Raw genomic sequence first — 54846 nt, forward strand, 5'->3', positions numbered from 1 at the left:
GCTTTCGCCAGGTCTTTGGCGATGGCATCGACCAGCATCGGACGCCATTGGTCCTCCGCCGGCCCGCCCCCGAAGGGCGCCTTGCTGTCGAGGCCCTGGAACATCGGCTGCAGCATCGCTGCCAGGGCCTGGGCCTCGAAATCCTGTGCGGCGCGCCGCAGCGCGGCCGGGCTCTGGCTCGCGCGCGGTGCGGCCAGGGCGGGTGTGTGCGGGGTGGCTGCGATGTTCATCAGCGCACCTCCAGCTCGGCCTGCAGCGCGCCGGCGGCCTTGATGGTCTGCAGGATGGTGATCATGTCGCGCGGTCCGACGCCCAGACCGTTCAGCCCGCGCACCAGATCCTCCAGCGTCACCGCGCCGCGCAGGATGCCGAGGCGGCGTTCCGCCTGGTCATCCACCTCCACATTTGTGCGCGGCACCACGGCGGTCTGCCCGCCGGCCAGCGCATTGGGCTGCACCACCTGCGGGGTTTCGGTGATGCGGATGGTGAGGTTGCCCTGCGCGATGGCGACGGTGGAAAGCCGCACATTCGCGCCCATGACGATGGTGCCGGAGGCTTCCTCGATCACCACGCGGGCCACCTGGTCCGGCTCCACCCGCAACTGTTCGATCTGCGCGAGGAAGGCGATTGAGTCGCGCCCGGCCAGGCTGAGGCTGACAGTGCGCGGGTCGGTCGCGGTGGCGGGCGTGCCGCCCACCGTGCGGTTGATGACGGCGGCGATGCGGCGCGCGGTGGTCAGGTCCGGGTTGCGCAGCGACAGCCGCAGCCGGTCGCCGGAGGCGAAGCTGTAGGCCACCTCGCGTTCCACCGTGGCGCCATTGGCGATGCGGCCCGCGGTCGGCACGCCGCGGGTGACGGAGCCGGCGGCACCGCGGGCGGAGACGGCGCCGGTGACGATCGGCCCCTGCGCCACCGCATAGACCTCCCCATCCGCGGCCAGCAGCGGGGTGACCAGCAGCATGCCGCCGGTGAGGTTGGTGGCGTCGCCGAGTGCGGAGACGGCGATGTCGATGCGGCTGCCGGTGCGGGCGAAGGCGGGCAGGTTGGCGGTGACCATCACGGCCGCAACGTTGCGGGTATCGAGCTGGCGTTCCTGGTCCCGCGTATTGACGCCGAGGCGTTCCAGCACGCCGATCAGCGATTGCCGGGTGAAGACGGCGGAGCGCAGCTTGTCGCCGGTGCCATTCAGCCCGACCACCAGGCCGTAGCCCACCAGCTGGTTCTCCCGCATGCCCTCGACATCCGCGATGTCCTTGATGCGGACCTGGGCGAGCGCGCCCGCCGGCGAGAGGAGGAGGATGAACAACAGCGCCAGCACCTGGCACCACAGACCGCTCATCCTCAGGCAAGGTTTTGTCGCCACACTCTCCTCCTCGCCGCCGCCATCCTGGTGGAGGGGCGCGAAGTGGCCTTCGCAAATGGCGTGCCAGCGCGGAGGGTCCATTCGACCGGCAGGCTTTGCCGGGGCGGGGCAGGGGCTGCCGGGACCCGGCAGCTTGTGCGGCAGGTGCGGGGGCCGGCTTCAGAAGGGGGCGATGATGGCGGTGGGTCCAGTGCGGCCGGTGGGGTTCAGCGGGGTGCAGGCGGGGCGAGCCCGGCGCGGGGCCGGCGGCTTCGCGCTGCCCGACGCCGCCAGCGATGCGGCCGCCGCCACCGGGGTGGCCGCGCCGCCCGCGATGGGGGGCCTGCTGGCGTTGCAGGAATCGGGCGGGGCGGATCGACCCGAAGTGGTGGCCGAGCGCGCCCGCCGCCGCGCGTCCCAGGCGTTGGACGAACTGCGTGGGCTGCAACTGGATCTGCTGCGTGAGACTCCGGGCGATGGTGGGCGCCTGGCGCGGCTGGAGGCGCTGGCCGCGGCGCCGGAGCCAGGGTTGGCGCCGGAACTCGGCGCGCTGCTGGCCGAGGTTCGGCTGCGGGCGCGGCTGGAACTGGCACGCCGAAGTGTCGCCAGAAGGTCATCCAATTGAAAAACACGCAAAGATCAGGAACTTGCGGCGAAACGAGCTCTTGCACCCGCCCCATTGCCGCCACTATGGTCCGGCCGCTTTCGCCCCCCGGGCGCCGGGCCCTGGGCGGCTAAGGTTGGGGAAGTCCTGCCATGCTGGTAACCTTGCCGCCGGATTATCGTCCGAGCAGCGACGAAGAATTCATGAACCCACTCCAACTGGAGTATTTTCGGCAGAAGCTTCTGAAGTGGCGGGCTGACCTGGTGCGGGAGGCGGGGGAGACCCTGACCTCCATGGGCCAGGGTGGAATCATCGAGGCCGACCTGACCGACCGTGCCAGCGTCGAGACCGACCGGGCGCTGGAGCTTCGCACCCGGGACCGGGCGCGCAAGCTGATCTCCAAGATCGACCAGGCGCTGGAGCGGGTGGAGAACGGCACCTACGGCTATTGCGAGGAAAGCGGGGAGCCGATCGGCCTGCGCCGGCTGGAGGCCCGCCCCATCGCGACCATGTCGATCGAGGCGCAGGAGCGCCATGAGCGGATGGAGCGGGTGCACCGCGACGATTGAGGGGTGCGGGGCCCGGCTGCGGGCCCCGTGGTTACGAAGACGGGTCGAGCAGGTCCTTCTTGGACGACCGGTAGGCGCGCTGCTGCCCCGCTAGGCGACGGCGCTGGACCTCCTGCGCCGCACGGTCCTTCGCCTGACCGGATGCCGCCAGCTCCTGCTCCAGCTTCTGGAAATGCGCCCAGCGTTCGGCATCCAGCGTGCCCGCTTCCAGCGCGGCGCGCACCGCGCAGCCAGGTTCGGTCGTGTGGCTGCAATCGCGGAAGCGGCAGGTTTCGGCCAGTGCCTCGATATCGTCGAAGACGGTGCTGAGGCCCGCTTCGGCGTCGATCAGGCCCACTTCGCGGATACCGGGCGTATCGAGCAGCAGCCCGCCGCCCGGCAGCAGGATCAGGTGGCGGGAGCTGGTGGTGTGGCGCCCGCGGGCATCGGCAGCGCGGATATCCTGGGTTGCCATGCGATCCTCGCCCAGCAGGGTGTTCACCAGCGTGGATTTGCCGACGCCGGATGAGCCGATCAGCACGCAGGTCTCGCCCGGCCGGATGTGCTCCATCATGGCGCCGAGGCCCACGCCCTGAAGGGCCGAGACGATGAGCACCGGGCAGCCGGCCGCCAGCGTGGCGATCTCGGCGGCCTGAGCCTCCGGCTGCTCGGCCAGGTCGGCCTTGGTCAGCACCACCACCGGCCGCGCGCCGCTCTGCCAGGCCGCGGCGAGGAAACGCTCCAGCCGTCGCGGGTTGAGGTCCGCATTCATCGAGGTGACGACGAAGACCACGTCGATATTGGCGGCGATCACCTGCAAGGTCTGCACGCTGTCCGCCGCCCGGCGCACGAAGGCGGTGCGGCGCGGCAGGACGGCGTGGATGGTGGCGGTGCCCTGCTCGGCCTTGGCGGACAGGGCCACCCAGTCGCCGGCGGCAGGATGCCCGGCCTCCCGCGCCTCGTGCCGCAGGCGGCCCGAGAGCCGCGCCGTCAGGATGCCGAGGTCCGTTGCCACCAGATTGGCTTCGCGCCGCTGCACGATGATGCGCCCGGGAATATGGCCCGCGTGCGCATGCGGTTCGAAGGCCGATCGCCAGGCATCGGACCAGCCGTAGAGTTCGATCAAACGCCGGACCCTCGCAGGGTGTGCGGCATCCTAGGCCACCCAGTCCGGCGGTGCGTCGTCCAATTCGGGCGGCGGGCTGGCGGTGGGGTCGCGGCGGGGCAGGCGGGCATCATTTTCCGCGACCTTGCCGACGCGGTTGTCCACCGGCCAGGCGAGCAATTCCTCGGCCGGGCAGGGCACCAGCAGTTCCTGGAGGTCCTCCGGCTCCGCCGGTTCTTCGCCCAGCCAGGCGTCCCAGACCTCGGGCGGCAGCACCACGGGCATGCGGGCATGCACCAGGGCCTGTTTCTCATTCGCCTCCGTCGTGATGACGGTGAAGGTGCGTAGCCATGCGCCATCGGGCTGCTTCCAGCCTTCCCATAGACCGGCGACGGCCATCGGCATCCCATCCGCCTGAGCCACGGCATAGGCCTGCTTGCTGCCATCCTCCGCCTTGCGCCATTCATAGAAGGCATCCATCGGCACCAGGCAGCGCCGCTTGCGGAAGGCCTCCCGGAAGGATGGCTTCTCGGCGATGCCGTCGGCGCGGGCGTTCATCAGCTTGGCCGCGTCCTTGGCGTCCGTCGCCCAGCGCGGCACCAGGCCCCAGCGCAGTGCATCCAGATGGCGCTCGCCGCTTTCCGGGTGGCGGCGTACCACCAGGCTCACCTGCGTCACCGCGATGTTCCAGGAGGGTGCGTGGTTCGGGGTCGGGTTGCTGGTGGCGAAGTATTGCGCCAGCTCGGCCGGGGTCCGCTGCAACAGGTAGCGTCCGCACATGCGCCGCGAATCCCCTCTCATCCCTTGCTGTGCGCATGCTAGCCCGGCGGCGCCGGGCGGCCCAGGCCAGGAAGACTATCCTGAACCAACCCGGCAACTGAGCAGTGATGCGGGTTTGTGGCTGAAATGTGCGGCCGCCGGCATCGCACGGGGTTGTCGGACGACTTCCCATCGGGAATACCCCAGGGCACGACCAAGATGCGTTCAGGGAGAAGAAGAATGACCATCCGCAAGACCGCCGCGGCCTTTGCCATGATCGGTGCCGCCATCTTCGCCACCCCCGCCACGGCGCAGGAAACGATGCGCTTCATGACCGGCCCGCAGGGCGGGTCCTGGGTTCCGATCGCGGGTGCGCTGAAGAACATCTGGGAAAGCGCCATCCCCGGCCTGACCGTGCAGACCCTGCCGGGTGCCGGCGTCGCCAACGTCCGTGGCATCGGTGGTGGCCGCGCCCAGGTGGCCTTCGGTAACTCCATCAGCACCGTGGACGGCATCGCCGGCCGTGCGCCCTTCCCCGAGGCGGTGAGCAATGTCTGCAACATCGGCTCGCTCTACCCGCAATGGTTCCAGGTGATCGCCCTGGCCGATTCCGGCATCAACTCCATCGAGGACATGCGTGGCCGCCCGATCGCGCTGCAGCCGCGCGGCAACACGGCCGAGGTGGTGACGCAGCACATCCTGCAGGCCGCTGGCATGCGCTACAGCGACGTGCGCGCCAGCTTCCAGTCCAGCTATACGGATGCGGTGGGCCTGCTGCGTGACGGCCATGCCCAGGTCTTCACCCTCGGCACCACCATCCCGGCCAGCGCGGTGATGGACCTGGCCAGCGCGCGGCAGATGCGGATCATCGATCTGTCCCGCTACGTGGACAAGATGCGGGAGATCAACCCGGGCTACCAGGGTGCGCCGCTGCCGGCCAACACCTATCCCCAGCAGGAAGGCACCCCGACGCAGATCACCTACACCGCGCACCTGATCACCAACTGCGACCGCAACCCGGATCAGGTCTACCAGATGGTGAAGCTGCTCTGGGACAATGTCGGCACGCTGCGCAACATCGTCGCCGCCATGCGTGACAGCACGCCGGCGACCGGCGCCGCCGATATCGGCGTGCCGATGCACCCCGGTGCGGCGCGCTTCTACCAGGAAGCCGCGTCTCGCTGAGACGATGATGGCGCGCCCGGCCTGTCCGGGCGCGCAAAGCGACCAGAGGGCCGGTGACGGGCTGCCTTGGCAGGCCCATCACCGGCCCTGATGCATCCGCCCAGACACCAAATTACACAGCGTTCAGGATACGGGAACAACGGCGATGACCTATGCGCGCGCCATGCATTGGCTGGCCGGCACCATCGCGGCCGTAATGGCCGTGTATCACATGTGGGCCATCGCCGCCTCGCCGCCCGAGGCGGTGATCTTTCGCGGCACCCACCTGCTGTTCGCGATGGCGCTGGTCTTCATTCTGTTCCCGTTGCGCCCGGCCAAGGACGGGAGGCGCAGCGCGCCGGGGCCCGAGGATTGGCTGCTCTGCGCGCTGTCCATCTGGGCGGTCGGCCGGCTGTTCGTGGAATATGACTGGCTGGTCAACCGCATCCCCTACATCGATGACCCGCGGCCTGCCGACATCATCGGCGGCTGGTTGCTGGTGGCGCTGATCCTGGAAGCCACGCGCCGGGTCATCGGCTGGGCGCTGCCGCTGACCGCCTCGGTCTTCCTGCTGTGGTCCTACTTCTTCACCGATGTCGGCGCGATGGCCATGCTGGACCAGCTGTACCTGACGACGGATGGCATCTTCGGCTCCACGCTCGGCGTCTCGGCCGGCTTCGTGGTGATCTTCGTGCTGTTCGGCTCGTTCATGGAACGCTCGGGCGTCGGCAAGCTGTTCATGGATTTCGCCCTGGCGCTGACCGGGCGCAGCAGCGGCGGGCCGGGCAAGGTGGCGGTGGTGTCTTCCTCCCTGTTCGGCTCCGTCTCCGGCTCCGCGGTCGCCAATGTGATGGTGACGGGGCAGGTGACCATTCCGCTGATGAAGCGCAGCGGCTTCCGGCCGCAATTCGCGGCGGGGGTGGAGGCGGTGGCCAGCACCGGTGGGCAGATCATGCCGCCGATCATGGGGGCGGCCGCCTTCGTCATGGCCGAGTTCCTCGGCGTCTCCTACATCCAGGTTATCACCTGGGCGCTGATCCCGGCCCTGCTGTATTACGTGGCGACCTTCGCCGCGGTGCATTTCGAGGCAAAGCGCGCCGGCCTCGCCGGCCTGCCGGATGACGAGGTGCCGAAGCTGCGCGACGTGATGCGCGAAAGCTGGCACCTGTTCCTGCCCATCCTGGTGATCATCATCGGCCTGTTCGGCGGTTATTCGGCGCCGCTGGTGGCGCTGGTGGCGACGCTGTCCTGCTTCCCGGCCGCGGCCTTGCGCGCCAATAGCCGCCACCACGTCACCGCCGCCGCGGTGTGGGACGCGCTGCTGGATGGCGCCCGCAACACGCTGGGCATCGCCATGGCCTGCGCCTGCGCCGGCATCGTCATCGGGCTGATCGCACTCACCGGGCTTGGCATCACCTTCACCCAGCTCGTGGTGAATGTTGCCGACAACAACCTGATCCTGGCGCTGATCCTGACCATGATCGCCGGCATCATCCTCGGCATGGGGATGCCGACCACGCCGGCCTATATCGTCATGGTCTCCCTTCTCGTGCCGGCGCTGATCGCCATGGGCGTGGTCGTGCCGGCCGCCCACCTGTTCGCCTTCTACTTCGCCATCCTGTCCGCCATCACGCCGCCGGTGGCGCTGGCGGTCTTCGCCGCGGCGGGGCTGGCCAAGACGGATATGTGGGCCAGCGGCTGGGCGGCGATGAAGATCGGCGCGGCCGGCTTCATCGTGCCCTTCATGTTCGTCTTCCAGCCGGCGCTGCTGCTGATCGGCACCTGGGGCGAGGTGATCTTCGCGGTCGCCAGCGCCACCGCCGGCTGCCTGTTGCTGGCCGCATCGCTGCACGCCTACCTGCTGCGGCCGATGCCGATGTGGGAGAGGGTGGCGCTGTTCATCGCGGCGATCGCGCTGATCAACCCCGGCCTGGTGACGGATGGCATCGGCATCGTCTTCGGCGGCGGCGTGCTGCTGCTGCAACTGGTTCAGCGCCGCCGCACCGCGGTTGCCTGAGCTACGTTTCATCATTACGGGCAGGAGTCAGAGATGCGCTTGTTGAGCTTCGAGGATGCCGGCCGCGTCGCCGCCGGCGTGCGGATCGGCGACCAGGTGGTGCCGGTGGCGGCGCTGCCCGGCTTTGCCGATGACACGCTGGCGCTGCTGCACGCGGGTGGCGACACGCTGGCCCGGCTTGGCGCTGCGGCGCAGGCGGCGCCAGCTTCCACCCACCGCCCGCTCGCCGGGCTGACGCTGGCAATGCCGATCGCGCGGCCGGGCAAGGTTGTGTGCATCGGGCTGAACTACGCGCTGCACGCCAAGGAAGGTGGCAACCCGATCCCCGACTACCCGGCCGTGTTCCTGCGTGTGCAGACCAGCCTGACCGGGCCGGGCCAGCCGATGCTGCGGCCGAAGGGCGCGTCCGAGAAGCTGGATTATGAGGCGGAGCTGGCCATCATCATCGGCCGGCGCGCCCGCAAGGCCTCGGAAGCGCAGGCGCTGGACCATGTGGCCGGCTATTCGCTGTTCAACGATGGCTCGGTGCGGGACTACCAGCGTAAATCCACGCAATGGACCATGGGCAAGAACTTCGACCGCACCGGCGCCTTCGGGCCGGAGATCGTGACGGCCGATGAACTGCCGCCCGGCGCCGCGCCGCTGCGGATCATGGCCCGCGTCGATGGCCAGATGGTGCAGGACAGCACCACGGGCGACATGATCTTCCCGGTCGCCCGCTGCATTGCCATCCTGTCCGAGGTGATGACGCTGGAGCCGGGCGATGTGATCGCCACCGGAACCCCCTCCGGCGTCGGCTATGCGCGCAAGCCGCCGCTGTTCCTGGCGCCGGGGATGCTGATGGAGGTTGAGGTGGAGGGGATCGGCGTGCTGCGGAACAGCATCGAGGATGATCCTGCCTTCTGAGGCGAAGGCGCGGCGCGCTTAACCGCGCTTTTACCGCCACGGCCCTACGCCTTCCGGCACATCGCCAGGAAGGCCCGATCGAATGCACGCTGCCCACCTCCGTTCGCGCAATATGCTGAGGGGGGCGGCCGGGCTGCTGCTCTCCGCTTCCGCCCTGGCACTGGCGGCCACCATGCCGCGCCCCGCCGTGGCGGCGACCGCTACCTTCTTCGACAGCATCTTCGAAGGTCGGCAGGCGTTCGACCAGCGCGTGGCGGGTGCCGGCGGCACGGTCAACATGGACCTGCTGTCCGGCCTGACCGGCAATGTCGCGAGCTGGGCGCGCAGCGGCTACACCATCACCTCCGGCAACGCGCTGACTCGCAGCACCAGCACCGCCGCGTTTTCCCAGATCACGGGGCCGAATGGCACCTTCGCCAGCGGTGACGGCATCCGCATGACTGCGGCCGCGGTCGATGCCCCCGGCAGCGGCCTTGTCTTCACCTTCGACACCCCGGTGAACGCTTTCGCGCTGGACCTGCAAGGCTGGGCGACCTGCTGCTTCCCCAGCGCTCTCTACATCGCCTTCGATGGCGGCACGCCCATCCTGGTCGGCAGTGCCACGACCAGCACCGATAATCCCGGCGAAGCCCGCTACAACGAATCGATGACCTTCGTCGCCGCCATCAGCGACACCGACACCTTCACCACCGTGGCCTTTTACGGCGAGGCCGCTGGCGATGCGATGTGGGGCGGCGGGGTCATCCGCTACGCGCTGGTGCCGCTGGGTGGGCTGACGGGCGGACCGCCGGGGGAGCCGCCCGCTGACCCACCGGGCCGGCTTGTGATCGATGGCAGCCAGCCGGTCTTCACCGAGGGCGATCCTGCTGCGCAAGGCGCCACAATCACCTTCAATGGCGGCACCTTCCGGCCCAACGCCGCCGCCGCGGTGACGCAGCCGGTGGTGGTTGAAGGCGGCAACGGCATGATCGACACCAGCCTGGGGCCGGTCATCCTGCTGGGTGACATCACCGGCACGGGCCAGCTTCAGGTACTGGGCGGCGGCGTGCTGACGTTGCAGGGCAACGCCAGCAACAGCGGTGGCGCGCAGGTGCAATCCGGCACGCTCTCGGTCCGGGGCGTCTTCCAGGGCGCGGTCACGGTGCTGGCGGGCGGCACGCTGGCCGGCGGCGGCAGCATCGGCGGCGGTCGGATCGATGGCATCCTGTCCCCCGGCGCCTCGCCGGGCACCATGGTCTTCACCGCGCCGGTCACACTCGGCGCCGGCGCGACCACGCGGCTCGAGATCGATGGGTCCGGCACCGGCACGGGTGCCGGGTCGCATGACCGGGTGCTGGTCACCGGTGCGGGCAGCACGCTGACCGCGGGTGGCACCGTGCAGCCGGTGCTGCGCGGCATCACGGGCGCCGCCACCAACAGCTTCACCCCGGCGCTCGGCCAATCCTTCCGGGTCATCCAGGCGGAGGGCGGGCTGCTCGGCAGCTTCACCGGCCTGACACAGCCGGCGGCGGGACTGCCCGCGGCGGCGCGCTTCGATGCGCTGTATGGTCCGAATACGCTGGACCTGGTCACCACCCCAGCCAGCTACGCCAACCTCGCCCCGCTCGGCATCGACCAGCGCCGCAACCAGGCCGCGGTGGGCGGGGCGCTCGATGCAATCCGCCCTGCGGCAGGCGTGCGGATGGAAGGCGATGCGACTGCCACCTTCGGCGCGCTGTATGCGCTGCCGGCGGCCGCCATCGCCCCGGCGCTGGACCAGCTTTCGGGCGTCGTGCACGCCGATGCGCTGGCGGGGGCGCTGGCGCATCGGCGCATGCTGGGCGCCGGTACCACGCAGCGCATGGCGGCGATCCGTGCCGGCGATCCGGCATTGGTCGCGGCCCAGGGCGCGCTGGCGCCGCGTGTCGCGCTCGACAGCGCGCGCAGCGTGCAAATGAGCGTGATGCCGGGCACCGGCCCGACGTCGAATTGGGATGCCGGGTTTGGACAGGGTGATGGCGGCGATGGTCCGAATGGGGCCTTCGCCGGCTGGTCCAGTTGGGGCCGCGCGCTCGGAAGCTGGGGCAGCACGGGCGGCGATGGCGCCGCGCCGGGCCATTCCCGGCAATCCGGCGGCGCTTTGGTTGGCGCGGATCGGCGATTCGCCCCGGGCCTGACCGGCGGCATCGCGCTGGGCTTCCTGCGCGGCACGGTGGATGGCGATGGCGGCACCGGGGAGGTGCGGCTGGATAGCTACCAGGCCAGCCTCTATGGCGTGTATGCGCCGCCGACCACGGCGATGATGAAGCCCTTCATCGATGCGACGCTCGGCACCGGCCTCAGCCGCTGTGACAGCCGCCGCAACATCGCCTTCGGCACCCTGTCCCGCCGCGCCAACGCCGAGAGCGACGGCACGGATGTGATGGCGGAGGCCGGCTTCGGCGTCACCACGCGGCTGGAAGGGCTGGATCTGGAACCGCGCGCCTTCCTGCGCTGGGACCGTATCGCCCGCGGCGCCTTCACCGAGACCGGCGCCGAGTCGCTGAACCTGGCCGTGGATGCCCGGGACGCGGATGCGCTGCGCGCCGGCATCGGCCTCAGCGCCGCGCGCACCCTGCGCCTGGGTGAGGGCATCCGGCTGCGGCCCGAGGCCCGCATCAGCTATGCGCGGGAATTGCAGGATGGGCTGGGCCGCGGCACCCATCGCCTGGGCGGTGCCAGCTTCGGCGTGGAATCGGCCCGTACCGGGCGCGATGCGCTGACCGCCGGCATCGGCGCCACCGCCAATCGCGGCGACCGCTTCGCCGTGGTGGCGGATTACGACCTGCAACGAACCAGCGGCGGCACGGACCATGTACTGACCCTCGGTCTGCGCTGGGTCTGGTAGGCCGCGACTGTCAGCAAACTGTCACGCTTCAGAAGCGGGGCGTCGGTCTAGACAACCGCGCCCCGATTCACGGAGACCGTCAGTGCGCTTCGAAGTGCTTGAGATCAGCCCCACGGCCAACAAGGTGCTCCTGGTGGGCCGGCTGGACTCCACGACCGTGGGCCAGGTGGAAACCGGCTTCACCGCCGCCGTCGCCGCCTCCGGCCGCAATGCGGTGCTGGATCTGACAGGGCTCGAATTCCTGTCCTCCCTCGGCATACGCCTGCTCTTGTCATCCGCCCGCGTGGTGTCGCGCCGTGGCGGCGCGGTGGTTCTGTTCGGCGCCCAGCCGATGGTGGCGGATGTGCTGGAATCGATGGGCATGGACCAGGTTCTGCCGCTGGTCGCCACCGAAGCCGAGGCGCTGGCCCGCCTGCCGGGATGAGCCTTCGGCTGGAGATTCCGATCTCCCTCGCCGGGCTGGAGGCGGCGCAGGATGCGACCGAGGCCTGGGCGGAAGGGCAGGGGGTGCCTCCCCAGGCTGTGCTCCGGCTGCGCCTGGTGGTGGAGGAGCTGATCGCAAACCTGATCGAGCATGCCGCGTGGCCTGGCCTTCCACCGGGCGCCACGCCGCCAGCAGCCCAACTGGACTGCGAATGGGAAGCGGGTGCGCTGCGCATGGTGCTGCGCGATGGGGCGCTGCCCTTCGACCTGTTGGCGGCGCCTGAGGCGGCCCCGGCTTCGCTGGAAGATGACCGGGTGGGCGGACTCGGCCTGGCCCTGGTGCGGCGGATGAGCACTCAAATCACCTATGAGCACGAGGCCGATCGCGGCAACTGCACGAGGCTGACGCTGCGTCTGGCATGATGGCGACCCGACAACACGCCATGGTTGTGGAGGGCGTTGTCATCGAAGCTTCATCAATTTGCAATCGTCCGGTCGCCAGACCCGCCTAGAAGGCGCCGAACGGCGTTGCTTGTTACGCGCAGCCCGTTTGCAACAGGACCGGAGAGAGACACAGTGAACAGGCGCACCCTTCTGCTCGGTACCGGCGCGGCACTCGGCGCCGGGCTTCTCAATGCCCGCGGCGCGATGGCTCAGGCGGCTCCGACCGTGACCGGCGCCGGCGCGACGTTCCCCCGCCCCCTTTATGAGCGTTGGTCGGCCCAGGCGCGTGATGCCGGCGTCGCCCAGCTCAACTATCAGTCGATCGGCTCCGGCGGCGGCATCAACCAGATCACCGCGCGCACCGTCGATTTCGGCGCCACCGATGCGCCGCTGACGACCGAGCAGCTGACCGAGCGCAAATTGCTGCAGTTCCCGACCGTGATGGGCTCCGTGGTGCTGTCCGCCAACCTGCCGGGCGTTGGCGACCAGGCGCTGCGCCTGTCGCCGGAAGTGATTGCCGACATCTTCCTGGGCAAGATCACCCGCTGGCGCGACCCGAAGATCGTCGAGCTGAACCGCGACGTGACGATCCCGAACATGCCGCTGAGTGTCGCCTATCGCGCCGACGGTTCGGGCACGACCTGGGTGTGGACGACCTATCTGTCCCGCATCAGCGAGGAATGGAAGAACGGCCCGGGTTCCGGCACCTCCGTGCGCTGGCCGGTCGGCAATGGCGCGCGTGGCAATGAAGGTGTGTCCAACACCATCCGCAACAGCCCGGGCACCATCGGCTACATCGAGAACGCCTATGCGGTGGTGAACCGCATGCCGACGACGCAGATCCGCAACAAGGCCGGCAACTTCATTCGCGCCGAATCGAAGGCGTTCAACGCGACCGCGGCGACGGCGAACTGGAACGTGGCGAACTTCCAGGCCGACACCATCGACCTGAACGGCGCCGATGTGTGGCCGATCACCTCCCCCACCTACATCCTGCTGCCGATGGATCCGCCGGCGGACAAGGTTGCGGGCAACCAGAACGCGATGAAGTTCTTCGACTGGGCCTTCCGGAACGGTGCCGAGGCGGCGACGCGCCTCGAATACATCCCGCTGCCGGCCAGCGCGCATGAACTGGTCCGCGCGGCCTGGGCGGCGAATGTGAAGGGTCCGAACGGCCAGGCTCTTTGGCCGGTCCGCTGATCGGGCTAAATTGAAGGGTCAGGGCCGGGCGCTGATGGCGTCCGGCCCTGACTGCTTTCATCGCTGACAACCTCCATCGCCGGGACATCCCGCCTTGCAGCAGACCATCACGGCCGATGCCTCGGCCATTCCAGCCGGCGGCGCCCGACGGCGGTCCGGCAGTTTCGGCGACAAGCTGTTCGAGGGGTTGTGCCGCGGTGCTGGAATCGTGGTGCTGCTGACGCTGGGCGGCATCATCCTGACGCTGTTCATCGGCGCGCTTCCGGCCTTCCTGCATTACGGGCCGGCCTTCATCACCAGCGACGCTTGGAACCCGGTGGAAGACCACCGCGAGGAATACGGCGCGCTGGTCTCGATCTTCGGCACCATCGTCAGTGCGGTGCTGGCCATCATCCTGGCCGTGCCGGTCGCCTTCGGTATTTCCTTCTTCCTGACCGAGCTCGCGCCGGAATGGCTGCGGCGGCCAGTGGGAACGGCGATCGAATTGCTGGCCGCGGTGCCTTCCATCATCTACGGCATGTGGGGCCTGTTCGTGGTCGTGCCCTTCGTGCAGATGTACATCCAGATCGGGCTTGGCGAGTATCTTGAGACCATTCCGCTGATCGGCTTCATCTTCGAAAGCCGGTCCTTCGCGGGGACCTCGCTGTTCACCGCGGCGCTGGTGCTGGCCATCATGATCCTGCCCTTCATCGCCGCCACGATGCGCGACGTCTTCCTGCAGGTGCCGCCGGTCTACAAGGAGAGCGCCTACGGGCTGGGTGCCACGCGGTGGGAAGTGGTGAGGGGGGTGGTGCTGCCCTACACGCGGATTTCCGTGGTCGGCGGCATCATGCTGGGGCTCGGCCGCGCGCTGGGGGAGACGATGGCGGTGACCTTCGTCATCGGCAACGCCAACCGCATGCCGCAGGGCATCTTCGATCCTGCCACCACCATCGCCTCCGTGATCGCGATGGAGTTCCCGGAAAGCCTGTCGGGCAGCATGAAGCAGTCGGCGCTGTTCGCGCTCGGCTTCCTGCTGTTCGTAATCTCCTTCCTGGTGCTGGCATCTTCCCGCTGGCTTCTGCGGTCCCGGTTGAAGGGCTGATCCGATGAGCACGACAACACTCCCCTCGCTCATGAAGGCGCGGAACGAAAGCGCGGCGCGGGCGCTGGGGCGCCGCCGGCGGTTCATCGACGCGGCCGTGAAGTGGCTGTGCCTGCTGGCGACGGTGGCGGGCCTGTTCTTCCTGGCCTCGATCATGGGCACGCTGCTGTGGCGCGGCCTTGAGTCGCTCAGCCTGAATACGCTGATCTCCGAGTTCAAGCCGACCAGCTATGGCGAGGACACGGCGGAGCCGGGTGGGCTGCGGCACGCGATCATCGGCAGCATCATCCAGACGACCATCGCCACCCTCATCGGCACACCAATCGGCCTGCTGGTTGGCACCTACCTGGCCGAGTATGCGCGGGGTTCCGCCTTTGGCAATGCGGTGCGCTTCGTCTCGGACGTGCTGCTCTCGGCGCCGTCCATCCTGATCGGGCTGTTCATCTACCAGCTGGTCGTGCTGCCGATGGGCGCCTTCTCCGGCATCGCCGGCGCGCTCGCGCTGGCCATCATCGTGATCCCCGTCGTGGTCCGCACCACGGAGGATATGCTTCAGCTGATCCCCAATACGCTGCGTGAGGCGGTGATCGGCCTCGGCGCGCCGAAGTGGAAGATGATCACGCTGGTCTGCTACAAGGCAGCTGCCTCCGGCATCCTGACCGGTATCCTGCTGGCGGTGGCGCGCATCGCGGGTGAGACGGCGCCGCTGCTGCTGACCAGCTTCGGCAACAACGTGACCAGCCTCGACCTGTCGAGCGCCATGGCCAGCCTGCCGATCGCCATCTACCAGCAGGCGAATTCGGGCTTCCCGGACCTGATCCGGATCGCCTGGTCCGGCGCGCTGCTGGTGACGATGGGTGTGCTCGCCATCAACATCATGGCCCGCCTCGTGCTGCGCGGGCGCAACTGAGCCAGGAAGGGGCGGCCCGCTGGGCCGTAAGATGAGGACGATCCGATGGGCTGCATCATGAGGACGATCCAGTGGGCTCGATGACCGAACAGACCGCCACCACCGCCGCCTCCGGCTTCGGTGGCATGCAGGCCCGATCCGCCGAGGCGCTGAACAACACTGCGCGGATTTCGGTGCGGAACCTGGATTTCTACTACGGCACCACCCAGGCGCTGAAGGGCATCAACCTGGATCTGCCGGACCGGCAGGTGACGGGCATGATCGGCCCCTCCGGCTGCGGCAAATCCACGCTGCTGCGGGTGCTGAACCGGATGTACAGCCTCTATCCGGGCCAGCGCGCGGAAGGTGAGGTGCTGATGGATGGGCGCAACATGATCGACGCCTCTGTCGATCTGAACGAATTGCGCTCCAAGATCGGCATGGTGTTCCAGAAGCCCACGCCGTTCCCGATGACGATCTATGACAACATCGCCTTCGGCATCAAACTGCATGAGAAGCTGGCGAAATCCGAGCTGGATGATCGCGTGGAATGGGCGCTGACCCGCGCCGCGATCTGGGGCGAGGTGAAGGACCGGCTGCAAACCAACGCCATGGGCCTGTCCGGCGGCCAGCAGCAGCGGCTATGCATCGCGCGGTCCATCGCCGTGCGTCCGGAAGTCATGCTGTTCGACGAGCCGACCAGCGCGCTCGACCCGATCTCCACCCTGAAGATCGAAGAACTGATCGACGAGTTGAAGCGCGACTTCACCATCTGCATCGTGACCCACAACATGCAGCAGGCGGCGCGCTGCGCCGACCAGGTGGCGTTCTTCTACCTGGGCGAGCTGGTCGAGGTGGCGCCGGCGGCGCAGCTTTTCACCGCGCCCAAGGAAAAGCGCACCCAGGAATACATCACCGGCCGGTTCGGCTGAGGACAACGCAGATGGCAATGGAAGCCCAGGGCGAGCACATCGTCCGTTCCTATGACGAACAGCTTCGCAAGGTGCGCGACATGCTGGCGCGCATGGGCGGCCTGGCGGAGCGCCAGGTGAATGACGCGACCGTGGCGCTGGTGCGCCGCGACGCGACGCTGGCCGCCGAGGTGATCGGCCGCGATGCGGCGCTCGATCAGCTTGAGCGCGAAATCGAAGCCTTCTGCATCCGCATCCTGGCCACCCGCCAGCCGATGGCGATCGACCTGCGCTTCATCGTCACGGCCATGAAGGTCGCGCACAACCTGGAACGCATTGGCGACTACGCCCGCAATGCGGCCAAGCGCAGCATCGTGGTGGCGCAGCAGCCGGCGCTGGGCAGCCTCAACGGCTTCTCCCGCATGGCGCGGTTGGTGCAGGAAAACCTGAAGGCCGCGATCGATGCGCTGGTGAATGACGATGCCGAGGCCGCGGCCCGCGTCTGGGGCAATGATGAACCGGTGGATGACGTCTACAACGGCATCTTCCGCGAGATGCTGACCTTCATGATGGAGGAGCCGCGCAACATCACCGCGGCGACGCATCTGCTGTTCATTGCCAAGAACCTGGAACGCATTGGCGACCACGCCACCAACATCGCCGAGACGGTGCACTACGCCGTGCGCGGCGACAACCTGCCGGACGAACGGCCCAAGGCGGATAGTTCCGCCTATGCCGTGGTCCGGCCACCCGAATAGACAGATCACCCTTGGGAACCGCGAACATGCCGGACGCAACAGGCAGCCTCGCCAAGCCGACCATCCTGGTGGTGGAGGACGAGGCGCCGCTGTTGACGCTGCTGCGCTACAATCTGGAAAAGCAGGGCTTCCGAGTGGAGGAAGCCACCGATGGGCAGGAGGCGCTGCTGCGCGTCTCCGAAGGCAAGCCGGACCTCATCCTGCTTGACTGGATGCTGCCGGCGCTTTCGGGCCTGGAGGTCTGCCGCCAGATCCGCCGCCGCCCCAATACCCGCGACCTGCCCATCATCATGGTGACGGCGCGGACCGAGGATCAGGACGCGGTGCGCGCGCTGGATACGGGCGCCGACGACTACATCTCGAAACCCTTCGTGATGGACGCGCTGCTGGCCCGCATCCGCGCGCTGCTACGCCGGTCCGGCGCCGTGCCGGTGAAGGGGCGGCTAGCCTACAAGGACCTGGTCATGGACCAGGACGCGCATCGGGTGACGCGCGGCAGCCGGTCGCTGCATCTTGGCCCCACGGAATACCGGCTGCTGGAATTCTTCCTGCAGCACCCGGGCCGGGTCTTTACCCGGGAACAGTTGCTGGATGCGGTGTGGGGCCGCGACATCCATGTGGAGCCGCGCACGGTGGACGTGCACATTCGCCGCCTGCGCAAGGCGGTGAACGGCGATGAGGAGGCGGACATCATCCGCACCGTGCGCTCCGCCGGCTACGCGCTGGATGTGGAGGAATAGCGGCCGCGGTTCAGTCTGGCACCCGGTACAGCGGCTCCAGCGCCAGGCGGCGTAGCGCGTTGCGGGCCAGGGCCTCGATCTCCCGCCGGTCCGTGGTGTCCGGGTCCACCGCGAGCCAGGCGGCGGCCAGCCGGTGCCAGAATACCGACAGGTCCAGCAGCCGGTCCCGCAGTGCCAGCTGGTCGCGCAGCAGCCGGGTCGGTGCCTCCAGTGGCAGGGGGCGGCGCATGGCCTTCTCGGCCGTGGCCAGCAGCGCGGCGGCGGCGCGGCGTGGCCGGGCGATCATCGGCAACAGCCCATCCATCGCCCGGGTCAGCAAATCTCCAGCCCAGCGCCGGTCATTGCCGAGTGCATCCCGCGTACGGCGAACCATGCGCTCCATCGCCTCATAATCCGGCTGGCTGGCGGCGGTGGCCAGGACGCGGGCATGGGCGTTGGCCAGCATCTGCAGGCGGCGCCCGAGGGGGGCCATGGTGCCCATGGGAAAGCCGCCCTTGGTGATGCAATGGGCGATCGCGGCTTCGAACATCGCGGGGCCGGGCGAAGTGCGGCGCATCGCTTCCGCCAGCGCTTCCCCTTCCTCCCCGGCCGTGACGGCCAGGCGGGCCACCAGCTCGGAGGTTGCGGCGTAGAGGTGGTGTTCCTCCAGCGGGTCCGGGTCCTCATCCAGCAGCGGGCCGGGGACGGGGTCGCCCGGCGTGATGCGCTCGACACAGCGCAGCGCCGCCGGAACCAGGCGCAGCAGGCGGAAATCATGCGTCCCTGGGGCGATATCCAGCAGCAGATGCGCGTTATCCAGATCCACCAGCATCCGCATATGGGCAAAGGGCCGCACCAGGCCGATGCCGCCGGAGGGATCACGCTCGAAGGCCAGGCCCGGCTCCCGCAACCAACTGGCCTGGAACAGGAAGTGCGGCGGCGGCCAGGTTTCGCCCTCGGCGGTGCCCGGGAAGCGGACCGGGTCGAAGCCGCGCGGGTCCGGCAGGCTCGGCAGGGGGGACTCGGTCTGGGACACCGCGGCAGGATGCGGGACGCGGGTTAATACGGCCTGACCGCACCGAATCACGTGAAGGCGCGTAAGGTCGCGATTGACGCGGCCTGCCCAGCCGAGCGACCTATGTGCCACCTTTCCCGGAGTATCTCACATGCGTCGCCGCGCTTTCGCCCTGGCCGGACTTGTTCCGGTCGTCCTCCTGGCCGCCTGTGCCGCCGATCCGCGGGAATTGGTCGGCCAGCCGCCGCGCGTGGTGTTCTTCAACGAGGACAGCGTGGAACTGGATGAGCCGGCCATGGCCGTCCTCGCCAATGTCGCCCGCCTGGCGCGCCGCCACCCGGAAGTGCCGGTGCAGGTGCGCGGCTTTGCCGGCCCGGCGGGCGCGCAGGCCTTCAACCAGGAACTCTCGCGCCGCCGCGCCCAGCATGTGGCGGACGAGATCGCCAAGCGCGGTGTGCCCACCAGCCGCATCAGCGTGGTCGGCCGCGGCCCGGTGCCCTTCGATGCGGTGCCGATCGAGAGCCGGCGCGTGGAGATCGTCGTCGGCTACCCCTGATAGGCCGAGGGTGTTGTCGCCCCATCGGGCATGGCAGACAGGGCCATGCCCGATGATGGCCGATTCGCCTCTCCGATGCCCGACCACCCCGACGAGCACACGGACCCGCTGGACGTTCTGAGCCGCGTCTTCGGCCACCCCGGCTTTCGCGGGCGGCAGGAGGAGGTGGTGCGCCATGTCGCCGGCGGCGGTTCCGGCCTGGTGCTGATGCCGACCGGCGGCGGCAAATCCCTGTGTTTCCAGGTGCCGGCGTTGTGCCGGCCGGGGGTGGGGATTGTCGTCTCCCCCCTGATCGCCTTGATGGAAGACCAGGTGGCGGCGCTGCGCCAGCAGGGCGTGGCGGCGGCGGCGCTGCATTCAGACCTGCCGGAGGGCGAGTCGCGCAATGTGCTGCGCGACCTGCACAATGGCGATCTCAAGCTGCTGTACGTCTCGCCGGAGCGTCTGGCGCTGGAAGGCATGCTGAGCCGGCTGGAGGAACTGCCCGTCGCGCTGTTCGCGGTGGATGAGGCGCATTGCGTGTCCCAGTGGGGGCACCATTTCCGGCCCGAATATCGCGGCCTCGGCGTGCTGGCGGAACGCTTCCCGCGCACGCCGCGCCTGGCGCTGACGGCCACCGCCGATCCACGCACGGTGGAAGATATCCGCCGCCAGCTGGGCATGCAGGACGACCCGGTGTTCCGCGGCGGCTTCGACCGCCCGAACATCCGCATTGAGGCCGCGCCGCGCGAATCCGAACGCAGCCAGTTGCGCGCTTTGCTGCGGGAGGAAGCTAGCAAGGGCGGCGCTGGCATCGTCTATTGCGGCACCCGCAACAAGACCGACCAGACGGCCGAATGGCTGCGCGGCGATGGGCATGATGCGCTGGCCTTCCATGCCGGCATGGAATCCGAGGCGAAGCGGGACGCGCATCGGCGGTTTGCCCGTGGGGACTCGGTTGTGATGTGCGCCACCATCGCCTTCGGCATGGGGATCGACCGGCCGGATGTGCGCTGGGTGGTGCACCTCGACCTGCCGAAATCGCCTGAGAGCTGGTACCAGGAAATCGGCCGCGCCGGCCGCGACGGGCTGCCCGCGCGAGCGCTGCTGCTGTACGGCGCCGGCGACATCGCGCTCGGCCGGCACCGGATTGAGGAAAGCCCGGCGGCGCCGGAGCAGAAGCGGATCGAGCGGCAGCGGCTGGACGCCATGGTGGCGATCGCCGAGGCCGCCACCTGCCGCCGCCAGATCCTGCTGCGCTGTTTTGGGGAGGCCGAGCCACCGCCCTGCGGCAACTGCGACGTGTGCCTCAGCCCGCCGCGCCTGTTCGATGGCACGGTGGCGGCCCAGAAGATGCTATCGGCCGTGCTGCGGACGGGGCGGCGCTTCGGCGTGGCGCATGTGGTGGACGTGCTGCGCGGCAAGCTGACCGACAAGGTGGCGCAATTCGCGCATGACAAGCTGCCGACCTTCGGCGTCGGCAAGGACCTTTCTGAATTCGCCTGGCGGGGGGTGGCGCGGCAGATGGTGGCGCGCGGCCTGCTGGATGTGGCGGTGGAGAACCATGGCGAGCTGGTGCCGACGGATGCCGCCAAGCCGGTGCTGAAGGGCGAGGAGAAGGTGATGCTGCGGGAGGATCTGGTGCAGGCCAGCGCCGCCCCCGCGCGCACGGCCCGCAGCAGCAGCAGCGGCGGCGGCAGCGCCGCGCCGGTGGGCGAGGCGGTGTTCGAGGCGCTGCGCGACTGGCGGCGGGGGGAGGCGCAGAGCCAATCCGTGCCGGCCTATGTCATCTTCCAGGACCGGACCCTGGCCGAAATTGCGGCGCAACGGCCGCGGAGCCTGGACCAGCTCGGCGGGATTGCGGGGGTGGGGCGGACCAAATTGGACCGGTATGGGGATGCGGTGCTGCGGGTGTTGGCGGGGGTTTGAGGGGTTGCGCTGGCCGTACGAGGCGGCTTGCCACCACTGGGGAAGCGCGGGCTTCGCTGCGAAGTCATTCTGAACCGCCGCTGCCGGCCCCAAAGCGCCCATTGGTCCCTTATCAGCCTCGTGCATCGTCCGCTGCACAGCGCGCCCAGCGTCCGCGCAATCGCGGAGAAGCAAACCGGTCGAGCGCGCGAAATTGCGGCGGGTATTGTGCTGATCACTGGAGGTCGGGCCGGCAGCGGCAGCCCGACCGCAGCGGCCTGCGTTGATGCGAGGTTAGTCTGTGGCCCGTCTGCGCCTAAGAGACCGTTTGAAATACCGGCGGGCTCTCCGCCGCCGGCATTTTCAAACGGTCACTAAACGGGGGGGGCGGTGCCGCGTGAGGCCACCGTTCAGGCACTGCCCCAGACCGCGCTGCCCTCACCAGCCAAACGACCGTTGGTTCCTGTGCCTCGAAGCCACCGCCGATTGGCTATAGTACTAATGGGCTTCACCTCGTCTGACCCTCAGCGAAGCTGTCCACGCCGCTGTAGCTCGGTCATGACCCGCTCAAGGACCAGCTCGGTGATGCGTTCGATAGTGAAGTCGATCGCCTTGTCCTCAGGCTTTAGGCCCTCCGGCTTCAGCCCCTCGGGCTTGAAGACCTCCTTCTCCTTCTCGCCTTTGAAGCCCTCCTTCTCAGGTTTGGAAAACTCCTTCTCAGGCTTGCGGATCTCCTTCTCGGGCTTGCGAATCTCCTTCTCCTTCTCGCTCTTGAAGCCCTCCTTCTCAGGCTTTGAAATCTCCTTCTCAGATTTGGAGATCTCCTTTTCCGCCTTAAGCACCTCGACGTGCGCGCCGACGAGTGCGGAAAGGTCGCTTACTTTCATCTTCGAGATCTCGGAGTCGAAGTCGATTGCGCTAGGTCGGTTGGACTGGTCAATCATCGGCTCCTTGCGGGCAGCGCCCTTGTCACCGCTTTCTTCTGCCATGGGCTGATCCTCCTTTGGATTTTCTGGGCGCCGACAATCCGGCGTTGCCCAGTCGCCTTGTGTCAGACCAAAAGATTGCTGTCCGCGCCGCCCGGGGCAGCGGCAAGCTGCATCAGGTGCGCGACCAGCGCGGCCATGATCGGCTGGCCGCTGAGCCGTTCGTAGAAAGTGAACTGCGGGAAGGGATTGAGTTCCAGCACCACATGCCGGCCACTCGGCTCGACCCGAAAATCAATGCCCGAGGCGACGAGCCCCATCCCGCGGGTCGCGGCCACACAACGCTCGCCAAGCCCGTCCGGAAGGATCGCTGCCTCGCCGCGCACCCTCTCGTCGTTGAAGGCGGCGCGGCGGTAGTCCGCATCCTCGCTGACCAGGCGCGTCGCGATCCAGCTCTCCCCAATGACATGAACGCGCAGGTCCTCGCCCGGAATCCGCTCCTGGAACACGGTCGGCGAGTTCGGCAGATGCACCAGCCGGTCGCGCCCTGCATCGGTCAGGATCTGCACAAGCGTCATCATGTTGCTCGCGCCCTTGAAGATGATTTCGCGGCACCCGCAACTCGGTTCGAACGCCGCGGCGGCTTGCGGACGATTGGTCAGCAGCGTCTCCGGCACCTCAAAGCCCATCTCGGCCAGCAGGCCGAGCTGGTAGACCTTGCTGTAGTTCGAGAAGGCGTGCGCGGGCGGGTTCACCACCGGGCAGCGGACCTGGAGCAGCATCAGGTTCAGCGCCACCTGAAGCGCGCCAAGCGGCTCGGTGACCGCCGGGTCGAGGGTGCGGGCCACGGCGTGTCGCACGAAGATGACCCGCACTGGAATGCGCGCTTCGCAGTCCTGGCCGGTGACGCGGAAGAGCATGTGGCCGGCGCCGTCCTCCTCCGCCACGATGTCGATCGGGCGGTCGAGCGCGTCCTCGTCCAGGGCGCGGAACCGCGCCCCAGCCTCACGCAGCCGCTCGATGAGGACCGGGAACACCTTGTCTCGCCCCGAGCCGATCACGAGGATCATTGGGCCGCTCCGACGAGAAGCCGCGCAAGCGCTTCCCCGACGCGGTCCGCCGGGCCCGCTGGCCCGGGCGGCATGCCAGGAAAGGGATCGACCGCCAGCACTGCGCCACCGTCGGAGGCGAGGTCCACCCGGGCGAAGTGGATGCCGGTCTGCCGCTGCCAGTCACGCAGCGCTTCGCCGGCCAATGCTGTGGGCGCGGAGTTTCCGGAAGGGCCAAGCACCAGTCTGCCGGCGATGAGCCACTCCTCGATCCCGGCTGCTCCGGCGCGTGATGGCGGGGCGCGCAATTCAAGGTGCCGCGCCAAGTCCTGGCGCAGGGCCTCTGGATAGCTTGGATCGCCGAGCCACCAGCCCAGGCCGAAGTCGTTTACCGTTGGCACCTTCAAGGCCTTCAGGACGGCGATCCAGGCAGCGAGTGTCTCGTGGAAGACGAAGCTTGCATCAGGGAGATCAAAGCCATCCTCGGGCCACCAGGCGCGCCGCACGCGCAGGAGCACGCCGGAGACTTCCGCCAGGGGTAAGGGTTCCGCAGCCGCGGGGAACAGGGCGCCGTCGACCCGAGGGCCGTTGCGGTGCAGTTCGAAGGGGGTGCCGTAGAGCTGGGCCTCGGTGAGATGCAACGTTGGACGCCCGAGCGCGGCCATTGCCCGCCGGGTGGACGCTATGGTCGTGTCCTCAGGCTCGCCGATCAAAAGGAACATCTGACGCCCATTCGCAAGCAGGGCGGCGCTTCACGCCGACCTGAATCAGACTGCATCCGTTCCTATTGAGGTTATCAACGGAAGCAGGGGCGCGGATGAGGAATCTTCCTGTCTCACGGAATGATGAGTGGGGCTTATTGAACCGTTGCATTTGTGTGCAGCTGTAGCGATTTCATGACGTTCAAGAGTTGAGACGCGTAAACGCCATTCACGTGTCGATGCTTGTTTTTGGACCGTGTCCGCCGTGTGTGTTGGCAACCAGGCAACCACAGCTCGGTACGGCGATCACAGAGGTCTTTGCCAAACAGCAAGGGTAAGAGAACTAATGCCGCTTTCCTGGCCTTCCCGGACCCTGCCCATTCACGCCCCCTCAAAACGGCAGCACAATATCCAGCAACTGCTGCCCATACCGCGGCGCCTGCACGTCCGACAGCGTCCCCCGCCCGCCATAGGCAATACGCGCCTCCGCCAGCCGGTCATGCCGCACCGTATTGTCGCTCGCGATATCCTGCGGCCGGATCACGCCCGTCACCTGCAATTCCCGCAGCTCATGGTTCACCCGCACCTGCTGCCGCCCGGCCACCACCAGGTTCCCGTTCGGCAGCGTCTGCGTGACGATCGCCGCGAGGCGCAGGGTCACCGTCTCATTCCGCCGCAGCGTGCCGGTGCCGTTGGTGGTCTGCGCGCCGCTGGTCTGCACCAGGGCGGAGGGGTCGATGCTGTTGGGCAGCAGCCGGGTGAGGGAGCTTTCCAGGCCGAGCAGGCGCGGAATGCCCATCGTATCCGTCCCCTCCCGCTCCCGCGCCGTCGTGTTCTGCATCTGCGCCGTGTCTTGGATGCTGACCAGCACGGTGATCAGGTCCCCCACGGAGGCCGCCCGCTGGTCGCGCAGGAAGGTGCGGCTGCCCGGGCGCCACAGGCTGTTGCCGCCATGCGTCGGCACCTGCGCGGCCGGCATCGGCATGCTCACCGGCTGGTAGCCGGGGGCGGCGGTGGGGCTGGTGACGGGGGCGAGTGCCGGCAGGCGGCCAACTTCGGAAAGGCGCTCACAGGCGCCCAGCGCCAGGGTCAGCGCCAGCAGGGGGGCGTATTTCATCGGCGGGACTCCACGCGAACGCGGCCGGGGCCGATGGCGCGGGCCTCCACCACGATCCGGCTGCTGAGATTCATCACCGGCAGCACCGCACCGCGCGCCGCGCCTTCCATGGCGCGGCCGGTCGCGGTGACGGTCAGGCCGGGGGTTTCGTACTGCATGGTCACGGTGCTGCCGCGCTCCACCACCAGCGGCTCGGCCAGGTTCGCCATCAGCAGCGGCTGGCCGGCGGCGGCCGAGCGGCGCAAGGCCTGGCCCACCGCCTGGTCCAGGCTGTCCGCGGCGCCGGCCCGCAGGCGATTAGCGGGCACGCGCGCCAGCCGCACATCCTCCGGCCGCACCACATCCCCCACCGCCAATTGCCGCACCGCCAGCACCACCGGCAGCGTGGTCACGGCGCGGCCGGCGAGGCGGATGCGCTGGGCGGCCATGCCCTCCGCCGTGATGGCCAGCCCCGCCGCGAAGCGCTGGGTGTGGGCGTCGTAGGTCACCTGCTCCACCATGATCTGCGGGAAGGCGTCGGGCGGCACCAGGGGCGCGTGGAAGGCTTGCAGGACCAGGTCGGTGTCGTCCTCCACGCCACGCGGGCGCAGCGCCTCCCGCAGCGCGTCCAGCACTTCTTCCTGGCCCAGGGCGCGGCCGGGGCGGTCCAGCACCACACGCTGGGCGCCGCCGGAGGGGTTCCACTCCACGCCATTGCGGCGCGCGATGGCGTAGAGCTGCGGCGCCTCCACCACCAGGCGATGGCCGGGCGGCGGGGCAGGGCCGAGCGGCGTGGCGCCGCGCTCGCCCAGCCCGTCGAACAGATCCTCCAGCCGCACCACCGCGTCTTCCAGCGTGACGAAGGGGCGCAGCGTGGGGGATGGGGTGGCGTGGGCGGCGGAGGAAAGGCCGAGCAGCAGCAGCAGGACAAGGCGCATGGCGATCACCGCAGCCGCGACAGGGTGGAGAGCATTTCGTCGCTGGCCGAGATGACCTTGCTGTTCATCTCATAGGCGCGCTGCGCGGTGATGAGGTTGGTGATCTCCTGCACCACATTGACGTTCGACGTTTCGACAAAGCCCTGCAGAACCTGGCCGAAGCCCACCGCCCCTGGCGCGGCCTGCTGCGCGTCGCCGGAACTCGGCGTGGCGAGCATCAGATTGCCGCCGATCGCCTCCAGCCCGGTTTCGTTGGCGAAGATGGCGAGCTGGAGCTGGCCGACATTCTGCAGCGCGACCTGCCCATCCAGCTTGGCCAGCACCTCACCCGTCGCATTGATCGTCACGTCGCGCGCCGCCGCCGGCACGGCGATGCCGGGCTGCACCACGAAGCCATCGGCGGTGACGATCACGCCTTCCGGCGACAGGGCAAAGGTGCCGTCGCGGGTATAGGCAACTTCACCGGTTGGCAGGTTGATCTGGAAATAGCCATTGCCGCGGATCGCCAGGTCGAAGCGGTTCTCGGTCTGCGACAGGCTGCCCTGTTCGGAAATGCGATACACCGCCCCCGTGCGCACGCCGAGGCCGACCTGCGCGCCGGAGGGCAGGATGTTGCCGGCATCGGCCGTCTGGGCGCCGACGCGGCGCAGGTTCTGGTAGATCAGGTCCTGGAATTCGGCGCGCCGGCGCTTGTAGCCGGTGGTGCTCATATTCGCGATGTTGTTGGAGATGACCTCGACGTTGGTCTGCTGGGCCATCATCCCAGTCCCGGCAATGTGCAGGCTGCGCATGGTCTAAGCTCCCTTACCGGCGGCGCAGGATGCGATCGACGGCGGAGCCGAGGCGTTCGCTCTCCTTCTCCGCCATCTGCGCGACGAACTGGAATTCGCGCAGCTCCTCCGTCATGCGGGTGATCTCGATGACGGGGCGGACATTGCTGCCCTCCACCGCGCCCTGCACCACGCCGGGGCGTTCCACTGGCTCGGCGGCCATCGCCTCGGGCGCGGCGAAAAGCCGGTCGCCCTCGGCGTTCAACTGCTGGCGGTCGGGGAAGCGGACCACACGGAAGCGGCCAACCGGGCCGTTCTCGGTGCGCAGCGTGCCGTCGCCCATTACCTCGATGCGGCTGTCGCCCTGCGCCACCTGCATCGGCTGGCCTTCCGCGCTCAGCACCCGGTTGCCCTCGGCATCCACCACGCGGCCCTCGCCATCCAGGCTGAAGCGGCCGGCGCGGGTGAAGCGCTCGCCGCGCGGGGTCTGCACGGCGAAGAACCCGTCGGGGTCGGCCAGCGCCAGGTCCAGCGGGTTGCCGGTGGTGGCCAGCGGGCCGGGGGCGGTGTCGCGCCAGGTCGCGCGGTCCTGTGCGAAGGCCAGGTCGCGGCCGCCGAAGGGCACCTGCGCGTCCATCTGGCGCTCCAGCACCGTGCCGAACAGCGGGCGGGCGGCGCGGAAACCGGGCGTGTCCGCATTGGCGATGTTGTTGGCGGTGACCGCGCTGGCGCGGGTCTGCGCCACCAGGCGGGACAGGACGATGTAGCCGGGGCTGTCCATGAGTTTCTCTCGGGCTGCGCTTCTGCCGGGGGGCTTCGCAAGCCGCGTGCCAGCCCTGCGGCTCCCGGGCGGGCAACGGGCCATGCAGCTTCTGCCGGGGGAGGGGCAGGTTTGGCCGGCGCCCGGCAAGCTTCGGGCAACCGGTTCCGGCGCAAGGCTTCCTTAAGCGGTACGCGTCATTCTGGGGGTCGGCGGGGTCTCACCCGCTTTGGATGAAAGGGACGACCGGAAGCATGGCGGCGGCAGCGGCAGCCAAGACGGATGCGGCGGCGGGGGGCGAGGCTCCCCCGGCGAAAGGCGGCAGCAAGAAGCTGCTGCTGATCCTGTTGCCTGTGCTGCTGCTGGTGGGCGGCGGCGCCGGGCTGTGGTTCACCGGCATCCTGCCCGGCCTGCTCGGCATGGGCGCGCCCCCTGTCACGGAAGAAGCCGCCGCGGCGGAGGCCGAGGCCGCGCCGCCGCCGCGCAGCCCGCCCGCCTTCGTCGAACTGCCGGAGATCATCTCCAACCTCAACGCCCCCGGCCGCCGCCCGGTCTTCGTGCGGCTGCGCGCCAAGCTGGAGATCAGCAAGGCGGAGGATGCCGCGGTGGTGACGGAGGCGATGCCCCGGCTGCTCGACCTGTTCCAGACCTATCTGCGGGAGGTGCGGCCGGAGGAGCTGCGCGGCAGCGCCGGCACGCACCGGCTGCGGGAGGAGCTGATCGCGCGCGCCACCCTGGCCGCCGCGCCGGCCCGCATCACCGACGTGCTGTTCATGGAATTCCTGGTGCAATGAGCGGCCAGGGAGAGACTCCGCAAGGCCCGGATACCTCGGAGGAAGATCTCGCCGCCGCATGGGGCGCCTCCGTCGAGGCAGATGGCGCCGCCGCGCCCGACCCCTTCGATGATGTGGAAGCCGCACCCCCGGCCGATGCCGCGCGCGTGCTCAACCAGGCCGAGATCGACAGCCTGCTGGGCTTCGACAACGGCCCGGCGGGCGACAATGGCGAAAGCGGCATCGAGCGGATCATCTCCGCCGGCCTCATCGCCTATGAACGCCTGCCGATGCTGGAGATCGTGTTCGATCGGCTGGTGCGGCTGATGTCCACCACGCTGCGGAACTTTACCTCCGACAATGTGGAAATCTCGATCGATGCGATGACCTCGCTGCGATTCGGCGACTACCTGAACTCCATCCCGCTGCCCGCCATGCTGGCGGTGTTCAAGGCGGAGGAGTGGGACAATTACGGGCTGGTCGTGGTCGACAGCAGCCTGATCTATTCCATTGTGGACGTGCTGCTCGGCGGCCGCCGCGGCACCGCCGCCATGCGCATCGAGGGCCGCCCCTACACCACCATCGAGCGCACGCTGGTCGAACGCCTGATCACCGTGGTGCTGGCCGATCTGCGCGCGGCGTTCGAGCCACTATGCCCGGTGACCTTCCGCTTCGAGCGGCTGGAGGTGAACCCGCGCTTCGCCGCCATCTCCCGCCTGTCCAACGCCACCGTTCTGTCCCGCCTGCGGGTGGACATGGAGGATCGCGGCGGGCGCATCGAGATCATGCTGCCCTACGCGACTCTGGAGCCGGTGCGCGAATTGCTGCTGCAGCAATTCATGGGCGAGCGCTTCGGCCGCGACAGCATCTGGGAAACCCATCTGGCGGAGGAACTGCGCCAGACGGATGTGGCGCTGGATGTCGTGCTGGATGAGCAGACCATGCTGCTGTCGCAGGTGCTGCGGCTGAATGTCGGCGATCGCATCATCCTGTCATCGCCGCCCGGGGCGCCGGTGCGGCTGCGCTGTGGGGATGTTCCGCTATTCGCCGGCCAGCTCGGGCGGCGGGAGAACCGGCTGGCGGTGCGCATCGACAGCGGGCGGGAGATTCCGTCCGAAGCGACGATGAGGCAGATCGCATGAGCACCCTGGAATGGATCTCCCAAGGCGCGCTGCTGCTGCTGCTGGCCATCGCCGTGCCCTTCGCCTGGCGGCTGGAGCGGCAGATCAGCGCGCTGCGGCGCGAAGGCGCGGCGCTGGAAGCCGGCGCCGCCGGCATCGCCGCCGCCAGCGAGGCGGCTGAGGGCACGCTGGCCCGGCTGCGCGCCACCGCGGAACAGGCCGGGCGCAACGTCGCCGAACGGGTGGCGGTGGCGGAGCCGCTGCGCGAGGATCTGCGCTTCCTGACCGAACGCGCCGAACAGCTTGCCGACCGGCTGGATGGCCTGGTCCGTCAGGCGCGTCCGGCCTCGGCCTCCGACATGACGCTGGAGAACGCGGCAGCGCCGTCCGGCCCATCCCCGCGCAGCGAGGCGGAACGCGAATTACTGCGTGCGTTGCGGGGTGGCCGCTGATGCGCCGTATCCGCATTCCGGCCCTGCGGCTTCGCCGCCTGCGGCTGCTGCCGGTGGCCTTCGGCGTGATGGCGCTGCTTGCGGCCGCCAAGATCGAGCGCATGGTCCGCGCGGGTGAGCCGATGCTGCCGGTGATCACCGCGGCGCGCGCCGCGGACCCGGCCCCCGCGACGCCTGCCACGCCGCCCGCCGCGCCTGCGGCCGAGCCCAGCGCGGAACAGGCCGCTGAACGTGCCGTGCTGGAATCGCTGCGTGCCCGGCGCGCCGCGATCGAGACTCGCGAGGCCCAGGCCGTGGCGCGGGAGACGATGGTCGCCGCCGCCGAACGCCGCCTGGCGCAGCGGGTGGAGGAGCTGGTCGCGCTGCAACGGCGCCTGGAGGCGCTGGAGGCGGATCGCGCGGCGCGCGAGGAAGCCGGGCTGCGTGGCCTGGTGAAGCTCTATGAAGGCATGCGCCCGCGCGATGCGGCGATGATCTTCAACGAGCTGGAGATGCCCGTGCTGGTCCAGATCATGGACCAGATGCGCGAAGCAAAGGCCGCGCCCGTGATGGGGGCGATGCTCCCGGAACGGGCAAGGTCGCTGACGGCGGAGCTGGCGCGCCTGCGCGCGGCCCGCATTTCGGCACGGTGAGCGGCGCCAGGATGGCGGTTTGTGGATAACAGGGGCGCAATGCTGATGGACAAGAACACGTCTGTTCTGATCGTGGACGACTACAAGACCATGCTGCGGATCATCCGTAACCTGCTGAAGCAGCTCGACTTCGAGAATGTCGAAGAAGCGACGGACGGGGCGGAGGCGCTGGCGAAGATGCGCGCCGGCAATTTCGGCCTGGTGATCAGCGACTGGAACATGGCGCCGATGACGGGCCTCGACCTGCTGAAGGAGGTCCGCGCCGATGCGCGCCTGAAATCGACCCCCTTCATCATGATCACGGCCGAGAGCAAGACGGAGAACGTGGTCGCCGCCAAGGCCGCCGGTGTCTCCAATTACATCGTGAAGCCGTTCAACGCCGAGACGCTGCGCGGCAAGATCGAGAAGGTGATGGCGAATGCCTGACGGGATCGCCCCGGCCGGGGCCGACCTCCTGCCGGAAGGGGAGCGCATCGAGTCCGTGGTGCGCGCCGTGCTGGGCACCATGTCCGGCGACCTTTCGGTGGTCGAGGCGTCGCTGCTGGCCGAGCTCGAAGGGCTCGGCCGCACTGTCGCGCGTGCGAAGCAGGAGATTGCGTCGCTTCGCGTCGATGACATCACGCTCAGCCACATCCCCTCCGCGACGGATGAGCTGGACGCCATCGTCGGTCATACGGCGCAGGCGACGAACGAGATCCTGGATGTGTGCGAAACGCTGGAAGGCGTCGCCACCCGCGTGGGCGGGGTGGAGGCGGAGGCGCTGGCCTCCGCCGTCACCCGCATCTACGAGGCCTGCAGCTTCCAGGACATCACCGGCCAGCGCATCGGCAAGGTGGTGACGGCGTTGAAGGCGATCGAGGCGCGGGTGGACCAGGTTGTCTCGCGCTTCGGTGGCGCCGGTGGCGCGCCCGACCCATCGGCCCCGTCGCCCCCCGTGGACCCGGATGAGACGGAAGGCCGCCGTTTGGCGAATGGCCCGCAGCTTCCGGGTGCTGGCGTCAGCCAGGCGGATATCGACAAGCTGATGGCGGATTTCGACTGATGGCTGGACCGGGAAGGACGCCGAAGCGCCGCCCGCGCGGCCTTTCCGGTGCGGCCGCGCTGGTGCTGGGGGCGCTGCTGGCCAGCCCGGCCCTGGCGCAGGACAGGGTGGGGGTTCGTGCCGGTGACCATCCCAGTTTCGGCCGGGTGGTGTTCGACTGGCCCGGCACTGTCGTCTACCGCGTTGAACAATCCGATGGCCGCGTCGTGCTGCACTTCGCCAGCCCCGCCGCCTTCGACCTGACCACGTTGCGCCGCCCGCCGCGCAACGTGCTGGGCGTGACCACGGCAGCGGACAGCGCCGAGATCCGCCTCGCCCCGGGTGCCGCCATGCGCCATTTTCGGCTGGGCAACCGCGTGGTGGTGGATGTGCTGGATGCCGGGCGCACCGAATTCGGTGCTCCGGGCGGCAGGCCGGACCCCGCGCCGCGGCCGGCACCGCAGGTTGCGCCACGGGCCACGGGTCAGGCCCAGGCCCAGGCTACTTCGCGCCCGGCGGTAGGCGCCGTGGTGGCGGGCAGCGCGCAGGCCGGCGTCCCGCCCCAGGCTGCTCCAAGTAGGGCCGCGCCGCCGCCAGCCCGCGCCGCCATGCCCGCGACCTCGCCCTTCCAGCCCGCGACGCCGCCACCGGCCGAGGCCCCAGTGATTGTCGCCGCCGCACCGCTCGCGCCCGTGCAGGCGGAGCCGCTGGCTGCCCCGGCAGCCCGGCCCGCGCCACCACCCGCCCCGGCGCGCATCGCGGAGCCGGCCCCGGCCCCGACCCCGACCCCGGCCCCAGCCCCAGCCCCAGCCCCAGCCCCAGCCCCAGCCACCACCCTGTCGCCGGCCGAAAGCCAGCGCCCCGTCGCGGTGCGGTTGCAGCCCGGCCCCGTGATCAGCATCGCCGCCCCGGCGCAGGTCGGCGCGGCGCTGTTCCGGCGCGGCGGCATCTGGATGCTGGTGCTGGATACGCCGCTGCCGCTGGACTTGGCCGCGCTGCGCGGCAACCCGGCGCTCGCCGCCGCCGAGGCCTCCACCGGGCCGGAGGCGACGACGCTGCGCCTGCCCGCCGCCGGCCTGCCCACGCCGCGCCTGCGTCGGGACGGCAATGCCTGGGTGCTGGACCAGCCGACCGGGGAGACCGGGCTGCGCGGCATCCTGCCCGAGATCGAGGCCGGTCCACCCACCCGCCTGCTGCTGCGCGCCGAACAGGCCGGCGGCAGCGTCTCCGTCCTCGACCCCGAGACCGGCACCGCGCTGCTGGTGGGCACCGTGCGGGGCGGGACGGAAGCGGTCACGCAAGGCCGGCGCGCCGCCCTGTTCGAATTGCTGCCGACGCGCCTCGGCGCCGCCATCCTGCCGCGTGCCGATACGGTGACGCTGCGCGCGCTGCCCGGCCGCTTCATGGCCGGCGCCGCGCCAGGGGCGGAGTTGGCGCTCGGCCCGGATGTGCCCGCTGCCGCCGCGGCCGCCGCGGCCATGACGCGCAGCTTCGACCTGCCGGCGGAGACTCTGGCGGGGCTGCAGGAACGGGTCCGCAACGCCACCAGCGCGGTGGCCGCCGCCGCCCCGCTCAGCCGCGGTGTGCCGCGCCTGCGAGTGGCGGAGGGGCTGCTGACGCTGGGCCTGCCGCAGGAAGCCCAGGCGATGGTGATGCTTGCGCTGCGGGAGGACCCGGCGCTGGCCGAACAGCCGCGCGCCCACGCCCTGCACGGCGCCACGGCGCTGCTCAGTGGCCGTCTGGCGGAGGCGGTGGGCCTGGACCACCCCGGCCTGCCGCAGACCGATGAGATCGCGCTGTGGCGCGGCCTGCTGGCCGCGGCGCGGGGGCAGGAGGCGGCGCCCGCAGTCGCTGCCGGCCTGCCGCTGCTGCTGTCCTACCCGGCGCCGCTCCAGGCCCGGCTGGCGCCGCTCGCTGCGGAAGCCCTGGCGGCGGGCGGGGAGGGGGAGGCGGCGCGCCGCCTGCTCGCCACCCGCGACCAGGATGATCCCTCACTGGCCCTGGCCCTGGCTCGGGTGCTGGAGGCGGAAGGCGCGGTGGAGTCGGCGCTGGTCGCCTATGATGCGCTGGTGCGGGGCCGCGACCGCCGGGCGCGTGCCATTGCCATGCGACGCGCGGCGGAATTGCGCCTTTCAAAAGGTCTGATCGACGCGGCCGGCGCGGCGGCGGCGCTGGAAGCGACGCTGGCCGCCTGGCGCGGCGATGCGCTGGAGACGGAGGGCCGTTCCCGCCTGGCGGAATTGCGCATGCTGGCCGGCGATGCGCGCGGCGCCTTCGACCTGCTGCGGGAGACGGCGGCGATGTTCCCCGACCTCGCCGCCGGGCTGCGGACCCGCCAGGTGCAGGCACTGCTGGGCGCGCTGGATCGTTCGCCGCCGCTGGCCGCCGTGGTGCTGTACGACGCCCATGCCGACATGCTGCCGCCCGGCGATGCGACGGAACAGGCGCTGGGTTCGCTGGCGGAACGCCTCGCAGCGCTGGACCTGCTGGACCGCGCCGGCCATGTGCTGCGCGGCGCGGCGGAACGCGCCCCGGATGCGGAGGCGAAGGGCCGCATCGGCGCAAGGCTCGCCGGGCTCGCGCTGGGCGCCGGCGATGCGCGCGGCGCATTGAAGGCGCTGGAGGAGACGGGCGGATCGCAACTTTCCAGCAATCTCACACGGTCCCGTCTGCTGCTGAAGGCGCGCGCTCAGGCGCGGGCCGGGGAGGCGGATGAGGCGGTGGCCAGCTACCGTGAGGCCGGGCCGGCGGCAGCGGCCGAACTCGCCGTGCTGCTGGAGGAAAAGCAGGATTGGGCCGGCGCCGCGGCGGCGCTGCGCCAGCACCTGGCGAGCGTGGCCCCGCCCGCGCCGGCCCCGCTGGAGGAGGCGCTGAAGCCGGTGGTCGCGCGCATCGCCGCCTTGCTGACTCTGGCCGGCAACGAAGCCGGCCTTTCCGAACTGCGCGCGGAGGAACAGGCGCGGATGTCGGACGGCCCGCTTTCCGGCACCTTCAACCTGCTGACGGCGGAGCGCGTGGCCGGGCTGTCGGACCTGCCGCGGCTCCAGCAGGAACTGGATGTCGCGCGCGGGCTGCCCGGCAGACTGGACGGGTTGCGGGCCGGGACCCCCATTACAAGGTAATTTTCGCGCCCCCCCCCGGGGGGAGCCGGCAAAGCAGCCGGTCCCCCCCGGGGGGGGACCCACTTTTTTTTCGGCCTTTGGTCCCGAATTCGCTTGCGCCCCCCCCCGGTTTGCCGCATACCCCGCCGCCTTGACCCGATCTGCTTTGAACAGCCGCATTCCCGCGGCGAGCGATCATCCCGGTCATCTGCTGGCTGGAAGGAGCCCTTACCATGGAAGCTCTCGTCCAACTGGGGATGGTCTCGGATCTCCCGAGCGACGCCCAGAATGATGAGAACCGCTCGGCGGAAACGAAGGACTACTTTGTCCATCGCAACGGCGTGCGTTATGCGGGAACGCATCTGATCATCGACCTGTGGGGGGCGACGAATCTCGACGACCCCGACCATATCGACGCGGTGCTGCGCGAAGGCGCGCTGGCTACCGGCGCCACCATCCTGCACGGCCATTTCCACCACTTCTCTCCGAATGGTGGCGTGTCCGGCGTGTTGGTGCTGGCCGAGAGCCATGTGTCGATCCACACCTGGCCGGAGCGCGATTACGCCGCGCTGGACATCTTCGTCTGCGGCGAATGCGACCCCTACAAGGCGCTGCCGGCGCTGAAGAAGGGCTTCCTGGCGGAGCGCGTGCAGCTTGCCGAGCACAAGCGCGGCCTGATCGGCTGAACCCGGCCCTCAGGGCCGGATGGGTTTGGGGCGGGCCGCAGGGTCCGCCCTTTTTTGCGCGCATGGGGTTGATGATGACGACTGAGACCTGGGTGAACGAGACGCTTTATGCGGAATGGGGCCAGCGCTTCCTGGTGAAGCGGGAACTGGCGCATGTGAAGTCTGACTTCCAGGACATCCGCATCTTCGAAAGCCACCTGCACGGCCGCGTCATGCTGCTGGATGGCGTGGTGCAGATTACGGAGGCGGATGAGTTCGTCTACCAGGAAATGCTCGCCCATGTGCCGCTGCTTGCGCATGGCGCGGCGAAGCGCGTGCTGATCATCGGCGCCGGCGATGGCGGCGTGCTGCGGCGCGTGTTGCAGCATCGCACGGTGGAGCGCGCCGTGATGGTGGAGATCGATGGCGAGGTGATCCGCCTGGCGAAGGAACATCTGCCCGCCATCGGCGGCGATGCCTGGACCGACCCGCGCGCCACCGTCATCGTCGGCGACGGCATCGACCATGTGCGCACCGCGGAAGCCGGCAGCTACGACGTGATCATCGTCGACAGCACGGACCCGATCGGCGTCGGCGAAGTGCTGTTCACCGACGAGTTCTACGCGAACTGCGCCCGCATCCTGACGGAGCGCGGCCTGGTGGTTAACCAATGCGGCGTGCCCTTCATGCAGGCCGAGGAACTGCGCGAGACGTCGCTGCGCCGCGGGAAATTCTTTCCGGATGTCTTCGCCTATGTCGCCGCCGTGCCGACCTATGTCGGCGGCTTCATGACACTGGGCTGGGCGGCGAAGGATGCCGGCTGCCGCCAGGTGGTTCTGGCCGAGATCCGCCGCCGTGCGGATGTCGCGGGCGTGCTGGACACCACGCGCTACTGGACGCCGGAAATCCACCTCGGCGCCTTCAACCTGCCGCCCTATATCGGCATGCACCTGCCGCGCGGGTAAGGTCAGGCCTCCACCGGCGGCGGCACGCGGTCACCCGGCTGCAACCCGCGCAGCCGGCGCTCGCAGAAGCGTTCGCCGAACACGTCGCGGAGCGAGGAGGCGATGGCGTTGCGCGCCGTCTCGAACTCCTTGCGCGCCGCGGCGTCATCGGCCTCGGCCAATGCGCGCGCCTCGGCGGAGCGGATGGTCGCGATTTCCTCGTTCAGCCGCTTGGCCGAATCCCGTGGCAACGCGCGGCCGGCGACATAGACCGCCTGGCTGATGCCGATCAGCGTGATGAGCTGGTCCGGCAGGGTGAAATTCTCCAGGTCGCCGGTGCCGCTGACCACCAGGGCGATCGCGGCGAACAGGCTGAACAGCAGCGCCTGCACCCGCGTCACGTCGATCTCGCCATCCGATTCCACCAGGTCCGTCCAGCGCGGCAGGCGCGGCGTCGGATCCAGCACGCCGGTACCGAGCAGCCAGAGCCGGTTCGCCGTGTGCATGACGGACCCCTCCGTCAGCCGCGCAAGGGTGGACCCGGTCAGCGTCACGCCCAGCAGCGTGAGCACGGAGGTGGAAAGGTTCGGCATTTCCCCCGTGCGGCCCATGACATAGGCATAGACCCCGGCAAGAACGAGGGTGAACAGCAGCACCTGGAAGCGCGACAGGCTGCAAAAACCGAAGCTGTCCTGCGCGATCACGGTCGGCCGCAGCGCATAGGCGAAGGCGCCGGGCGCGCCGGCACCCAGCAGGCGGCGGCTGTGCTCATATTGCCGCGCATGGATTCGCGAAGCCGCAAAGGCCAGCGTCAGATAGGCGGCCAGCACGGTCAGCAACCCAGCCGTGGTGGACAGGCGCAGGGTGGAGACGAAAAGCGGTTGGCGCGCATAGACGCGCAGCTCCCGCCCACTGGCGCGCAGTGGGCTGGCATCCGCCTGCGTCGGGTCCAGGCAGAGGAACAGCACCACCTGCCAGGAGGATGGCCACCAGCCACGGTCAATCGCCGGGAAAAGGGCGGAGACGGTGGTCGCGTCATCATCCGGTGATGGCGGCAGCACCGTGCCGCGCTGGAGATGGCTCTCGCGCAGATCGACCGGGGAGATGCCGTCGGGGTAGATCACCGCTTCGAAGAAGGCATTGCGCCACTCCAACGGGGTCAGCCATGGCGGCCGCGCCACGGTGATCTCCAGCGTCGGTACGGCCTTGGAGGTCTGCCGCACCGGCCGCAGGGGCAGCGACGGTGCGCTGGTATTCAGATGGCGGGCCACATCCTCCATCATCATGAAGCCGGACCCGACGCGCCAGGGCTCGTCCCGCGGCACCGGGGGGCTGCACTGGATGGCGCGGGACAGCGGCTGCGCCTGCCCAGGTGCGGTCCAGAGGAGGCCCAGCAGCAGTATGGCAATGAAACCGCGCAGCATGGCCCGTCTCCGCAACCCCGCCGGGACCGTGCGGCCGCAGTCACAACCTGCGCAACAGGTATTCGGTTTCGCCCATTTCAGTGCGGCGTGGGTTCAGCTTGGGGCGAAGCCCTGCACCAGGCTGCCCGCGATCAGCCGCCAGCCATCCACCAGCACGAAGAAGGCCAGTTTGAAGGGCAGCGCCACGATGGTCGGCGGCAGCATCATCATGCCCAGCGACATCAGCAGGCTGGCGGCGACGAGGTCGATCACCAGGAAGGGCAGGAAGATCAGGAAGCCGATCTCGAAGGCGCGGCGCAGCTCACTCACCATGAAGGCGGGCGTCAGCACCCTCCAGGGCGCCTGTGCCGCATCCGACATCGGCAGGTTGGCGAGGTCGAGGAACAGCGCCAGATCGGAATCGCGCACCTGGGCGGCCATGAAGCGGCGGAACGGCTCGGCCGCGGCCTGCAGCCCCTCCAGCTCCCCGATCGTGCCGGCGGCCATGGGCCGCAGGCCCTGTTCCCAGGATTGCATCAGGGCGGGCTCCATGACGAACAGGGTCAGGAACAGCGCCAGGCCGATCAGCACCGGGTTGGGCGGGATGGATGGCGCGCCGATGGCGCTGCGCAGCAGGGCCAGGACGATGACGATCCGGGCGAAGGCCGTCATCATCACGATCAGCGACGGCGCCAGGGACAGCAGCCCGATCAGCGCGGTGAACTGGATCAGCCGCGCGGTGGTGCCGGATTGCCCCGCGCCGAGATCGAGGTTGAGGCTCTGGCCGAGCGCCACCCCCGGCAGCAGCACCAGCAGCAGGACCAGAAGCCGGGTCATCGCCTAACCTCCGGCGGCACTTCGTCCGGCGGCCCCTCTGGCGGCAGCCAGCCGAGCGACACATCCTGCGCGCCGCCGGTCACCAGCAGCAGGCGGCGATTGTCGCAGCGCAGCAGCAGCAGGCGGCGGCGGCCATCAAGTTGCAGGCTTTCCTCGATGGCGAGGTGGCGGCCGGCCCGCTGCCCGATGCCGGCCGCCCGCGCCGCGCGCCCGGCCAGCAGCAGCGCCGCCAGCACCGCGAGCATGGCGGCGGCGGCGGTCAATCCGGCGGTGATGAGGCTTGCGGTCTCGGTCATCCTGTCCCCCGCGCGCCGCATCCTGCGGCCCGCAACAACACCTGCTCAGCCGCGGGCCACCTGAGCGGTCAGCTCGTTCACCTGGCGCAGCAGCGCCTCCAGCGCCGGGCGCAGCATCCGGGCTTCCTCCACCCCGAGGGCAAGCACGGCGGCACAGAGCGCCGTGGCGTCGCGATCCAGGCCCTCGAGGTCCACCCGGCGCCCGCCCTCCACCAGCGCACGCGCGACCAGCACGGTGCCGCCCATCGATTCGATGGCGGCATGCACGGCCTCGGCATGGGTGGCGGTATGGGGCATGGCCGCAATCTGGCAGGCCGGGGTGAAGGATTCCTCAACGCCGCGGGCGGGATGAACCAGCGGCGGCGGAAACCCTTCCTTCATGCCCTGCGGGCCAGAATGGGCGCATGGAAGCCCTGACCTCCACCTCCAGCCGCCCCGCTCCGGCCGCGCGCGCGGCCAGCCCGCTCGACCTTGCCGCGAGGCGGGTGAGCTGGCTCGACAGCCGGCAGGCGGTGCTGGCGCGGAACATCGCCAATGCCGATACGCCGAACTACCGGCCGCATGATCTGCTGCCCTTCGCGCGGCACCTGGCCGCGGCGCTGCCGCCCGACATGGCGCGCACCGCGCCGGCGCATCTGCCCCCCCGCGGCGGCAATCGCGCGGCCGCGCCGGAGGACCGACTGGTGGCGGAGGCGGTGCCGGATGGCAACGCCGTGTCGCTGGACCGCGAGGCGGTGCGGATGGCGGAGACGGATACGGCGCATGCGCTCGCCATGGCCGTGCATCGCAGCTTCATGGGCATGTTCCGCCTGGCAATCGGCCGTCAGGGCTGAAGCCGGCGTCTGGAGGAGGACAGGGTATGGATCTCGATCGGGCGCTTCGCATCTCCGCCGCCGGCATGGCCGCGCAATCGACGCGGCTGCGGGTGGTGGCCGAAAACCTGGCCAACCGCGACAGCACCGGTGAGTCGGCGGGTGCCGACCCTTATCGCCGCCGCACCGTCAGCTTCGCCAATCGGCTGGACCGGTCGCTGGGGGCGGAGGTTGTGGGCGTGTCACGCATCGGCACCGAGCCGGGCGACTTCCCCACCCGCTTCGACCCCGCGCACCCGGCCGCCGATGACCGCGGCTACGTCAAGCTGCCCAATGTGAACAGCGTGGTGGAGGTGATGGACATGCGGGAGGCGCAGCGCAGCTACAGCGCCAACCTCTCGGTCCTTGAGACCACGCGCGGCATGTTGACCCGCGCCATCGAGGCGCTGCGCTGATGGCCATTGGGGCGGCTCAGGCCGCGGCGGCCTATGCCTCGGCCGGCGCCGGCCGCGCCCCCGCGATTGGCGCCGAGGCGGCCGGCGGGGAGGCTGGTTTCGGCGCGGCGCTGAGCCGGGCGATGGAGGCCGGCGTGCAGGTCGGCCGCAGCGCCGATGCCGCCTCGACCCAGGCGCTGATGGGCCAGGGCAGCGTCTCCGACGCCGTGCTCAGCATCTCCCGCGCCGAGCTGGCCCTGCAGACCGCCGTCTCGCTGCGCGACCGCGTGGTGTCGGCGTACCAGGAAGTCATGCGGATGCCGATCTGAGGCACCGCGCCACAAGGCCCCTCGGGGCGTGATCGCTTGGCCAGGAGGGCCTCGATGTCGGAACAGGCCATGGGCCAGGCGCTGCGGGAAGCGCTGTGGGTCTCGACCCAGGTGATGGGGCCGCCGCTGCTGGCGGTGCTGGTCATCGGGCTGGTGGTGTCCCTGGTGCAGGCGCTGACCCAGATCCAGGAGGCCACGCTGGCCTTCGTGCCGAAGCTGGTGATCGGCGGGGCGCTGATGCTGCTGCTCGGCCCCTTCACCGCGCAGGTGATGACAAGCTGGACCGAGACGCTGTTCGACCGGATGATCCAGATCGGCGGCGCGCCGTGAACGACAGCGACCTTCTGCTGCTGCAATCGCTGCCCGGCCTGGCCTTCCAGGCCGTTCTCGTCTTCGCCCGCCTCGGCGCCGCCGTGCTGCTGCTGCCCGGGCTGGGGGAGCAGGAGGTGCCAGCGCCGATCCGGCTCGGCCTTGGCCTGCTGCTGGTGGCACTGCTGTTTCCCGTGATCTCGCCCGGCCTGCCGCCGGCGCCGGAGGATGCGGCGGAGGCCACGCGGCTGCTGGCGATCGAGGTGGTGGTGGGGCTGTGGATCGGCACCCTGGCACGGCTGGCGCTGACCGCCTTCGCCATGGCCGGCCAGGCGATCTCGGCGCTGATCGGGTTGGGCGGGCTGATGGTGATGGACCAGACGCTGGGGGCGCAGGCCACAGCGCTCGGCCGCACGCTCGGGCTGCTGGCGGTGGTGCTGGTGCTGTCCACCGGGTTGTATGCCTGGCCGCTGCGGGCGCTGGTGGAGAGCTATGCAGTGCTGCCGGCGGGCAACCCGTTCCCGGCCGGCATGGCGGTGGAGGTGGTGGCCCAGGCGGGGGCGGATAGTCTTTCACTGGCGCTGCGGCTGGCCGCGCCCTTCGTCATCGGCGCGGTGGTGCTGAACGTGGCGCTCGGCCTGCTGGCGCGGCTGGCGCCGCAGGTGCAGACCTTCTTCGTCGCGGTGCCCGGGCAGATCCTGGCCGGGCTGGCGCTGCTCGGCCTGCTGGCGCCGCCGATGATCGCCGCCTTCGCCGAGGCGCTGCGCGCCAGCTTCGCCGCCCTGCCGGGTCTGCGCTGAGCCATGGCCGAGGGCGGCGAGGGCGCCGATGCCGCCGACGAGACAGAGGCCGCCACACCCAGGCGGATCGAGAAATCGCGGCAGGACGGCCAGGTCGCCTTGTCGAAGGAGGCGGTCGGCTGGTCGGCACTCGCCGCTGCCACGCTGGCCGCGATGCTCGCCTTGCCGGTCACCGGCACCGAGATGTTGCGGGCGATGCGCGCCACGCTGGAACGCGGCCATGCGCTAGCGATGATGGACACCGCGCGCCTGTTGTTCGGGCAGGGTCTGATGGCGCTGCTGCCGGTGGCGCTAGCCGCGGCGCTGGCGGCGGTGGCGGCGACGCTGGCCCAGACCGGCGGGCTGATCTCGGCGAAGAACATGATTCCGCGGCTTTCCAAGATCAGCCCCTGGGCCGGGCTGAAGCGCATGGTGGCGCCGGAAGCGGGCATGGAGTTCCTCCGCAACCTGGTGAAGCTGGCGCTGGTGGGGGCCGCGTTGTGGTTCGCCCTGGGGGATCTGCAGGAGATTCAGGCGGCGCTGCACCAGGCCCCTGGCGGCCTGCCCGCCACCGCCGGTGCCGCGGCGCTGCGGCTGATGCTGGCCGCCCTGGTGGCCTTCGCGGGGATCGCGGTTCTGGACCTGATGTGGGTGCGCTACCGCCATGCCAGCCAGCTGCGGATGAGCAAGCAGGAATTGCGGGAAGAGGCCAAGGAGTCGGAGGGCGACCCGACCATGAAGGCCCGCCGCCGGCAGATACGCCAGGCGCAGGGCCGGCAGCGGATGATGTCCGCGGTACCGCGCGCCGCCGTGGTGGTCACCAACCCCACCCACTACGCCGTGGCACTGGCCTATGGCGGTGACAGCGCCGCGCCGAAGGTTGTGGCCAAGGGCGCGGACGCCATGGCTGCCCGCATCCGCGAGGCCGCCCAACAGGCCGGCGTGCCGCTGGTGGCCAACCCGCCTCTGGCACGCGCCCTGTGGCGGCTGGATCTGGAGGCCGAGATCCCGCCGGAGCACTACCAGGCCGTTGCGGAAATCATCGCCTATGTCTGGCGCCAGCGTGGCGCCGCGGCTCGTTATAGTTGATAGTGGGGCGAACAATGCGCGTGATGATTGCATGGATGCCCAACAACCGGGGCCCTCGGCCGCCGGCCCAATGGACAGCGGCATGACCGAGGCGCGACGCGGGTTGCAGACCCTTCTACGGCGCACCCTGCTGCCAGGGCCGGACCCGCTGGTACAGGCAGTGATGGAGGCCGCGGGAAGCGGGCTGGCGCTGCTTGATGCCGAGGACCGGCTGACCTCCTGGAACAGCGATTTCGCGGGTCTCTGCGGGCCGATGCTGCCGCCGCGTGCGGGCCTGACGCTGCGCCAGCTTCTGGCGCCGGAGGGGCGGGAGGAGACCCTGGCAGCGCTGGCGGCCGGGCAGAAGCGGGTGGTGGCCCTGGCCGGCGACGGGGCGCCGCGGCTGGAGGCGCAGCGCCTCCCGTTGGCGACCGGCGACCGGTTGACGGCGCTGCGGCTGGACCGGGTCTCCACTCGCCCGCCGGAACAGCAGGCGGCCGCTGCCCGGCTTCAGGCGGTGGGTGCGCTCGCCGGGGGCATCGCGCATGATTTCAACAACCTGCTGACCGCCATCGCCGGCAGTGCGGAGGCGGCGCTGACCCGGACGCCGGAGGGCAGTGCCGCGCCGGAACTGCGCCAGGTGATGGAAAGCGCCGGCCGCGGCGCGGCGCTGGTGCGCCAGCTTCTGGCCTTCGCCCGGCAACAGGCGCTGCGGCCGCGCGTGGTGGATCTGAATATGGCCGTCGCCTCCATGGGCGAATTGCTGAAGCGCCTGCTCGGCAGCCGCGTCCGGCTGGCCCTGACGCTGGAGGAGCCTGCCCGCCGCGTGCGGATCGACCCGACCCAGCTCGACCAGGTGATCATGAACCTGGCGCTGAATGCGCGGGACGCGATGCCGGAAGGCGGCGCCATGCGGATCGGCACCAGCCATGCCGTGGTGCTGCGGCCGGAACCGCTGGGCAGCGAGACCCTGCCGGCCGGGCGCTACGCGCTGCTGGAAGTGGCCGATAGCGGCGCCGGAATTCCGGAGGATGTGCTGCCGCGCATCTTCGATCCCTTCTTCACCACGCGCCGCGAACAGGGCGGCACCGGGCTCGGCCTGTCCACCGTGCATGGCATCGTCAAGCAATCCGGCGGGTTCATTTCCGTGGACAGCCAGAAAGGGAAGGGTACGCGCTTCCGCATCTGGCTGCCGCGGCATGAGGGACCGGCCGACCCGCCGGTGCCGACGGCGATGGTGGTGGCGCTGCCCACCCCCGCCTTGCCCAGCCTGCCGCCGCCCACCCCGGCCAGCTACGGCAGCGCGCCGGTGCTGCTGGTGGAGGATGAGGTGCCACTGCTGCGGCTGGCGGAACGCGCCATCCGCCGCGCCGGCTTCGAGGTGATGAGCGCCGGCTGCGCGGAGGAGGCGCTGGAGATGCTGGAACGTGGCGCGCCGACGCCGCTGGCCCTGGTCTCCGACGTGGTGATGCCGGGGATGGACGGGCTGGAACTGGCCGCCCGGCTGCGGACCACCTGGCCGGACCTGCCGGTTCTGCTGGTCTCCGGCTACGCCGAAGCGGCGCTGGGGCGGGACCTGACGGCGGAACGCATCCGTCTGCTGGCCAAGCCCTACAGCCTGGGGGCGCTTGTCGCGGAGTTGAGGGGCATTTTGCCGGCGGACAAGGTAAAAGTTTCCTAAATGTTCTTGTCGGAATGGCCGTTCCGCGCGATATTCCGCTCAGCAGGCTGGGGTGCCCGCGGGAGCGCCAGTTGGCGCCACGCAGGGTTTTTCCAGCCAGGGGATTGACCGGTGGGTAGTAGACCTGCCTCAATTTCGCCCATAGGTTGAGATCAGATTTCGGGAGAGCGAGCCGCATGGACAAGACCAAGGCTCTGGATGCCGCGCTGAGCCAGATCGAACGCGCCTTCGGCAAGGGCTCGATCATGCGGATGGGCAACAAGGCCGCAACGGATGAGGTGGAGGTGATCTCCACCGGCTCGCTCGGGCTGGACCTGGCGCTCGGCATCGGTGGCGTGCCCAAGGGGCGGATCATCGAGGTGTATGGCCCGGAAAGCTCGGGCAAGACCACGCTGGCGCTGCATATGATCGCGGAAGCGCAGAAGAAGGGCGGCACCTGCGCCTTCATCGACGCGGAACACGCGCTGGACCCCGGCTATGCCAAGAAGCTGGGCGTGGATATCGAGAACCTTCTGATCAGCCAGCCGGATGCCGGCGAACAGGCGCTTGAGATCTGCGACACGCTGGTGCGGTCGGGCGCCATCGACGTGCTGGTGGTGGACAGCGTCGCGGCGCTGGTGCCGCGGGCGGAGCTGGAAGGCGAGATGGGCGACACCCATGTCGGCCTGCATGCCCGCCTGATGTCCCAGGCGCTGCGCAAGCTGACGGGCAGCGTCTCCCGTTCCAACACGCTGCTGGTCTTCCTGAACCAGATCCGCCTGAAGATCGGCGTGATGTTCGGCAATCCGGAAACCACCACGGGCGGCAACGCGCTGAAGTTCTATGCCTCCATCCGCATGGAAATCCGCCGGATCGGCGCCATCAAGGACCGCGACACCACCACGGGCAACCAGACCCGGGTGAAGGTGGTGAAGAACAAGATGGCGCCGCCGTTCCGGCAGATCGAATTCGACATCATGTATGGCGAAGGCATCTCCAAGGTGGGCGAGCTGATCGACCTCGGCGTGAAGGCCGGAATCGTCGAGAAGTCGGGCGCCTGGTTCAGTTGCGACAGTCAGCGGATCGGCCAGGGGCGGGAGAATGCGAAGCAGTTCCTGCGCGACAACCCGGCCATGGCGGAAAGCGTGGAAAAGCGCATTCGCGACCAGGCCAGCGGCCTGGCCAGCACCATGCTGGCCGGGGAGGGTGAGGAAGCGGCGGCGGCCGAGTAGGCGGAACCTTTACGGCCACAAGCGTTGGATGGCGGAACCGTAACCGAAACCGGGGGTCCCAAGGTCCGTCTTCCGCTTGCCGGCATCGCCGCCGCCACGTTTCTGTTCGCCGCGCCCGCCTTTGCGCAGTCCTTGGCGCAGCCTTCGCCTGGCCGGTGTGTCGGGCAGGTCGATATTACCCGTGCCATCGAGATCGCCCGGGGCGCGGGCATCGCCCGTGTCGACCAGGCGGAGTGCGACGATGGGCTCTGGGAGGTCGAGGGCCGCGACGCCCAGGGCCGCAACATCGAGGTGGATGTGGACCCGCGCGATGGCCGGGTGGTGAAGGTCGAGCGCGACTGAGGCGGGATGGCGGGGCGGCCACGCCTCGCGCCAGCGGGGTGGCGACGCGCACGCCCCGCTTCCGGTTTGGCGGATTCTGCTCTAACGATCGCGGCCCCTTGCGAGACATGCCGAGACCATGAGCAGCAGCAACGATATCCGCGCCACTTTCCTCGACTATTTCCGGCGCAACGGACACGAAGTGGTGGAAAGCTCCCCCCTCGTGCCGCGCAACGACCCGACGCTGATGTTTGCCAACAGCGGCATGGTCCAGTTCAAGAATGTCTTCACGGGCCAGGAGAAACGCGGCTACCAGCGCGCGACGACGGCGCAGAAGTGCGTGCGGGCGGGCGGCAAGCACAATGACCTGGACAATGTCGGCTATACCGCCCGGCACCACACCTTCTTCGAGATGCTGGGCAATTTCAGCTTCGGCGATTACTTCAAGGAACAGGCGATCGAGCACGCCTGGACCTTGCTGACGCGCGATTTCGGCCTGCCCAAGGACAAGCTGCTGGTCACCGTCTATTCCGAAGACGAGGAAGCGCCGGTCTTCTGGAAGAAGATCGCCGGCCTGCCGGATAGCCGCATCATCCGCATCCCGACCTCCGACAATTTCTGGCGCATGGGCGATACCGGCCCCTGCGGCCCCTGCTCCGAGATTTTCTTCGACCATGGCGACCACATCCCCGGCGGCCCGCCCGGCAGCCCGGAGGAGGATGGCGACCGGTTCATCGAGATCTGGAACCTGGTCTTCATGCAATATGAGGAAGGTCCCCCGGGGGTTCGCGTGCCGCTGCCGCGCCCCTCGATCGACACCGGCATGGGCCTGGAACGCTTCGCGGCGATCCTGCAGGGCAAGCACGACAATTACGACACGGACACGCTGCGCGCCCTGATCCTGGCGAGCGCCGAGGCCACTGGCCAGGACGCGGACGGCCCATGGAAGACCAGCCATCGCGTGGTGGCGGACCATCTGCGCGCCGGCACATTCCTGATGGCGGATGGCGTGCTGCCCTCCAACGAGGGCCGCGGCTACGTCCTGCGCCGCATCCTCCGCCGCGCCATGCGCCACGCCCATATGATGGGGGCGCGGGAGCCCCTGCTGCACCGCCTGGTGCCGGCGCTGACCCGCCAGATGGGCGCGGCCTATCCGGAGATTTTCCGGGCTGAATCCCTGGTTGTCGAAACCCTGCGGCTGGAGGAGACGCGCTTCCGGTCCCTGCTGGAGCGCGGCCTCGGCCTGCTGGCGGATGAATCGGGCAAGCTGGGCGACAGGGGCACCCTGCCGGGCGATGTCGCCTTCAAGCTGTACGACACCTACGGCTTCCCCCTCGACCTGACGCAGGACGCGCTGCGCGGCGAGGGTAAGTCCGTGGACACAGAAGGCTTCGCGGCCGCCATGGCCGAGCAGAAGCAGCGCGCCCGCGCCGCCTGGGCTGGCTCCGGCGAGGCAGCGACGGAAACGCAGTGGTTCGACCTGAAGGAGAAGCTCGGCGCCTCCGAATTCCTCGGCTATTCGACCGAGAGCGCGGAGGGTGCAATCCAGGCGATCCTGGTCGACGGCAAGCCGGTGGACTCCGCACCAGCCGGCACCGAGGTCGCCATCCTGCTGAACCAGACGCCCTTCTACGCGGAATCGGGTGGCCAGGTGGGTGATGCCGGGCTGATCTCCGCTGGCGAGGCCTGCCGGATCGTGGTGCGCGATACGCAGAAGAAGCTGGGCGAGCTGTTCGTGCATTACGGCGTAGTGGCGCATGGGGAGGCGAAGCTCGGCCTGCCGGTGGTGGCCGAAGTGGACCACACCCGCCGCGGCACCATCCGCGCACATCACTCCGCCACCCACCTGCTGCATGAGGCGCTGCGCCGCCGGCTGGGCACGCATGTCTCCCAGAAGGGCTCGCTGAACGCGCCGGACCGCCTGCGCTTCGACGTCTCCCAGCCCACGCCGATGACGGATGACGACCTCGCCTGGGTCGAGACCGAGGTGAACGCCCGCATCCGCGAAAACGCCGAGGTGGTGACAAGGCTGATGACGCCGGACCAGGCCGTGGCCGTCGGCGCCATGGCGCTGTTCGGCGAGAAGTATGGCGACGAGGTGCGCGTGGTCTCCATGGGCCACGACCCGCAGGCGGTGGAACGCCACGGCGTCTATTCGCTGGAACTATGCGGCGGCACCCATGTGAAGCGCACCGGCGATATCGGGCTGTTCCAGATCGTCTCCGAAGGCGCCGTCGCGGCCGGTATTCGCCGCGTCGAGGCGGTGACGGGTGAGGCGGCGATGAAGCTGCTGGAGGAACGCGACCGGCAGCTCAGCCAGGCCGCCGCGGTGCTGAAGGCGCGCCCGGCCGAATTGGCGGATCGCATCGCGAACTTGCTGGAAGACCGCAAGAAACTGGAGCGCGAGGTCTCCGACCTGCGCAAGAAGCTGGCGACGGGCGGTGCGGCGGCGGAGGTTGAGGAGATCGCCGGCCTGCGCGTGGCGCTGCGCGAACTCGGCGAAATGCCGCCGCGCGACCTGAAGGGCGTGGTCGAGGCCATCCTGCAATCCGGCGCCGCGGATGTGGTGGCCGTGGTCGCGACCGCCGAGGGCAAGGCCAGCGTCTTTGTCGGTATCGGCGACGCCGCGAAGGGCAAGACGGATGCCGTGACCCTGGTGCGCGCGGCAAGCGCGGCCATCGGCGGCAAGGGCGGCGGCGGCAAGCCGGACATGGCCCAGGCCGGTGGCCCGGATGGCGCCAAGGCGGCGGAGGCTCTGGCGGCGGTGCGGGCGGCGCTGGCGGGGTGAGGGCGCGCGCCCTCGGCTTCGCGCCCGGAATTTTCGCCCCCGGCAAGCTGAACGCCATCACCGATGTAGCTGGCGTTCGCGTCGGCCAGGTCACGGTGCTGGAAGGCGAGGCCACCCGCACCGGCGTCACCGCCATCCACGCCCATGCCGGCAATCCGTTTGCGGAGCGTGTGCCGGCCGGCCTGTTTGCCATGAACGGCTACGGCAAGATGGCCGGCGTCACCCAGGTGCAGGAACTTGGCGAGCTGGAGACGCCTATCCTGCTGACCAACACCCTCGCCGTCGGCCGAGCGGTGGAGGCGCTGGTGGATTGGACCCTGGCGCAGCCGGGCAATGAGGCGGTGCGCTCGGTCAACGCCGTGGTGGGTGAAACCAATGATGGCCGCCTGAACGACATCCGCGCCCGCGGCATCACCCACCAGCACATGCTGGATGCGCTGGCCGCGGCCTCGGAAGGTCCGGTGGCGGAGGGCTGCGTCGGCGCCGGCACGGGCACCATGGCCTTCGGCTGGAAGGGCGGCATCGGAACATCCTCCCGAATCCTGCCCACCGCGCTGGGCGGGTGGGTGGTGGGTGCGCTGGTGCAGGCGAATTACGGCGGTGCGCTGGTGATGGACGGGCTGCCGGTGGGGCGGCTGCTGAAGAAGTACTACCTGGCCGAACATGTGGCGGAACAGGCGGATGCCGACGGATCCGTCATGGTGGTGGTCGCCACCGACGCGCCGCTGTCGGACCGCAACCTGAAGCGCCTGGCGCGGCGCGCCATGGGCGGCATCGCCCGCACCGGCGCGGCCTTCTCCGATGGCTCCGGCGACTATGCCCTGGCCTTCGCGACGCATGAGGCGGTGCGGCGCGGCCCCGGGCGGGGCGCCACGCTGGATTGGCCGAATGATCGCATGTCGCCCCTGTTCGTCGCCGCGGCGGAAGCGACGGAGGAGGCGGTGCTGAACGCGCTCACCATGGCGACCACCGTTGAAAGCCGCCTCGGCGGGCGCCGTGTGGTCGGTCGGGCGCTGCCGCTGGACCAGGTGGCGGCGTTGCGTCGGGCTTAAACACTTCGCGAAGGCTTCTCCGGCAGTCTGGGCGCGGTTCGGAGGGCTGGAGGCGGTGTGGCGACCCTGCTGGGCGGGCTGGTGCTCGCGTTGTTGCTGCTTGGCCTGGGCTTGCTGATACGCCGCATGCTGCGCGCGGTCTTGGCTTTCGTGCAGCGCCTGCGCCGGCCGCATTGGCGCGGCTTCACATTGCCCGCCTTGCGCCTGTCCCGCAGCCGCGCCTTCGCCCGTGCCGAAAGCGCGCGCGCCGAGTTGCTGGCGGCAAAGGTCGCGCGGTTGCGGGTGAAGTTGCGCCTCGCGCGCCAGGCACCGGCGGAGCCACGCTTCCAGCGCGCCAAGCGCGAATTCGCCCGCCGCTTCCATCCAGACCGGCTGCCGCCGCGCAGCCCGGATCGCCGCGTGCGGATCGCGATGTTCCAGGAATTCTGGGCGGTGCTGCGCGGGATCGAGCGCGGCTGATCAGGCCTTCTCGATCACCGCATGGCGCAACGCGCTGCGGAATTCGCGGCGGTGCAATTCGCGCAGCACGAACAGGCTGGTGGCGATCAGCGCCAGCGGGTGCACCACCCAGGCCAGCGCAGCCAGGCCGAAATAATAGCTCCGCAGCCCGGTGTTGAAGTGCCGTGCAGCGCGGTTCGCCACATCGGCCGCCATGTCCGCCATCGAAGTCGCCTCGGCATCCGGTTTGCCGCAGGGAATGCCGCCGACCAGGATCGAGGTGTAGTTGAACTGCCGCAACGCCCAGGTCAGCTCGAAGAAGGCATTGACGAAGATCAGCAGCAGCAGGCCGATCTTGATCTCCCAGGTCTGATCCGTCGGCACCGCCGCATAGGGCAGGGCGGCGACGACGCGCCGGCCGAGATCGGGCGCACCGAGCAGCGCCACCAAGCCGCCCAGGATGAAGATGCTGGTGGTGGCGAGGAAGCTGGTGCTGTTCATCAAATTGCCGATCGCCGCCATGTCGGCGATGCGGTTTTCCCGCGTCAGCATGGCGTGCATCCAGCGGCGCCGGTAGCCATCCATGGCTGCGATGACACTGGCGCGGCGGATTCGCGGCACCCGGTCCACCACATTGGCGTAGCCCAGCCAGCAGCCGGCGAAGATCGCCAGGGCCGTCCAGTCGAGCAGGGTGAAGCTGGTCATGCGGGTCTTATACTGCAGTGCAGCATAAAACGGCCAGTGTGGAGCCGGGCGGGCTTGCGGCCCGCCCGACCCCGTCAGGTCAGGCCATCTGCTTCTTCAGGTTCTCATCCAGCTTGGCCAGGAACTGCTGGGTGTTCAGCCAGGGCTGGTCCTTGCTGATGAGAATGGCGAGGTCCTTGGTCATGTCGCCGGCTTCCACCGTCTCGATGCAGACCTTCTCCACCGCATTGGCGAAATCGACCACGTCCTGCGTGCCGTCGAACTTGCCGCGATAGGCCAGGCCCCGGGTCCAGGCGAAGATCGAGGCGATCGGGTTCGTGCTGGTCTCGCGGCCCTTCTGGTGCTCGCGGTAGTGGCGCGTCACCGTGCCGTGAGCCGCTTCGGACTCGACCGTATTGCCATCCGGGGACAGCAGCACGGAGGTCATCAGGCCGAGCGAGCCAAAGCCCTGCGCCACGATGTCGGACTGCACGTCGCCATCGTAGTTCTTGCAGGCCCAGATATAGCCGCCTTCCCACTTGAGCGCGGAGGCCACCATGTCGTCGATCAGGCGGTCTTCATAGACCAGGCCGGCTTCCTTGAACTTGGCGGCGAATTCGGCGTCGAAGACTGACTTGAAGATATCCTTGAAGTTGCCGTCATAGGCCTTCAGGATCGTGTTCTTGTGGCTGAAATACACGGAATACTTGCGCGCGAGGCCGTAGTTGAAGGAGGCGCGGGCAAAGCCCTCGATCGAGGCGTTCAGGTTGTGCTGGCCCATGAACACGCCGGCATCCTTGAAGGCGAACTCCCCGATCTCCTGCGGCGCGCCGCCTTCCGGGGTGTAGGTCATCTTCACCGTGCCGGCGCCCGGCACCTTCATCTCCACCGCGCGGTAGATGTCACCAAAGGCGTGGCGGCCGACGACGATCGGCTTGGACCAATGCGGCACCAGGCGCGGCACGTTCTGGCAGATGATCGGCTCGCGGAAGATTGTGCCGTCCAGGATGTTGCGGATCGTGCCGTTCGGGCTGCGCCACATCTTCTTCAGGCCGAATTCCTTCACCCGGGCCTCATCCGGGGTGATGGTGGCGCACTTCACGCCCACGCCGTACTGCTTGGTCGCGTTGGCGGCGTCCACCGTCACCTGGTCATCGGTCTGGTCGCGGTACTCGATGCCGAGATCGTAGTATTTGAGATCGATGTCGAGGTAGGGCAGGATCAGGCGGTCCTTGATGAACCCCCAGATGATGCGCGTCATCTCATCCCCATCCATCTCGACGACGGGGGTCTTAACCTTGATCTTGGCCATGCCTGTATCCTTGCCTGTCTCAGCCGCCGGCCAACGATGCCGGGGCAATGCCATCACGCCGAAGGGTGGGAGGTGGCGGAACATGCCAACCGCACCCCGCCCCGGCAAGCCCGCCCGGGCGCAAGGCTGCACCTATCTGGTGTCCGCATGACCCGGCCACCCCCTGAGACACGGCTGGAACTGGTCGAATGCCCGCATTGCGCGGAGCCGACCATGCCCAACCGGCTTTCCGATGGCAGCCTGGTGTGCTCCTGCGCCGCGGAACGATCCCTTGCGCCGCCACCCGTGATGCTGGATTCCCGCCGCAGGCCGCCCAGATAGGGGCGGCACGTTGAGGAGCAGGGCTGATGATGCTGCGAATGGCCGCAGGGACGATGTTGGGCGCGATGATGGTCGCCGGTGCGGTGACCACCCTGGCGGTGGGCGCCGGCGCGGTCGGCGCGGTGCTGCTGGCGCGACGGATGTGCGAGGAACGCAAGGGCTGGCAGGACGGCGCCAAGGCGGAGCCCGCGCTGGACCTCGACCTGCCCGAGGCCGGGATTTCCGACCCGGCCTGAGGCATCAGTCGGGCAGGATGGCCGTGGCCTCGATTTCGAGCCGCGCCTCCGGCTCGACCAGCGCCACTACCTGCACCAGCGCCATGGCCGGGAAGTTGCGGCCCATCACGGCGCGGTAGGCCGGGCCGAGCTCCGCCAGGCTGACGCGATATTCGGCGATGTCCACCACATACCAGGTCAGGCGGCCGATATGCTCGGGCCTGCCGCCGGCCTCCGCCAGCACAGCCAGGATGTTCGCCAGCGCTTGGCGGGTCTGGGCGACGAAGCCGGTGGGGAAGCGCCCCTGCGCGTCCCAGCCGATCTGCCCGCCGACCAGCACCACCCGGCCGCGCCCCATCATGCCGTTGGAATAGCCACGCGGCTGCGGCCAGCCTCGGGGCTGCAGGGCGGTCAGCGTTCTATCGGCCATCGGCACAGCGTTCCTGGTAGCGGGTGAGCGCAGCGCGCAGATCGGCGGGTATCGGCACCGGGCGGCGCGCATCGAGATCCGTGGTGGCGGTCACCAACTGCATCCGCAGCAGCTCCGCCGATCCACGATGGACATGCATGGTGAAACCGTAGCTGGCGCCGCCGATGCGGGTGAGGATCGGCGTCAGTGTCACCTGGTCGCCCATCAGGCCGGGGGCGAAGAAATCCGCCTCGGCATGGGCAAAGCCGGTGCCGATGCGGCGGGTGGCGTGCAGGGCGTGGAAATCGATGCCGAGCTCGTCCCGGAAAAAATCCTCCACCGCGGCATTGGCGAGCGCGAACCAGGTCGGGAAGAAAACGATGCCGGCCGGGTCGCAATCGCCGAAGCGGATGCGCGCCGCGGCGTGGAAGGCGCCGGCGGGCAGGCTTTCGAAGGGCAGGGGGGTTGGGCGCGTCATGTGCCGGATTTGGCCTGCTGGCGCAGCGCGAAGCGTTGCAGCTTGCCTGTCTCCGTGCGGGGCAGGGCTTCGACGAAGACCACGCTGCGCGGGTATTTGAAGGGCGCGATTTCGGCCTTCACATGGTCCTGCAGCGCCTTGGTGAGCGCGGCATCCGGCAGGAAGCCGGGCTTCGGCACGACATAGGCCCGCACCACCATGCCACGCTCCGCATCCGGCGCGCCGACCACGCCACATTCGGCGACGGCGGGATGGGTCAGCAGTGCGGCTTCGACCTCCGGCCCCGCGATGTTGTAGCCGGCGGAGATGATCATGTCGTCGTTGCGCGCCTGGTACCAGAAGTAGCCGTCGGCATCCTGGGTGTAGGTGTCGCCGGTGATGTTCCAGCCGTGCTGGACATATTGCGCCTGGCGCGGATCATCGAGGTAGCGGCAGCCGGTGGGACCCTTGACGGCCAAGCGGCCGGGCGTGCCGCGCGGCACCTCCGCGCCCTGCTCATCGACCACGCGCGCGAGGTAGCCGGGAACGGGCAGGCCTGTGGCGCCGGGGCGGATTCGGTCCTCGGTCGCGCTGATGAAGATGTGCAGCATCTCGGTGGCGCCGATACCGTCCATCAGCTTCAGGCCCGTCGCGGCCAGCCAGGCATCGTAGATCGCCCGGGGCAGCGTTTCGCCCGCCGACACGCATTTGCGAAGTGAGGAAAAATCGTGCTGCGCGGCATGGGCGGCCATGACGCGATAGGCGGTGGGCGCGGTGAAGCAGATGGTGGCGCGGTGGCGGGCGATGGCGGCTGGCAGGTCCTCGGGCGGGGCGCGTTCCAGCAGCACCGCGGTGGCGCCGACGCGGAAGGGGAACAGCACCAGCCCACCCAGGCCGAAGGTGAAGGCGAGCGGCGGCGAGCCGATGAAGATGTCGGAGGGATCGGGCCGCAGCACCTGCATGGCGTACCCATCGCAGATCGCCAGCATGTCGCGGTGGAAGTGCAGCGTAGCCTTCGGCTCACCGGTGCTGCCGCTGGTGAAGCCGATCAGGCAGATGTCCTCGGCGGCGGTGTCGTGGGCCGTGAAGCCGGGTGCGGCTACCGCGACCATCGCCTCCAGCTCACCCTCGTCCCAGGTGACGAGGTGGCGCAGGTCCGGCGCATCCGCCTTGCGAAGTTCATGGGCAAGGCGCGCATCGCAGAGCGCGTGGGTGATGCGCGCCTTGCGGAGCATCTGGGACAATTCCTTGGCGCGCAGCAGCGGCATGGTGGCCACGACCACGCCGCCCGCCTTCAGCACCGCGAAAGTGGCGGCAACCATCCAGGCATTGTTGGCCGAGCGCAGCAGCACGCGGTTGCCGGACACCAGGCCGAGGCGGTCCACCAGCACACGGGCGATGCGGTCCACGCGGTCGGCGAGCTGCGCATAGGACAGCGTCTCCGCCGGCGTGATCAGCGCGGGGTGGTCACCACGGCCGCAGGTGACGTTGCGGTCCAGGAGTTCCACCGCGCAGTTCAGGCGCGGCGGATAGTGGAACTCCGG

The 54846-nt window shown here is 69.4% G+C and carries 59 protein-coding genes (2 of these 59 running past the window's edge); 38 read left to right on the forward strand and 21 right to left on the reverse strand.

All coding sequences use genetic code 11. The annotated features are described in order from the left end of the window. Both ACFHNC_RS07085 and ACFHNC_RS07090 read right to left on the reverse strand, forming a co-directional pair. A protein-coding gene (locus ACFHNC_RS07085) for a rod-binding protein (RefSeq protein WP_437168524.1) crosses the window boundary here: on the reverse strand, positions 1–230 show its 5' portion. Its footprint begins 109 nt before the window's first position; 230 of the gene's 339 nt are visible here — the first part of the coding sequence; it begins with the start codon at positions 228–230; the stop codon falls past the left edge of the window. Next, positions 230–1339: a flagellar basal body P-ring protein FlgI gene (locus tag ACFHNC_RS07090; protein WP_437168525.1), complete on the reverse strand. Its 1110-nt coding sequence runs from the start codon at positions 1337–1339 to the stop codon at positions 230–232. The genes ACFHNC_RS07085 and ACFHNC_RS07090 overlap by 1 nt, the downstream gene beginning before the upstream one ends. Positions 1340–1538: 199 nt before the next feature. Here ACFHNC_RS07090 and ACFHNC_RS07095 point away from each other — a divergent pair, with 199 nt between their 5' ends. Both ACFHNC_RS07095 and dksA read left to right on the forward strand, forming a co-directional pair. After that, on the forward strand, positions 1539–1967 hold the full coding sequence (locus ACFHNC_RS07095) for a flagellar assembly protein FliX (protein WP_437168526.1): 429 nt from the start codon (positions 1539–1541) through the stop codon (positions 1965–1967). Between the two features lie 134 nt (positions 1968–2101). After that, entirely contained in the window at positions 2102–2515 is a 414-nt protein-coding gene (gene dksA, locus ACFHNC_RS07100) for an RNA polymerase-binding protein DksA (protein ID WP_304811405.1), read from the forward strand. Positions 2516–2546: 31 nt separating this feature from the next. Here the strand turns inward: dksA and rsgA are convergent, their stop codons facing one another. Together rsgA and ACFHNC_RS07110 are read right to left on the reverse strand one after the other, a co-directional pair. Further along, on the reverse strand, positions 2547–3620 hold the full coding sequence (gene rsgA, locus ACFHNC_RS07105) for a ribosome small subunit-dependent GTPase A (protein WP_437168527.1): 1074 nt from the start codon (positions 3618–3620) through the stop codon (positions 2547–2549). Positions 3621–3650: 30 nt separating this feature from the next. Further along, a complete protein-coding gene (locus ACFHNC_RS07110; protein ID WP_437168528.1) occupies positions 3651–4379 on the reverse strand; it encodes an SOS response-associated peptidase in 729 nt (242 codons plus the stop codon). A 219-nt stretch (positions 4380–4598) separates the two neighbouring features. Here ACFHNC_RS07110 and ACFHNC_RS07115 point away from each other — a divergent pair, with 219 nt between their 5' ends. The 12 genes from ACFHNC_RS07115 to phoB all read left to right on the forward strand — a co-directional run bounded on the left by ACFHNC_RS07115 (position 4599) and on the right by phoB (position 17760). Continuing rightward, a complete protein-coding gene (locus ACFHNC_RS07115; protein WP_437168529.1) occupies positions 4599–5543 on the forward strand; it encodes a TAXI family TRAP transporter solute-binding subunit in 945 nt (314 codons plus the stop codon). Positions 5544–5688: 145 nt separating this feature from the next. Continuing rightward, positions 5689–7539, forward strand: a complete 1851-nt coding sequence (locus ACFHNC_RS07120; RefSeq protein ID WP_437168530.1) for a TRAP transporter permease — start codon at positions 5689–5691, stop codon at positions 7537–7539. A gap of 33 nt (positions 7540–7572) precedes the next feature. Further along, positions 7573–8445 (forward strand): fumarylacetoacetate hydrolase family protein, encoded by an 873-nt coding sequence (locus ACFHNC_RS07125; protein ID WP_437168531.1) that lies wholly within the window; start codon positions 7573–7575, stop codon positions 8443–8445. Between the two features lie 82 nt (positions 8446–8527). After that, the gene (locus tag ACFHNC_RS07130) at positions 8528–11311 is read left to right on the forward strand and encodes an autotransporter outer membrane beta-barrel domain-containing protein (protein WP_437168532.1); all 2784 of its coding nucleotides are present in this window, start codon (positions 8528–8530) and stop codon (positions 11309–11311) included. A gap of 82 nt (positions 11312–11393) precedes the next feature. Beyond that, a complete protein-coding gene (locus ACFHNC_RS07135) occupies positions 11394–11735 on the forward strand; it encodes an STAS domain-containing protein (RefSeq protein ID WP_437168533.1) in 342 nt (113 codons plus the stop codon). Then, a complete protein-coding gene (locus tag ACFHNC_RS07140) occupies positions 11732–12157 on the forward strand; it encodes an ATP-binding protein (protein WP_437168534.1) in 426 nt (141 codons plus the stop codon). Before ACFHNC_RS07135 ends, ACFHNC_RS07140 begins: the two co-directional genes overlap by 4 nt. Before the next feature lie 153 nt (positions 12158–12310). Beyond that, entirely contained in the window at positions 12311–13378 is a 1068-nt protein-coding gene (pstS, locus tag ACFHNC_RS07145) for a phosphate ABC transporter substrate-binding protein PstS (protein ID WP_437168535.1), read from the forward strand. Positions 13379–13472: 94 nt separating this feature from the next. Continuing rightward, entirely contained in the window at positions 13473–14462 is a 990-nt protein-coding gene (gene pstC, locus ACFHNC_RS07150) for a phosphate ABC transporter permease subunit PstC (protein WP_437168536.1), read from the forward strand. 4 nt (positions 14463–14466) lie between these two features. Further along, the gene (pstA, locus tag ACFHNC_RS07155) at positions 14467–15372 is read left to right on the forward strand and encodes a phosphate ABC transporter permease PstA (RefSeq protein WP_437168537.1); all 906 of its coding nucleotides are present in this window, start codon (positions 14467–14469) and stop codon (positions 15370–15372) included. A 125-nt stretch (positions 15373–15497) separates the two neighbouring features. Next, entirely contained in the window at positions 15498–16283 is a 786-nt protein-coding gene (gene pstB, locus ACFHNC_RS07160; protein ID WP_437168710.1) for a phosphate ABC transporter ATP-binding protein PstB, read from the forward strand. A gap of 17 nt (positions 16284–16300) precedes the next feature. After that, positions 16301–17020, forward strand: a complete 720-nt coding sequence (phoU, locus tag ACFHNC_RS07165) for a phosphate signaling complex protein PhoU (RefSeq protein ID WP_437168711.1) — start codon at positions 16301–16303, stop codon at positions 17018–17020. Positions 17021–17046: 26 nt separating this feature from the next. After that, complete coding sequence (phoB, locus tag ACFHNC_RS07170) at positions 17047–17760, forward strand: phosphate regulon transcriptional regulator PhoB (protein ID WP_437168538.1); 714 nt, start codon at positions 17047–17049, stop codon at positions 17758–17760. Between the two features lie 10 nt (positions 17761–17770). Here phoB and ACFHNC_RS07175 read toward each other — a convergent pair whose 3' ends face one another. Continuing rightward, the gene (locus ACFHNC_RS07175; RefSeq protein ID WP_437168539.1) at positions 17771–18775 is read right to left on the reverse strand and encodes a hypothetical protein; all 1005 of its coding nucleotides are present in this window, start codon (positions 18773–18775) and stop codon (positions 17771–17773) included. 130 nt (positions 18776–18905) lie between these two features. Here ACFHNC_RS07175 and ACFHNC_RS07180 point away from each other — a divergent pair, with 130 nt between their 5' ends. Then, positions 18906–19310, forward strand: coding sequence for an OmpA family protein (locus tag ACFHNC_RS07180; protein WP_437168540.1), 405 nt, complete (start codon positions 18906–18908; stop codon positions 19308–19310). A 45-nt stretch (positions 19311–19355) separates the two neighbouring features. Beyond that, positions 19356–21218, forward strand: a complete 1863-nt coding sequence (recQ, locus tag ACFHNC_RS07185; protein ID WP_437168541.1) for a DNA helicase RecQ — start codon at positions 19356–19358, stop codon at positions 21216–21218. A 503-nt stretch (positions 21219–21721) separates the two neighbouring features. Here recQ and ACFHNC_RS07190 read toward each other — a convergent pair. The 7 genes from ACFHNC_RS07190 to ACFHNC_RS07220 form a co-directional block, all read right to left on the reverse strand. Beyond that, complete coding sequence (locus ACFHNC_RS07190) at positions 21722–22186, reverse strand: hypothetical protein (RefSeq protein ID WP_437168542.1); 465 nt, start codon at positions 22184–22186, stop codon at positions 21722–21724. Positions 22187–22248: 62 nt separating this feature from the next. Continuing rightward, entirely contained in the window at positions 22249–23193 is a 945-nt protein-coding gene (locus tag ACFHNC_RS07195) for an ATP-grasp domain-containing protein (protein ID WP_437168543.1), read from the reverse strand. Then, entirely contained in the window at positions 23190–23894 is a 705-nt protein-coding gene (locus ACFHNC_RS07200) for a hypothetical protein (protein WP_437168544.1), read from the reverse strand. The genes ACFHNC_RS07195 and ACFHNC_RS07200 overlap by 4 nt, the downstream gene beginning before the upstream one ends. Before the next feature lie 370 nt (positions 23895–24264). Further along, positions 24265–24990 (reverse strand): flagellar basal body L-ring protein FlgH, encoded by a 726-nt coding sequence (gene flgH / locus ACFHNC_RS07205; RefSeq protein ID WP_437168545.1) that lies wholly within the window; start codon positions 24988–24990, stop codon positions 24265–24267. After that, positions 24987–25907 carry a flagellar basal body P-ring formation chaperone FlgA gene (gene flgA, locus ACFHNC_RS07210; protein ID WP_437168546.1) on the reverse strand — a complete coding sequence of 307 codons (921 nt, stop codon included), beginning with the start codon at positions 25905–25907 and terminating at the stop codon, positions 24987–24989. The genes flgH and flgA overlap by 4 nt, the downstream gene beginning before the upstream one ends. Positions 25908–25912: 5 nt before the next feature. Further along, the gene (gene flgG / locus ACFHNC_RS07215) at positions 25913–26698 is read right to left on the reverse strand and encodes a flagellar basal-body rod protein FlgG (protein WP_437168547.1); all 786 of its coding nucleotides are present in this window, start codon (positions 26696–26698) and stop codon (positions 25913–25915) included. Positions 26699–26711: 13 nt separating this feature from the next. Further along, entirely contained in the window at positions 26712–27458 is a 747-nt protein-coding gene (locus ACFHNC_RS07220) for a flagellar hook basal-body protein (RefSeq protein WP_437168548.1), read from the reverse strand. A 233-nt stretch (positions 27459–27691) separates the two neighbouring features. Between ACFHNC_RS07220 and ACFHNC_RS07225 the strand changes: the two genes are divergently transcribed. The 9 genes from ACFHNC_RS07225 (at position 27692) to speE (ending at position 36167) form a co-directional block, all read left to right on the forward strand. Next, on the forward strand, positions 27692–28231 hold the full coding sequence (locus tag ACFHNC_RS07225; protein WP_437168549.1) for a flagellar basal body-associated FliL family protein: 540 nt from the start codon (positions 27692–27694) through the stop codon (positions 28229–28231). Continuing rightward, positions 28228–29352, forward strand: a complete 1125-nt coding sequence (gene fliM, locus ACFHNC_RS07230; RefSeq protein WP_437168550.1) for a flagellar motor switch protein FliM — start codon at positions 28228–28230, stop codon at positions 29350–29352. The genes ACFHNC_RS07225 and fliM overlap by 4 nt, the downstream gene beginning before the upstream one ends. Further along, entirely contained in the window at positions 29349–29783 is a 435-nt protein-coding gene (locus tag ACFHNC_RS07235; RefSeq protein WP_437168551.1) for a DUF6468 domain-containing protein, read from the forward strand. Before fliM ends, ACFHNC_RS07235 begins: the two co-directional genes overlap by 4 nt. Next, positions 29783–30415: a MotE family protein gene (locus ACFHNC_RS07240; RefSeq protein WP_437168552.1), complete on the forward strand. Its 633-nt coding sequence runs from the start codon at positions 29783–29785 to the stop codon at positions 30413–30415. The genes ACFHNC_RS07235 and ACFHNC_RS07240 overlap by 1 nt, the downstream gene beginning before the upstream one ends. A 45-nt stretch (positions 30416–30460) precedes the next feature. Beyond that, positions 30461–30841 (forward strand): response regulator, encoded by a 381-nt coding sequence (locus ACFHNC_RS07245; protein WP_437168553.1) that lies wholly within the window; start codon positions 30461–30463, stop codon positions 30839–30841. After that, complete coding sequence (locus ACFHNC_RS07250) at positions 30834–31457, forward strand: protein phosphatase CheZ (RefSeq protein WP_437168554.1); 624 nt, start codon at positions 30834–30836, stop codon at positions 31455–31457. The genes ACFHNC_RS07245 and ACFHNC_RS07250 overlap by 8 nt, the downstream gene beginning before the upstream one ends. Next, positions 31457–34558, forward strand: coding sequence for a hypothetical protein (locus ACFHNC_RS07255; RefSeq protein ID WP_437168555.1), 3102 nt, complete (start codon positions 31457–31459; stop codon positions 34556–34558). Before ACFHNC_RS07250 ends, ACFHNC_RS07255 begins: the two co-directional genes overlap by 1 nt. Positions 34559–34770: 212 nt before the next feature. After that, positions 34771–35223: an adenosylmethionine decarboxylase gene (speD, locus tag ACFHNC_RS07260; RefSeq protein WP_168034390.1), complete on the forward strand. Its 453-nt coding sequence runs from the start codon at positions 34771–34773 to the stop codon at positions 35221–35223. Positions 35224–35297: 74 nt separating this feature from the next. After that, positions 35298–36167, forward strand: coding sequence for a polyamine aminopropyltransferase (gene speE, locus ACFHNC_RS07265; RefSeq protein WP_437168712.1), 870 nt, complete (start codon positions 35298–35300; stop codon positions 36165–36167). A 2-nt stretch (positions 36168–36169) separates the two neighbouring features. On the opposite strand, the gene ACFHNC_RS07270 is transcribed toward speE, so the two are convergent. The 4 genes from ACFHNC_RS07270 to ACFHNC_RS07285 form a co-directional block, all read right to left on the reverse strand. Further along, entirely contained in the window at positions 36170–37570 is a 1401-nt protein-coding gene (locus ACFHNC_RS07270) for a hypothetical protein (RefSeq protein ID WP_437168556.1), read from the reverse strand. Positions 37571–37663: 93 nt separating this feature from the next. Further along, positions 37664–38386 (reverse strand): flagellar type III secretion system pore protein FliP, encoded by a 723-nt coding sequence (fliP, locus tag ACFHNC_RS07275; RefSeq protein ID WP_437168557.1) that lies wholly within the window; start codon positions 38384–38386, stop codon positions 37664–37666. Continuing rightward, the gene (locus ACFHNC_RS07280; RefSeq protein WP_437168558.1) at positions 38383–38682 is read right to left on the reverse strand and encodes a hypothetical protein; all 300 of its coding nucleotides are present in this window, start codon (positions 38680–38682) and stop codon (positions 38383–38385) included. The genes fliP and ACFHNC_RS07280 overlap by 4 nt, the downstream gene beginning before the upstream one ends. Positions 38683–38727: 45 nt before the next feature. Then, entirely contained in the window at positions 38728–38979 is a 252-nt protein-coding gene (locus ACFHNC_RS07285; protein ID WP_437168559.1) for a hypothetical protein, read from the reverse strand. 107 nt (positions 38980–39086) lie between these two features. On the opposite strand from ACFHNC_RS07285, the gene ACFHNC_RS07290 reads away from it, so the two are divergent. From ACFHNC_RS07290 to ACFHNC_RS07345, 12 genes are all read left to right on the forward strand, one after another. Beyond that, positions 39087–39515 carry a flagellar basal body rod protein FlgB gene (locus ACFHNC_RS07290; protein WP_437168560.1) on the forward strand — a complete coding sequence of 143 codons (429 nt, stop codon included), beginning with the start codon at positions 39087–39089 and terminating at the stop codon, positions 39513–39515. Positions 39516–39541: 26 nt separating this feature from the next. Then, complete coding sequence (flgC, locus tag ACFHNC_RS07295) at positions 39542–39949, forward strand: flagellar basal body rod protein FlgC (RefSeq protein WP_437168561.1); 408 nt, start codon at positions 39542–39544, stop codon at positions 39947–39949. Continuing rightward, a complete protein-coding gene (locus tag ACFHNC_RS07300; protein WP_437168562.1) occupies positions 39949–40257 on the forward strand; it encodes a flagellar hook-basal body complex protein FliE in 309 nt (102 codons plus the stop codon). Before flgC ends, ACFHNC_RS07300 begins: the two co-directional genes overlap by 1 nt. 54 nt (positions 40258–40311) lie before the next feature. Further along, positions 40312–40587 carry a flagellar biosynthetic protein FliQ gene (locus ACFHNC_RS07305; protein ID WP_437168563.1) on the forward strand — a complete coding sequence of 92 codons (276 nt, stop codon included), beginning with the start codon at positions 40312–40314 and terminating at the stop codon, positions 40585–40587. Beyond that, positions 40584–41366, forward strand: coding sequence for a flagellar biosynthetic protein FliR (locus tag ACFHNC_RS07310; RefSeq protein WP_437168564.1), 783 nt, complete (start codon positions 40584–40586; stop codon positions 41364–41366). Before ACFHNC_RS07305 ends, ACFHNC_RS07310 begins: the two co-directional genes overlap by 4 nt. Positions 41367–41369: 3 nt before the next feature. After that, complete coding sequence (locus ACFHNC_RS07315; protein ID WP_437168565.1) at positions 41370–42434, forward strand: EscU/YscU/HrcU family type III secretion system export apparatus switch protein; 1065 nt, start codon at positions 41370–41372, stop codon at positions 42432–42434. A gap of 82 nt (positions 42435–42516) precedes the next feature. Further along, complete coding sequence (locus tag ACFHNC_RS07320; protein WP_437168566.1) at positions 42517–44094, forward strand: ATP-binding protein; 1578 nt, start codon at positions 42517–42519, stop codon at positions 44092–44094. A gap of 176 nt (positions 44095–44270) precedes the next feature. After that, positions 44271–45305, forward strand: coding sequence for a recombinase RecA (gene recA, locus ACFHNC_RS07325; RefSeq protein WP_437168567.1), 1035 nt, complete (start codon positions 44271–44273; stop codon positions 45303–45305). Positions 45306–45329: 24 nt separating this feature from the next. Beyond that, positions 45330–45647, forward strand: coding sequence for a PepSY domain-containing protein (locus ACFHNC_RS07330; RefSeq protein ID WP_437168568.1), 318 nt, complete (start codon positions 45330–45332; stop codon positions 45645–45647). 118 nt (positions 45648–45765) lie between these two features. Beyond that, positions 45766–48414 carry an alanine--tRNA ligase gene (gene alaS / locus ACFHNC_RS07335; RefSeq protein ID WP_437168569.1) on the forward strand — a complete coding sequence of 883 codons (2649 nt, stop codon included), beginning with the start codon at positions 45766–45768 and terminating at the stop codon, positions 48412–48414. Continuing rightward, positions 48411–49466 (forward strand): P1 family peptidase, encoded by a 1056-nt coding sequence (locus ACFHNC_RS07340; protein ID WP_437168570.1) that lies wholly within the window; start codon positions 48411–48413, stop codon positions 49464–49466. Before alaS ends, ACFHNC_RS07340 begins: the two co-directional genes overlap by 4 nt. Positions 49467–49523: 57 nt before the next feature. Next, complete coding sequence (locus ACFHNC_RS07345) at positions 49524–49925, forward strand: hypothetical protein (protein WP_437168571.1); 402 nt, start codon at positions 49524–49526, stop codon at positions 49923–49925. On the opposite strand, the gene ACFHNC_RS07350 is transcribed toward ACFHNC_RS07345, so the two are convergent. Continuing rightward, complete coding sequence (locus tag ACFHNC_RS07350) at positions 49926–50609, reverse strand: DUF599 domain-containing protein (RefSeq protein WP_437168572.1); 684 nt, start codon at positions 50607–50609, stop codon at positions 49926–49928. Positions 50610–50688: 79 nt separating this feature from the next. Beyond that, positions 50689–51900, reverse strand: coding sequence for an NADP-dependent isocitrate dehydrogenase (locus ACFHNC_RS07355; RefSeq protein WP_437168573.1), 1212 nt, complete (start codon positions 51898–51900; stop codon positions 50689–50691). A 347-nt stretch (positions 51901–52247) separates the two neighbouring features. Here ACFHNC_RS07355 and ACFHNC_RS07360 point away from each other — a divergent pair, with 347 nt between their 5' ends. After that, a complete protein-coding gene (locus ACFHNC_RS07360; RefSeq protein WP_437168574.1) occupies positions 52248–52457 on the forward strand; it encodes a hypothetical protein in 210 nt (69 codons plus the stop codon). 4 nt (positions 52458–52461) lie between these two features. On the opposite strand, the gene ACFHNC_RS07365 is transcribed toward ACFHNC_RS07360, so the two are convergent. The 3 genes in view from ACFHNC_RS07365 to ACFHNC_RS07375 are tightly spaced (each overlapping or abutting the next) and all read right to left on the reverse strand, a layout consistent with a single transcriptional unit that may run on beyond the window. Then, the gene (locus ACFHNC_RS07365; RefSeq protein WP_437168575.1) at positions 52462–52866 is read right to left on the reverse strand and encodes a RidA family protein; all 405 of its coding nucleotides are present in this window, start codon (positions 52864–52866) and stop codon (positions 52462–52464) included. Then, complete coding sequence (locus ACFHNC_RS07370; RefSeq protein WP_437168576.1) at positions 52856–53323, reverse strand: acyl-CoA thioesterase; 468 nt, start codon at positions 53321–53323, stop codon at positions 52856–52858. The genes ACFHNC_RS07365 and ACFHNC_RS07370 overlap by 11 nt, the downstream gene beginning before the upstream one ends. Next, positions 53320–54846 carry the 3' portion of an AMP-binding protein gene (locus ACFHNC_RS07375; protein ID WP_437168577.1) on the reverse strand. 69 nt of this gene lie beyond the right edge of the window, so 1527 of the gene's 1596 nt are visible here — the last part of the coding sequence; its start codon lies off the right edge, out of view; the stop codon is at positions 53320–53322. Before ACFHNC_RS07375 ends, ACFHNC_RS07370 begins: the two co-directional genes overlap by 4 nt.

Origin of the sequence: Falsiroseomonas sp. E2-1-a4 (assembly GCF_051433165.1) — a bacterium.
GTDB lineage: Bacteria > Pseudomonadota > Alphaproteobacteria > Acetobacterales > Acetobacteraceae > Falsiroseomonas.

Coding starts and splice junctions, on each gene's coding strand:
- ACFHNC_RS07090 (WP_437168525.1), bottom strand. CDS start 1,339: ATGAGCGGTCTGTGGTGCCAGGTGCTGGCGCTGTTGTTCATCCTCCTC.
- ACFHNC_RS07095 (WP_437168526.1), top strand. CDS start 1,539: ATGGCGGTGGGTCCAGTGCGGCCGGTGGGGTTCAGCGGGGTGCAGGCG.
- ACFHNC_RS07110 (WP_437168528.1), bottom strand. CDS start 4,379: ATGTGCGGACGCTACCTGTTGCAGCGGACCCCGGCCGAGCTGGCGCAA.
- ACFHNC_RS07115 (WP_437168529.1), top strand. CDS start 4,599: ATGACCATCCGCAAGACCGCCGCGGCCTTTGCCATGATCGGTGCCGCC.
- ACFHNC_RS07120 (WP_437168530.1), top strand. CDS start 5,689: ATGACCTATGCGCGCGCCATGCATTGGCTGGCCGGCACCATCGCGGCC.
- ACFHNC_RS07125 (WP_437168531.1), top strand. CDS start 7,573: ATGCGCTTGTTGAGCTTCGAGGATGCCGGCCGCGTCGCCGCCGGCGTG.
- ACFHNC_RS07130 (WP_437168532.1), top strand. CDS start 8,528: ATGCACGCTGCCCACCTCCGTTCGCGCAATATGCTGAGGGGGGCGGCC.
- ACFHNC_RS07140 (WP_437168534.1), top strand. CDS start 11,732: ATGAGCCTTCGGCTGGAGATTCCGATCTCCCTCGCCGGGCTGGAGGCG.
- pstA (WP_437168537.1), top strand. CDS start 14,467: ATGAGCACGACAACACTCCCCTCGCTCATGAAGGCGCGGAACGAAAGC.
- pstB (WP_437168710.1), top strand. CDS start 15,498: ATGCAGGCCCGATCCGCCGAGGCGCTGAACAACACTGCGCGGATTTCG.
- phoU (WP_437168711.1), top strand. CDS start 16,301: ATGGAAGCCCAGGGCGAGCACATCGTCCGTTCCTATGACGAACAGCTT.
- phoB (WP_437168538.1), top strand. CDS start 17,047: ATGCCGGACGCAACAGGCAGCCTCGCCAAGCCGACCATCCTGGTGGTG.
- ACFHNC_RS07180 (WP_437168540.1), top strand. CDS start 18,906: ATGCGTCGCCGCGCTTTCGCCCTGGCCGGACTTGTTCCGGTCGTCCTC.
- recQ (WP_437168541.1), top strand. CDS start 19,356: ATGCCCGATGATGGCCGATTCGCCTCTCCGATGCCCGACCACCCCGAC.
- ACFHNC_RS07190 (WP_437168542.1), bottom strand. CDS start 22,186: ATGGCAGAAGAAAGCGGTGACAAGGGCGCTGCCCGCAAGGAGCCGATG.
- ACFHNC_RS07195 (WP_437168543.1), bottom strand. CDS start 23,193: ATGATCCTCGTGATCGGCTCGGGGCGAGACAAGGTGTTCCCGGTCCTC.
- ACFHNC_RS07200 (WP_437168544.1), bottom strand. CDS start 23,894: ATGTTCCTTTTGATCGGCGAGCCTGAGGACACGACCATAGCGTCCACC.
- flgH (WP_437168545.1), bottom strand. CDS start 24,990: ATGAAATACGCCCCCCTGCTGGCGCTGACCCTGGCGCTGGGCGCCTGT.
- flgA (WP_437168546.1), bottom strand. CDS start 25,907: ATGCGCCTTGTCCTGCTGCTGCTGCTCGGCCTTTCCTCCGCCGCCCAC.
- flgG (WP_437168547.1), bottom strand. CDS start 26,698: ATGCGCAGCCTGCACATTGCCGGGACTGGGATGATGGCCCAGCAGACC.
- ACFHNC_RS07220 (WP_437168548.1), bottom strand. CDS start 27,458: ATGGACAGCCCCGGCTACATCGTCCTGTCCCGCCTGGTGGCGCAGACC.
- ACFHNC_RS07225 (WP_437168549.1), top strand. CDS start 27,692: ATGGCGGCGGCAGCGGCAGCCAAGACGGATGCGGCGGCGGGGGGCGAG.
- fliM (WP_437168550.1), top strand. CDS start 28,228: ATGAGCGGCCAGGGAGAGACTCCGCAAGGCCCGGATACCTCGGAGGAA.
- ACFHNC_RS07235 (WP_437168551.1), top strand. CDS start 29,349: ATGAGCACCCTGGAATGGATCTCCCAAGGCGCGCTGCTGCTGCTGCTG.
- ACFHNC_RS07240 (WP_437168552.1), top strand. CDS start 29,783: ATGCGCCGTATCCGCATTCCGGCCCTGCGGCTTCGCCGCCTGCGGCTG.
- ACFHNC_RS07245 (WP_437168553.1), top strand. CDS start 30,461: ATGGACAAGAACACGTCTGTTCTGATCGTGGACGACTACAAGACCATG.
- ACFHNC_RS07250 (WP_437168554.1), top strand. CDS start 30,834: ATGCCTGACGGGATCGCCCCGGCCGGGGCCGACCTCCTGCCGGAAGGG.
- ACFHNC_RS07255 (WP_437168555.1), top strand. CDS start 31,457: ATGGCTGGACCGGGAAGGACGCCGAAGCGCCGCCCGCGCGGCCTTTCC.
- speD (WP_168034390.1), top strand. CDS start 34,771: ATGGAAGCTCTCGTCCAACTGGGGATGGTCTCGGATCTCCCGAGCGAC.
- speE (WP_437168712.1), top strand. CDS start 35,298: ATGACGACTGAGACCTGGGTGAACGAGACGCTTTATGCGGAATGGGGC.
- ACFHNC_RS07270 (WP_437168556.1), bottom strand. CDS start 37,570: ATGCTGCGCGGTTTCATTGCCATACTGCTGCTGGGCCTCCTCTGGACC.
- fliP (WP_437168557.1), bottom strand. CDS start 38,386: ATGACCCGGCTTCTGGTCCTGCTGCTGGTGCTGCTGCCGGGGGTGGCG.
- ACFHNC_RS07280 (WP_437168558.1), bottom strand. CDS start 38,682: ATGACCGAGACCGCAAGCCTCATCACCGCCGGATTGACCGCCGCCGCC.
- ACFHNC_RS07285 (WP_437168559.1), bottom strand. CDS start 38,979: ATGCCCCATACCGCCACCCATGCCGAGGCCGTGCATGCCGCCATCGAA.
- ACFHNC_RS07290 (WP_437168560.1), top strand. CDS start 39,087: ATGGAAGCCCTGACCTCCACCTCCAGCCGCCCCGCTCCGGCCGCGCGC.
- flgC (WP_437168561.1), top strand. CDS start 39,542: ATGGATCTCGATCGGGCGCTTCGCATCTCCGCCGCCGGCATGGCCGCG.
- ACFHNC_RS07300 (WP_437168562.1), top strand. CDS start 39,949: ATGGCCATTGGGGCGGCTCAGGCCGCGGCGGCCTATGCCTCGGCCGGC.
- ACFHNC_RS07305 (WP_437168563.1), top strand. CDS start 40,312: ATGTCGGAACAGGCCATGGGCCAGGCGCTGCGGGAAGCGCTGTGGGTC.
- ACFHNC_RS07315 (WP_437168565.1), top strand. CDS start 41,370: ATGGCCGAGGGCGGCGAGGGCGCCGATGCCGCCGACGAGACAGAGGCC.
- ACFHNC_RS07320 (WP_437168566.1), top strand. CDS start 42,517: ATGACCGAGGCGCGACGCGGGTTGCAGACCCTTCTACGGCGCACCCTG.
- recA (WP_437168567.1), top strand. CDS start 44,271: ATGGACAAGACCAAGGCTCTGGATGCCGCGCTGAGCCAGATCGAACGC.
- alaS (WP_437168569.1), top strand. CDS start 45,766: ATGAGCAGCAGCAACGATATCCGCGCCACTTTCCTCGACTATTTCCGG.
- ACFHNC_RS07350 (WP_437168572.1), bottom strand. CDS start 50,609: ATGACCAGCTTCACCCTGCTCGACTGGACGGCCCTGGCGATCTTCGCC.
- ACFHNC_RS07355 (WP_437168573.1), bottom strand. CDS start 51,900: ATGGCCAAGATCAAGGTTAAGACCCCCGTCGTCGAGATGGATGGGGAT.
- ACFHNC_RS07360 (WP_437168574.1), top strand. CDS start 52,248: ATGATGCTGCGAATGGCCGCAGGGACGATGTTGGGCGCGATGATGGTC.
- ACFHNC_RS07365 (WP_437168575.1), bottom strand. CDS start 52,866: ATGGCCGATAGAACGCTGACCGCCCTGCAGCCCCGAGGCTGGCCGCAG.
- ACFHNC_RS07370 (WP_437168576.1), bottom strand. CDS start 53,323: ATGACGCGCCCAACCCCCCTGCCCTTCGAAAGCCTGCCCGCCGGCGCC.